This is a genomic window from Rhodococcoides fascians A44A (assembly GCF_000760735.1).
GTDB lineage: Bacteria > Actinomycetota > Actinomycetes > Mycobacteriales > Mycobacteriaceae > Rhodococcoides > Rhodococcoides fascians_E.
Genome location: NZ_JMEX01000008.1, coordinates 2,630,258 through 2,686,389, shown reverse-complemented (window position 1 = coordinate 2,686,389; position 56,132 = coordinate 2,630,258). Strand labels below are relative to the sequence as shown.

Annotated in this window: 48 protein-coding genes and 1 pseudogene (1 of these 49 cut by a window edge); 25 read left to right on the top strand and 24 right to left on the bottom strand. The window is 65.4% G+C overall.

All coding sequences use genetic code 11. The features are described from left to right. A pseudogene (locus BH95_RS29690) lies at positions 1-774 on the bottom strand (DUF222 domain-containing protein); the annotation flags it as partial. A gap of 125 nt (positions 775-899) precedes the next feature. Here BH95_RS29690 and BH95_RS24825 point away from each other — a divergent pair. After that, complete coding sequence (locus tag BH95_RS24825) at positions 900-1,256, top strand: DUF1801 domain-containing protein (RefSeq protein ID WP_230594276.1); 357 nt, start codon at positions 900-902, stop codon at positions 1,254-1,256. A 4-nt stretch (positions 1,257-1,260) separates the two neighbouring features. Here the strand turns inward: BH95_RS24825 and BH95_RS24820 are convergent, their stop codons facing one another. Continuing rightward, complete coding sequence (locus tag BH95_RS24820) at positions 1,261-1,923, bottom strand: response regulator (protein ID WP_026347531.1); 663 nt, start codon at positions 1,921-1,923, stop codon at positions 1,261-1,263. Between the two features lie 2 nt (positions 1,924-1,925). After that, a complete protein-coding gene (locus tag BH95_RS24815) occupies positions 1,926-3,470 on the bottom strand; it encodes a sensor histidine kinase (protein ID WP_019663667.1) in 1,545 nt (514 codons plus the stop codon). Positions 3,471-3,589: 119 nt separating this feature from the next. Between BH95_RS24815 and BH95_RS24810 the strand changes: the two genes are divergently transcribed. The 5 genes from BH95_RS24810 to BH95_RS24790 all read left to right on the top strand — a co-directional run bounded on the left by BH95_RS24810 (position 3,590) and on the right by BH95_RS24790 (position 8,917). Continuing rightward, positions 3,590-4,585: a Bug family tripartite tricarboxylate transporter substrate binding protein gene (locus BH95_RS24810; protein WP_230594274.1), complete on the top strand. Its 996-nt coding sequence runs from the start codon at positions 3,590-3,592 to the stop codon at positions 4,583-4,585. 55 nt (positions 4,586-4,640) lie between these two features. After that, positions 4,641-6,038, top strand: coding sequence for a CitMHS family transporter (locus BH95_RS24805; protein ID WP_037184723.1), 1,398 nt, complete (start codon positions 4,641-4,643; stop codon positions 6,036-6,038). Between the two features lie 26 nt (positions 6,039-6,064). Further along, the gene (locus BH95_RS24800) at positions 6,065-6,448 is read left to right on the top strand and encodes a universal stress protein (protein ID WP_019663670.1); all 384 of its coding nucleotides are present in this window, start codon (positions 6,065-6,067) and stop codon (positions 6,446-6,448) included. Positions 6,449-6,636: 188 nt separating this feature from the next. Next, the gene (locus tag BH95_RS24795; protein WP_019663671.1) at positions 6,637-7,269 is read left to right on the top strand and encodes an ANTAR domain-containing protein; all 633 of its coding nucleotides are present in this window, start codon (positions 6,637-6,639) and stop codon (positions 7,267-7,269) included. Positions 7,270-7,330: 61 nt separating this feature from the next. After that, positions 7,331-8,917, top strand: a complete 1,587-nt coding sequence (locus tag BH95_RS24790) for a phytoene desaturase family protein (RefSeq protein ID WP_037185533.1) — start codon at positions 7,331-7,333, stop codon at positions 8,915-8,917. A gap of 33 nt (positions 8,918-8,950) precedes the next feature. On the opposite strand, the gene BH95_RS24785 is transcribed toward BH95_RS24790, so the two are convergent. After that, positions 8,951-9,352, bottom strand: coding sequence for an anti-sigma factor antagonist (locus BH95_RS24785; RefSeq protein ID WP_230595907.1), 402 nt, complete (start codon positions 9,350-9,352; stop codon positions 8,951-8,953). Positions 9,353-9,595: 243 nt separating this feature from the next. Here BH95_RS24785 and BH95_RS24780 point away from each other — a divergent pair, with 243 nt between their 5' ends. Beyond that, positions 9,596-10,777: a zinc-dependent alcohol dehydrogenase gene (locus tag BH95_RS24780; protein ID WP_037163697.1), complete on the top strand. Its 1,182-nt coding sequence runs from the start codon at positions 9,596-9,598 to the stop codon at positions 10,775-10,777. On the opposite strand, the gene BH95_RS24775 is transcribed toward BH95_RS24780, so the two are convergent. Continuing rightward, on the bottom strand, positions 10,774-11,292 hold the full coding sequence (locus BH95_RS24775) for a MarR family winged helix-turn-helix transcriptional regulator (protein WP_020111857.1): 519 nt from the start codon (positions 11,290-11,292) through the stop codon (positions 10,774-10,776). The genes BH95_RS24780 and BH95_RS24775 overlap by 4 nt on opposite strands. A gap of 169 nt (positions 11,293-11,461) precedes the next feature. Between BH95_RS24775 and BH95_RS24770 the strand changes: the two genes are divergently transcribed. Both BH95_RS24770 and BH95_RS24765 read left to right on the top strand, forming a co-directional pair. Then, on the top strand, positions 11,462-13,456 hold the full coding sequence (locus tag BH95_RS24770; protein WP_037184720.1) for an MMPL family transporter: 1,995 nt from the start codon (positions 11,462-11,464) through the stop codon (positions 13,454-13,456). Between the two features lie 5 nt (positions 13,457-13,461). Next, a complete protein-coding gene (locus tag BH95_RS24765) occupies positions 13,462-14,073 on the top strand; it encodes a lipocalin family protein (RefSeq protein ID WP_026347535.1) in 612 nt (203 codons plus the stop codon). Between the two features lie 91 nt (positions 14,074-14,164). On the opposite strand, the gene BH95_RS24760 is transcribed toward BH95_RS24765, so the two are convergent. After that, the gene (locus BH95_RS24760) at positions 14,165-14,674 is read right to left on the bottom strand and encodes a MarR family winged helix-turn-helix transcriptional regulator (protein WP_019663678.1); all 510 of its coding nucleotides are present in this window, start codon (positions 14,672-14,674) and stop codon (positions 14,165-14,167) included. Positions 14,675-14,748: 74 nt separating this feature from the next. Between BH95_RS24760 and BH95_RS24755 the strand changes: the two genes are divergently transcribed. Further along, a complete protein-coding gene (locus BH95_RS24755; RefSeq protein WP_037184718.1) occupies positions 14,749-16,119 on the top strand; it encodes an FUSC family protein in 1,371 nt (456 codons plus the stop codon). Positions 16,120-16,150: 31 nt separating this feature from the next. On the opposite strand, the gene BH95_RS24750 is transcribed toward BH95_RS24755, so the two are convergent. Then, complete coding sequence (locus BH95_RS24750) at positions 16,151-16,996, bottom strand: SDR family oxidoreductase (protein ID WP_052060214.1); 846 nt, start codon at positions 16,994-16,996, stop codon at positions 16,151-16,153. Positions 16,997-17,106: 110 nt separating this feature from the next. Between BH95_RS24750 and BH95_RS24745 the strand changes: the two genes are divergently transcribed. The 3 genes from BH95_RS24745 to BH95_RS24735 all read left to right on the top strand — a co-directional run bounded on the left by BH95_RS24745 (position 17,107) and on the right by BH95_RS24735 (position 20,555). Then, positions 17,107-17,481 carry a winged helix-turn-helix transcriptional regulator gene (locus BH95_RS24745; RefSeq protein WP_019663681.1) on the top strand — a complete coding sequence of 125 codons (375 nt, stop codon included), beginning with the start codon at positions 17,107-17,109 and terminating at the stop codon, positions 17,479-17,481. Positions 17,482-17,571: 90 nt separating this feature from the next. Then, positions 17,572-19,545, top strand: a complete 1,974-nt coding sequence (locus BH95_RS24740; RefSeq protein WP_037184712.1) for a neutral/alkaline non-lysosomal ceramidase N-terminal domain-containing protein — start codon at positions 17,572-17,574, stop codon at positions 19,543-19,545. Positions 19,546-19,619: 74 nt separating this feature from the next. Beyond that, positions 19,620-20,555 carry an ABC transporter substrate-binding protein gene (locus tag BH95_RS24735; protein ID WP_051104815.1) on the top strand — a complete coding sequence of 312 codons (936 nt, stop codon included), beginning with the start codon at positions 19,620-19,622 and terminating at the stop codon, positions 20,553-20,555. A gap of 18 nt (positions 20,556-20,573) precedes the next feature. On the opposite strand, the gene BH95_RS24730 is transcribed toward BH95_RS24735, so the two are convergent. From BH95_RS24730 to BH95_RS24720, 3 genes are read right to left on the bottom strand one after another with little or no spacing between them, the layout of a single operon-like run. Continuing rightward, positions 20,574-21,134: a TetR/AcrR family transcriptional regulator gene (locus tag BH95_RS24730; RefSeq protein ID WP_026347538.1), complete on the bottom strand. Its 561-nt coding sequence runs from the start codon at positions 21,132-21,134 to the stop codon at positions 20,574-20,576. After that, a complete protein-coding gene (locus tag BH95_RS24725) occupies positions 21,124-22,593 on the bottom strand; it encodes an MFS transporter (RefSeq protein WP_244165127.1) in 1,470 nt (489 codons plus the stop codon). Before BH95_RS24725 ends, BH95_RS24730 begins: the two co-directional genes overlap by 11 nt. 53 nt (positions 22,594-22,646) lie before the next feature. Then, positions 22,647-23,756 carry an AbrB family transcriptional regulator gene (locus BH95_RS24720; protein WP_026347539.1) on the bottom strand — a complete coding sequence of 370 codons (1,110 nt, stop codon included), beginning with the start codon at positions 23,754-23,756 and terminating at the stop codon, positions 22,647-22,649. A gap of 93 nt (positions 23,757-23,849) precedes the next feature. On the opposite strand from BH95_RS24720, the gene BH95_RS24715 reads away from it, so the two are divergent. After that, the gene (locus BH95_RS24715) at positions 23,850-24,338 is read left to right on the top strand and encodes a MarR family winged helix-turn-helix transcriptional regulator (protein ID WP_020111867.1); all 489 of its coding nucleotides are present in this window, start codon (positions 23,850-23,852) and stop codon (positions 24,336-24,338) included. A gap of 371 nt (positions 24,339-24,709) precedes the next feature. On the opposite strand, the gene BH95_RS24710 is transcribed toward BH95_RS24715, so the two are convergent. From BH95_RS24710 to BH95_RS24700, 3 genes are all read right to left on the bottom strand, one after another. Beyond that, complete coding sequence (locus tag BH95_RS24710; protein ID WP_026347541.1) at positions 24,710-25,732, bottom strand: hemolysin family protein; 1,023 nt, start codon at positions 25,730-25,732, stop codon at positions 24,710-24,712. After that, entirely contained in the window at positions 25,729-27,132 is a 1,404-nt protein-coding gene (locus tag BH95_RS24705; protein ID WP_037163673.1) for a hemolysin family protein, read from the bottom strand. Before BH95_RS24705 ends, BH95_RS24710 begins: the two co-directional genes overlap by 4 nt. Before the next feature lie 188 nt (positions 27,133-27,320). Beyond that, positions 27,321-27,740 carry a universal stress protein gene (locus BH95_RS24700; RefSeq protein WP_019663691.1) on the bottom strand — a complete coding sequence of 140 codons (420 nt, stop codon included), beginning with the start codon at positions 27,738-27,740 and terminating at the stop codon, positions 27,321-27,323. Between the two features lie 106 nt (positions 27,741-27,846). Here BH95_RS24700 and BH95_RS24695 point away from each other — a divergent pair, with 106 nt between their 5' ends. From BH95_RS24695 to BH95_RS24685, 3 genes are read left to right on the top strand one after another with little or no spacing between them, the layout of a single operon-like run. Then, positions 27,847-28,836, top strand: coding sequence for a Bug family tripartite tricarboxylate transporter substrate binding protein (locus tag BH95_RS24695; protein ID WP_019663692.1), 990 nt, complete (start codon positions 27,847-27,849; stop codon positions 28,834-28,836). Then, entirely contained in the window at positions 28,833-29,363 is a 531-nt protein-coding gene (locus BH95_RS24690) for a tripartite tricarboxylate transporter TctB family protein (RefSeq protein WP_019663693.1), read from the top strand. Before BH95_RS24695 ends, BH95_RS24690 begins: the two co-directional genes overlap by 4 nt. A 16-nt stretch (positions 29,364-29,379) precedes the next feature. After that, on the top strand, positions 29,380-30,885 hold the full coding sequence (locus BH95_RS24685; RefSeq protein WP_019663694.1) for a tripartite tricarboxylate transporter permease: 1,506 nt from the start codon (positions 29,380-29,382) through the stop codon (positions 30,883-30,885). A gap of 97 nt (positions 30,886-30,982) precedes the next feature. Here the strand turns inward: BH95_RS24685 and BH95_RS24680 are convergent, their stop codons facing one another. Then, complete coding sequence (locus tag BH95_RS24680) at positions 30,983-33,160, bottom strand: glutamine synthetase III family protein (RefSeq protein WP_037184710.1); 2,178 nt, start codon at positions 33,158-33,160, stop codon at positions 30,983-30,985. 301 nt (positions 33,161-33,461) lie between these two features. Here BH95_RS24680 and BH95_RS24675 point away from each other — a divergent pair, with 301 nt between their 5' ends. From BH95_RS24675 to BH95_RS24655, 5 genes are read left to right on the top strand one after another with little or no spacing between them, the layout of a single operon-like run. Then, complete coding sequence (locus BH95_RS24675) at positions 33,462-34,742, top strand: alkane 1-monooxygenase (protein WP_037184708.1); 1,281 nt, start codon at positions 33,462-33,464, stop codon at positions 34,740-34,742. After that, positions 34,742-34,909, top strand: a complete 168-nt coding sequence (locus BH95_RS24670; RefSeq protein WP_019663697.1) for a rubredoxin — start codon at positions 34,742-34,744, stop codon at positions 34,907-34,909. Before BH95_RS24675 ends, BH95_RS24670 begins: the two co-directional genes overlap by 1 nt. Positions 34,910-34,912: 3 nt before the next feature. Next, positions 34,913-35,098: a rubredoxin gene (locus BH95_RS24665; RefSeq protein WP_019663698.1), complete on the top strand. Its 186-nt coding sequence runs from the start codon at positions 34,913-34,915 to the stop codon at positions 35,096-35,098. A 20-nt stretch (positions 35,099-35,118) separates the two neighbouring features. Then, complete coding sequence (locus BH95_RS24660) at positions 35,119-35,787, top strand: TetR/AcrR family transcriptional regulator (RefSeq protein ID WP_037163664.1); 669 nt, start codon at positions 35,119-35,121, stop codon at positions 35,785-35,787. After that, entirely contained in the window at positions 35,784-36,236 is a 453-nt protein-coding gene (locus BH95_RS24655) for a GNAT family N-acetyltransferase (RefSeq protein ID WP_019663700.1), read from the top strand. Before BH95_RS24660 ends, BH95_RS24655 begins: the two co-directional genes overlap by 4 nt. Here the strand turns inward: BH95_RS24655 and BH95_RS24650 are convergent. The 3 genes from BH95_RS24650 to BH95_RS24640 all read right to left on the bottom strand — a co-directional run bounded on the left by BH95_RS24650 (position 36,233) and on the right by BH95_RS24640 (position 40,719). Next, positions 36,233-38,365: a thiamine pyrophosphate-dependent enzyme gene (locus BH95_RS24650; RefSeq protein WP_037184705.1), complete on the bottom strand. Its 2,133-nt coding sequence runs from the start codon at positions 38,363-38,365 to the stop codon at positions 36,233-36,235. The genes BH95_RS24655 and BH95_RS24650 overlap by 4 nt on opposite strands. 41 nt (positions 38,366-38,406) lie before the next feature. Continuing rightward, positions 38,407-39,978: an MFS transporter gene (locus tag BH95_RS24645; RefSeq protein WP_037185529.1), complete on the bottom strand. Its 1,572-nt coding sequence runs from the start codon at positions 39,976-39,978 to the stop codon at positions 38,407-38,409. 165 nt (positions 39,979-40,143) lie between these two features. Continuing rightward, on the bottom strand, positions 40,144-40,719 hold the full coding sequence (locus BH95_RS24640) for a TetR/AcrR family transcriptional regulator (protein WP_241483958.1): 576 nt from the start codon (positions 40,717-40,719) through the stop codon (positions 40,144-40,146). A 90-nt stretch (positions 40,720-40,809) separates the two neighbouring features. Between BH95_RS24640 and BH95_RS24635 the strand changes: the two genes are divergently transcribed. Further along, the gene (locus tag BH95_RS24635; RefSeq protein ID WP_037184703.1) at positions 40,810-42,069 is read left to right on the top strand and encodes an NADH:flavin oxidoreductase/NADH oxidase family protein; all 1,260 of its coding nucleotides are present in this window, start codon (positions 40,810-40,812) and stop codon (positions 42,067-42,069) included. Between the two features lie 68 nt (positions 42,070-42,137). Beyond that, a complete protein-coding gene (locus BH95_RS24630) occupies positions 42,138-43,022 on the top strand; it encodes a DUF5996 family protein (protein WP_037185526.1) in 885 nt (294 codons plus the stop codon). Here BH95_RS24630 and BH95_RS24625 read toward each other — a convergent pair. The 6 genes from BH95_RS24625 to BH95_RS24600 all read right to left on the bottom strand — a co-directional run bounded on the left by BH95_RS24625 (position 42,989) and on the right by BH95_RS24600 (position 52,310). Further along, complete coding sequence (locus BH95_RS24625; protein ID WP_052060163.1) at positions 42,989-44,632, bottom strand: MFS transporter; 1,644 nt, start codon at positions 44,630-44,632, stop codon at positions 42,989-42,991. The two genes, BH95_RS24630 and BH95_RS24625, sit on opposite strands and share 34 nt — an antisense overlap. Next, entirely contained in the window at positions 44,611-45,444 is an 834-nt protein-coding gene (locus BH95_RS24620) for an NmrA/HSCARG family protein (RefSeq protein ID WP_037185520.1), read from the bottom strand. The genes BH95_RS24625 and BH95_RS24620 overlap by 22 nt, the downstream gene beginning before the upstream one ends. Positions 45,445-45,497: 53 nt before the next feature. Next, the gene (madC, locus tag BH95_RS24615; protein ID WP_037184701.1) at positions 45,498-47,036 is read right to left on the bottom strand and encodes a MadC family VWA domain-containing protein; all 1,539 of its coding nucleotides are present in this window, start codon (positions 47,034-47,036) and stop codon (positions 45,498-45,500) included. Next, positions 47,033-48,100 (bottom strand): MadB family AAA-type ATPase, encoded by a 1,068-nt coding sequence (locus tag BH95_RS24610; RefSeq protein WP_020111876.1) that lies wholly within the window; start codon positions 48,098-48,100, stop codon positions 47,033-47,035. The genes madC and BH95_RS24610 overlap by 4 nt, the downstream gene beginning before the upstream one ends. Before the next feature lie 18 nt (positions 48,101-48,118). Further along, positions 48,119-49,390, bottom strand: a complete 1,272-nt coding sequence (gene mdo, locus BH95_RS24605) for an NDMA-dependent methanol dehydrogenase (RefSeq protein ID WP_019663709.1) — start codon at positions 49,388-49,390, stop codon at positions 48,119-48,121. 118 nt (positions 49,391-49,508) lie between these two features. Beyond that, the gene (locus BH95_RS24600) at positions 49,509-52,310 is read right to left on the bottom strand and encodes an AAA family ATPase (RefSeq protein ID WP_037163646.1); all 2,802 of its coding nucleotides are present in this window, start codon (positions 52,308-52,310) and stop codon (positions 49,509-49,511) included. A gap of 862 nt (positions 52,311-53,172) precedes the next feature. Here BH95_RS24600 and BH95_RS24585 point away from each other — a divergent pair. Next, positions 53,173-55,308: an HNH endonuclease signature motif containing protein gene (locus tag BH95_RS24585; RefSeq protein WP_037163641.1), complete on the top strand. Its 2,136-nt coding sequence runs from the start codon at positions 53,173-53,175 to the stop codon at positions 55,306-55,308. A gap of 19 nt (positions 55,309-55,327) precedes the next feature. On the opposite strand, the gene BH95_RS24580 is transcribed toward BH95_RS24585, so the two are convergent. Then, positions 55,328-56,132 carry the 3' portion of a GMC oxidoreductase gene (locus tag BH95_RS24580; protein WP_196249964.1) on the bottom strand. It continues 782 nt past the right edge of the window, so 805 of the gene's 1,587 nt are visible here — the last part of the coding sequence; its start codon lies off the right edge, out of view; it ends in the stop codon at positions 55,328-55,330.

The following is a 56,132-nucleotide window of genomic DNA, read 5'->3' as shown; positions in this document are numbered from 1 at the left end:
GAGCAGTGTTTCGGCGTCGAGGAGGATCTGCACCAGCGGACCCCGCCGAGGATCGGGCCGATCCGCGGCACCGTCCAGCGGGCAATGCTCACCGCGCTCGCAGTGGCATTCGAGGGCGTGTTCGCCGTGGATCAACGCCATCAACCCATCGACGCGTAACGCTGTGGTCGACCTGGGGTCTTGCTGGCAGACCGTTGCGGCGATCTCGGTCACCAATGCGTCGACTTCGGCGCCTTCGAGGTCGGTGACGATCGCTTCGAGTACCGACGCACCACCGGAGTCGCGGCGCACCCGCATCCCCCGGCTACTGCGCACCGTGCGCTCTTGTGCGGCTGCGGCCTCGTCCCGGTCGTGGGCGAACCACAGTCGCCACAACCACAGTCGCAGTGACCGCGGCGTCAACCGTTCCGCCGCAGCGACAGCCTCGAATTCCAGAGCCGCGATGGTGGCATCGGATGCCTTCCCCAACACGGCAGTCAACACTTGCACCCGCGGCCAGTCGACGCCGCCGAACACGAACCGCAGCGCCGTGAGCGGCATCCGCGACAACTCCTGCCCGACGCTCAACAACGGCCGCGCGGCGCTCTGCGACAGACCCAGCGACACCGCCACCTCGGTGACCACCTGCGCCAGAACAGTCAACGGATCCCCACCGGTGCCGTCGGCGTCGGCGAGGCGGATGTCGGCGATCTCGCACACCGCCTCCACCGTCCTGGCGCGGGCGATGTTCTCCCGCACCCGGCACACCGCGGCATAACCTGCCAACCCCGCCACACACGCAGTACTCGACCCCGCCGTACTCGATCCCGCCGAAACCCCCGTATCGAACATACTTTCGAATATACGGAGGGGGTCCGACACGGACGAAAAAACTACCGAAGTGGGGAATGATGACGTGCATGCCGGCCAAGAAATCGACACAGGACCCCACCGCTGCAGTACTGGAGAAGATTGCCTCGTACCCCGCGCCGTACGACTCCGTGGGGCGCAGGCTGCACGAGGTGATTCTGGCTGCGGCACCGGAGCTGCAACCTCGATTGTTCTACGGAATGCCGGGATACGCGAAGGGAAAGGGCCCGATTCTGTGCCACTTCATCGCAGAGAAGTACATTGCATTCGGGTTGTCGGAGAAGGCGAACGTGTCCGCGCCGGACGATGCAGACGACCTGTTGATGCCGTCGGGATGGTTTCTGACGGAGCTCGACGACGCGACGGAGAAGAAGATCGCAGCCATTGTCCGACGGGCAGTCGAGTGATGGACTACTTACGCAGATAGAGCCTTTCGGGCCGCCCGACGTTCCCGTAGTCCAGGGATACCTCGACGCGTCCGATGCCCGCGAGGTACTCGAGGTATCGCCGGGCGCTGGATCGGGAGATCCCCGACCGCTCGGACATCTCGGTGGCCGACACCGGCCGTTCGACGTCACGAAGCCTGAGTTCCACCAGATCCAGCGTGACGCGGCTCAGACCCTTGGGAAGGTCCTGGCCGGAACCGGTTATGCCGAACGCTTTGTCGACGGCGGCCTGTTCCGCCTCCGCCGAGGACCCGAGGGTTTGCCGCGTGGTTCGGTACTGCTCCAGCCGCGCCTGCAGCACGGAGAACTTGAACGGCTTGATCAGGTAATGCACGACGCCGCTCCGGAGCGCTTTCTGCACGGACGCGACTTCTCGTTCGCTGGTGATGACGAGAATGTCGAGGTCCGGCACCAACTCTCGGAACGTCCCGATGAGGTCCAGACCGCTGGCACCGGGCAGGTGCACGTCGAGCAGCACGAGGTCCGGCCGGAGAGCGGACACTGCGTCGATCGCGGACTCGGACGTGTGGGCGACGCCGCAGACCTCGAAGCCGTCGACCTTACCGACGAACCCCGAATGCACCTTTGCGACCATGAAGTCGTCGTCGACGACGAGAACCCGAATCACACTCACTCCTTCATCATCGCGCGGAACACCGTCCACTCGCCGTCCGTTCCGACCGTCACGTCGCCGCCCCGACGCCTGCACGCGAGCCGGACCAGCGCGAGACCGAAGCCATGACCGGTCGATGCCGCCCCTTTGGTGCTCCAGCCCTGTTCGAAGATATTCGTGGTGTCCGACGCGTCGACGCCCGGTCCGTCGTCGAATACCTCGGCGACGATGTCACCGTCGTTCTCGTGCAACGCGATCCGTACCCGTCCACTCGATGCCGCCACGGCATTGTCGACGAGATTGCCGAGGACAGTGCAGAGATCTCGGGACAACGCTCCCCCGTGCGATCGAAGAGCGGACCCCTCGACGATGTCGACGGTCACCGAACGATGCGCGGCAGCACCGATTTTCGCGATCAGGAGCGCAGCGACACTGACGTCGGCGACGGAATCGGTGACCACCGACGTCGCATCCTCGCGGCGCGCGGTGAGGCCGTCCACGTAGCGCACCACCTCGTCGTATTCGTGCAGTTGAACCAGTCCGGATATGGTGTGCAGCTGGTTGTCGAATTCGTGGATGTGTTCACGCAGCGCCGTCGAACTGGTCTTGGTGACTCCGAGTTCCTCCTCGACGTCGGTCAGTTCGGTGCGGTCACGGAAGGTCGTGACCGTTCCCACCGCTTTGCCGTCGGCGACGACGGGGACTGTGTTCAGGACCAGGACTCGATCGCCGACCAGCACGATCTCGTCGGAGGTCTCCACGGTTCCGAGAAGGACGTCGCGAAGCCGACCGGTGACCCCGAGCTCGTCGACGGTTGCGCCCTTGCTTCCGTATTCGATGTGCAGCAACTCGTGCGCACTTTCGCTCATCAGCACGACGCGGCCGTTCGGGTCGAGGGCGATGACGCCTTCCTTGAGCCCCCGCAGCATCGCTTCACGCTGCCCGACGAGGTCGAGGATCTCGCTGGCCTCCATGCCGAGGGTCTGACGCTTGACTCTCCGCGCGAGCAGTACCGAACCCAGCCCGCCCAGCACCGACGCGACCGCCAGGTAGACGATCAGATTGGGTGCCGATTGCAGGAACCGGTCCACGGCCGAGGGATATCGGTCGCCGACGACGGCCGTTCCCACGAGTGTTCCCGAGTCGTCGAGCACCGGCACCCGCGCTTCGACCGCTTTGCCTGCCGCCGTGTCGGTGAGCCCGACCCTCGATCCGTCCGCACCGGTCTGCACGGTCGTCCCGACTTGTTCGGGAACGGTGGACAACACCACCACACCGTCGACGCCCGAGAGTGCCGCGTAGTCGAGGCCGGAGACCGCGCGTACGGATTCCACTGCGCTCTGCAGACCGGTTCGGATGCGAGGCTGGGCCGACGGCAACAGCTGACGGACGACGGGGTTCGCCGCGAGAGTTTCCGCCGCCGACTGTGCGCGGCGGCCTGCGTCCCGTTGGAACGCGGCGGACGACTGGGCGAGCGACAACCCGCCGATGGCGACCAGAACGACCACGACGATCAGCAGCTGCAACCTCAGCAACTGGGCCGCCAGCGTGGTTCTGCGCACCAAAAGACCCTACTGCGCGGCCAGGAGCGTGGAGCGCAGTTCGGCGCGACCACAATGGACACAAAAGAAACTGTGATCGCAAGGGTGACCGCAGTCACAAAGTGTTGTTCACTTCCATGGTGCCTACTACGAGAGTTCGATCAGCAACCAGCGCCGTGTGCGTCGCGGTTGCCGTTCTCGTGGGCGCATGCAGTTCCGAGCCTGCGGTCTTCGCCGGCGCAGACGGCACTCCTCGGGTCCAACTGGTCGTGCCGTCCGACGCCGGCGGCGGATACGACCTGACGGCCCGGAACCTCACCCAAGCTCTGGGCAGCGGAACACCCGGCAGCACCGACCCCGATTACGACGTCGTGGTGCTGCCCGGATCGGGTGGGATCGTCGGCCTGGGTCGGTTGGCTCTCGAGCGCGGTAACCCCGATCTCGCGATGGTCATGGGCCTCGGTCTGATCGGCGCGCTGGAGACGACGGAGTCCGACAATTCGTTGTCCGAGGCCACGCCCGTCGCCAAGCTGCTGGAGGAACCGGAAGTAGTTCTGGTTCCGGCGAACTCGCCGCTTCGAACGATGAACGATCTGGTCGACGCGTGGCGCGCCGATCCGTCGGCGCTCAGTTTTGCCGGTGGTTCCGCCGAGGGTGGGCCCGACGGTCTGTTCCGGATCCTTCTTGCTCGGGCCATCGGCGTCGACCCGTCGGCGTCGCAGTATCGACAGTACGAAGGTGGCGGACAACTGCTTCCGGCTCTGCTGACCGGTGACGTCGACGTCGCGACGACCGGCGTCAGCGAGTATCTCGACCAGATTTCCGCCGGAACCGTGCGGGCACTTGCCATCAGCACCGACGAACGGGTGCCGGTGGTGGACGCGCCGACCGCACGCGAGGCCGGCGTCGACGTCGTCTTCGCCAACTGGCGAGGCCTGCTCGCGCCGCCGGGCATCACGCCGGACCAGGCGACGACGTGGACCGACCGCATCCGCGATCTCGACACGTCCGGCCGATGGCAGGACATCCTCACTCGAAACGGCTGGCGCAGTTCGATACTGACCGGCTCCGACTTCGCCGAGTTCCTGGGCGAACAAGCTCGATTCGTCCACGAGACGCTGACCGTCACCCCTTGACGTTCGGATTCACCCGACACCACGTTTCACCCTGCTCGCACAAAGGAGTACACCCATGCTCGTGATACTGGGCTTCCTCATGGTTGCCGTCTTCATGTATCTGATCCTGACCAAGCGCGCGACCCCTGTCGTGGCGCTGACGTTGGTGCCGGTTGCGTTCGGCCTCATGGCCGGTGCGGGACTCGGGATCGGCGACATGATCACCGACGGCATCAAGTCGCTCGCCCCGACGGCTGCCCTGCTGTTCTTCGCGATCATCTTCTTCGGGATCATGATCGACGTCGGCCTGTTCGATCCACTGGTGAAGGGCATTCTGAAGCTCGTCAGGAACGACCCGATGAAGCTCGTCGTCGGTACTGCCGTTCTGGCGATGGTCGTGTCCCTCGACGGTGACGGGTCGACGACGTTCATCATCGTCACCTCCGCGATGCTGCCTCTGTACCTGAAACTCGGTGTGAGCCCGGTGATCCTGACCGTCGTTGCCGGTCTGGCCAACGGAACAATGAACATCATCCCGTGGGGCGGCCCCACGGTCCGGGCAGCGTCTGCGCTCGGCATCTCGCCGTCCGAGGTCTTCGTGCCGATGGTGCCCTCGCTGATCGCCGGATTGGTCATCGTGCTGCTGTTCTCGGTGCACCTCGGGCTGATGGAGCGCAAGCGAATCGGCAAGTTGGTCTACGAATCCGAGCTCGTTCACGCAGGCGGCTCGACCGGCACCGGCTCCGCTGGCACCGGTGGCTCCAAGAACACCGCCGGCTCGGCCGGAACGGGCAGTGATCACGACGGCGGAGCCGGTCAGTTCATCGACGGCCTCGATCCCAATCGCGATACTCTGCGTCCGAAGTTGTTGTGGTTCAACGCCGCCCTGACCGTGGCTTTGCTGGTTGTCCTGGTCATGGACATCCTCCCCATCCCGGTGCTCTTCATGATCGCAGCGTCGATCGCGCTCGCCGTGAATTTCCCGAAGGTCAAGGAGCAGGGCGAGGCCATCGCGCGGCACTCGTCGTCGATCGTGTCCGTCGTCGCCATGGTTCTCGCTGCAGCGATCCTCACCGGCGTGTTCCAAGGAACGGGCATGGTCGAGGCCATGGCCGAGTGGCTGCTCAACGTCATTCCGGCGGGTATGGGTCCGTACCTCGCCGTCATCACCGGCGTTCTGTCCCTTCCGTTCACGTTCTTCATGACCAACGACGCGTTCTACTTCGGCATCCTGCCGGTTCTCAGTGAAACCGCTGCGCAGTACGGAATCGAGCCCGTCGAGATGGCGCGTGCGTCGATCACCGGTCAGGCATTCCACCTGCAGAGCCCCCTCGTCCCCGCCATCCTGCTTCTCGTGACCCTCGCCGGTGTGTCGCTCGCCGACCATCACCGCAAGGTTCTGTGGCGCGCAGCGGTCATCTCCCTGACCATGCTCGTCGTCGGTGTTGCCCTCGGCCAGATCCCGTTCGGCTGATCCCCACGTACCGAAAGGTCAAGCACATGTCCGTCGTAGTAGTTCACAATCAGTCCGACGAGGGAAGAAGCGCACTCGCCGCAGGTGTCCGCGAGTCGCAGTCCAGAGGAACCGAACTCGTTGTGATCCACGCACTGTCGGGTTCACCGGATCCACGCGCCCAAGCGCAGGAGGTTGCCGCGGTCGAAACCGCGGTGCACGCCCTGGCACCGGGTGCACGGGTCGAGGTAGGGGTTCCCGATCCCGATTCGACGTCCACGTTGCTCGCGCTGGTCGACAAGGTCGACGCGGAGCTCGTGGTCATCGGGTCACGTCACCGCAGCGCCGTCGGGAAGTTCCTGATGGGGCAGACGGTCCAGCGGTTGCTGCTGGAGATACCGGTGGAGATCCTGTTGGTCAAATCCCGGTAACACGCTCAGCACCGAAGGGGCGGATCCGACACGCGGGTCCGCCCTTTCGCGTGCGATCCGACGGCGCTCCGGTGACCTGGTGCGTGAAGTCGGACAGGTGTTGTCGTAATATTTCCAGTCTCATTCGGTGAAGTCATCGCCGGCAATCCAAGAGCACGGCAAGTGCACTCGAAGAGTGTGGTGATGACATGAAAGAGACGCCGCGAGTCTGCGACCCGCGCGACGGTGAGCTGCGCGCGGACGAGGACGGAGCCCTCGAGCCGGGGCTCGAATCGTTCCGCAACCTTCTGTTGTCGCACGCTCAGGTCGAGACGCTGCTGCACAGTGTGTGCACCCAGGTCGTCGACACCGTGCTGGGTGCCGACATGGCGGGTGTCACGCTCGTGGACGAGTCGACGGGAACTCCGAAGACGGTTGCGTACACGGACCCTCGTGTTCTCGAGTTCGATGCGCCGGGCTGCCTCTCGGCGCCGATTTCTGTCGACACGACGCAGATCGGTGCGCTCGAGGTCTACAGCTTCACCGACCACACGTTCACCGAGACGGACGAGATCCTGATCAAGGTGTTCGTCACCGCGGTCGAGAGCGCCATCTGGAACTCGCGACGTGCGAGCGAGGCGCAGCGCGAACTCACGGGACTTCGTGAGGCGATGCGGACACGAGCGACGATCGAGCAGGCCAAGGGGATCGTGATGGCGATCCGGGGCATCGCTGCGGACGACGCCTTCGAGGTACTGTCGCTGCAATCGCAGAACGAGAACGTCAAGCTGCACACCCTGGCTCACCGGATCGTCGAATCGGTCGGCCGCGACCAGTCCTGATTGACTCTCGCCCGTGCGGGGCATGCACCCGGCAGCACACTCGCGAAAGGTCGCCTCCCGCATGAGCACCACCACTGCCGACGCCGTTGTCATCGGCGCAGGCCACAACGGCCTCGTCGCCGCTGCCGCACTTGCCGACGCGGGATGGGACGTGGTGATCGTCGAGGCGGCGCCTGCTCCCGGCGGCGCGGTACGCAGCGCCGAACTAATTCCCGGGTTCACCAGTGACCTGTTCAGCGCGTTCTATCCCCTCGGCGCGTCGTCTCCGGCGATGACGGCGCTGGGGTTGGAGGACCACGGATTGAGGTGGTCACGGTCCCCGGCGGCGTACGGCCACGCGCGGTCGTCCGCCGACGAGGATGCGCCGACGGTTCTGCGGGACGTCGCCGATACCGCGGCCGCATTGAGCGAACACGACCGGCGTGACGGCGATGCCTGGCTCGCTCTGTTCGAGCAGTGGCAGAAAATCAAGAAACCGCTGCTCGACGCCTTCTTCACGCCGTTTCCGCCCGTCAAGGCCGGTGTGTCGCTGTCCCGAAAGCTCGGTGCCGCGGAGACGCTGCGGTTCGCGCGGTTCATGGCGCTGCCTGCACGTGCGATGGCGCACGAGACGTTCCGCAGCTCCGCGGCCCGATGTCTGCTGCTGGGGAACGCGATGCACGGCGACGCACCCCTGGATGCGTCGGTCAGCGGCGCGATGGGTTATCTGCTGACGATGATGGCTCAGGACGTCGGCTACCCCGTTCCGGTCGGCGGAGCCGGCGAGCTGACAGCCGCCCTGGTTCGTCGGGCCGGGTCCGCCGAGCTCCGGTGCGGCACCCCTGTGGTGTCGGTGATCACGTCGAACGGGCGGGCCACCGGGGTTCGCACCGCGTCGGGCGACGTCGTGCTGGCCCGCAAGGCGATCGTCGCCGACGTCTCGGCACCGATGCTCTACCAGGACCTGCTTCCACACGACGCCATTCCGCAACGCATGCACGACGACCTGGCGAAGTTCGAGTGGGACACCCCGGTGGTGAAGGTCAACTACGCGCTCGACCGGCCGATACCGTGGCGATCGAAGAGCCTGTCCGACGCGGGGACCGTCCACTTGGGTGCGGACGAGGACGGGCTGCTGCGGTGGACCACGGATCTGTCGATCAACGTGTTGCCGAAGCGCCCGTTCATGCTGTTCGGCCAGATGACCACCGCGGATCCTTCGCGGTCACCGGCGGGGACCGAGAGCGCATGGGCGTACACGCACCTTCCCCGCGGAGTCACCGACGACGCGTCGGCCGACACCATCGCGGCTCGGGTGCGGACGGTACTGGAGGAACACGCACCCGGTTTCAGCGGATCGATCGTCGGCGAGGTCGTTCAACGCCCGTCCGATCTGGCGGCCGAGAACACCAACCTGTTCGGCGGTGCGGTCAACGGCGGGACCGCGCAACTGCAACAGCAACTGATCTTCCGGCCGACGCCGGGTCTGGGGCGGGCGGAGACGCCCGTCGAAGGGCTGTTCCTGGGAAGTTCGTCCGCTCATCCCGGTGGCGGGGTGCACGGCGCAGCCGGGATGAACGCAGCTCGCGCTGCCCTTGGACAGACGGGCCTGCTCGGCCCTGTACGCAAAAAAGTGACCAGCTCCCTGTTGGAGCTGGTCACCAGATGAAGTGCGTGCCTACATGAATCTGCTAGCGGGCGGTCAGTGGACCGCGTTCTCGACCGAGTCGAACCTCTGGGCCGTGGGAACGACGGCTGCTGCCTGCAGCAACCTGTGCACCGCGTACCCCTCGACCAGGCACCAGTTCAGGCGTGCCTCGTCCAGTGCTGTGAAGATCGTCAATCCGGCGATTGCGAAGAAGTCCACATCCGACAGATCGAGAATCATCCTGACGTCGGGGGTGACCCGACTGAGAACGAAATCCGTCAGAATCGGTGCGCTACGCATATCGATGTCGCCGTGAACTTTGACGACGAGAGAGTTGGATCCGGCCGCGGAGGCGCTGAAAATGGCACCTGTCGCGGCAACCGAGACCGAAGTTTCGGTGGCAGCGTGCGGCCGGGTAGTTCCTTCGTCGTTCAAACCGTGTGGAGTAACAGTCATAGCCATCCCATCGTTGATCGATCGGGAGGAAACTGAGCGAGCTGATGCGGGTGACCGGAGCCGGCCACAAATCCGAACAAGCCGCCGGGCTATCCCGTGGAGTCTCCTCCGACAACGGCTGTTATCTCAACCGCGTCCAACCCTACGGCACCGGGGGCTTCCCGTACACCCGCGTTTCGGCTCGTCCTACCCAGGGCACCCGAGACATGAGCTCGACCGTCTCCGACCTAGCGAGGACCGAACATGAAAGCTGTTACATACCAAGGAAAGCGCAAGGTAAGCGTCGACACCGTGCCTGATCCGAGGATCGAGGAACCCACCGATGCGATCATCAAGGTGACCACCACGAACATCTGCGGATCGGACCTTCACCTGTACGAAGTGCTCGGTGCGTTCATGTCCGAGGGCGACATCCTGGGGCACGAACCCATGGGGATCGTCGAGGAGGTGGGGCCGGATGTCGGCGATCTGAAGGTCGGCGACCGGGTGGTCGTTCCGTTCCAGATCTCGTGCGGTCACTGTTACATGTGCAATTCCAGCCTCTTCACCCAGTGCGAGACCACGCAGGTCCGCGACCAGGGAATGGGCGCGGCATTGTTCGGATACTCGAGCCTGTACGGCCAGGTTCCCGGCGGTCAGGCGCAGTATCTTCGGATCCCGCAAGCGCAGAACACGCACATCAAGGTGCCCGTCGGGCCGGACGACTCACGGTTCGTCTACCTCTCCGACGTGCTCCCCACAGCGTGGCAGGCGGTGGAGTACGCCGACATTCCCGACGGTGGCTCGGTCACGGTGCTCGGACTCGGCCCCATCGGCGACATGGCGGCCCGCATCGCGCATCACCGTGGGCATCGAGTCATCGGCGTCGACCGAGTTCCGGAGCGGCTTCAGCGTGCTGCGGATCGCGGAATCGAGGTGCTGAACTTCGACGATCTGGGCGGCGATCTCGCCGACGCCATCCGTGACCTGACCGACGGGCGTGGCACCGACTCCGTCGTCGACGCGGTCGGCATGGAAGCGCACGGGTCTCCCGTGGCCAAACTCGCCCAGAGTGTGACGTCTCTGCTCCCCGACGCGATCGCCGGACCGATGATGCAGAAAGCAGGCGTGGACCGTCTCGGCGCGTTCTACAGCGCGATCGACATCGTCCGACGTGGCGGCACCATCTCGCTGAGCGGCGTGTACGGAGGAATGGCGGACCCGCTGCCGATGCTCACGTTGTTCGACAAGCAGATTCGGCTGCACATGGGCCAGGCCAACGTGCTGCGCTGGGTCGACGACATCCTGCCGCTCCTGACCGACGACGATCCCCTTGGCGTCGACGATTTCGCCACCCACACACTGCCCCTCGACCAGGCGCCGCACGCCTACGAGATCTTCCAGAAGAAGCAGGACGGAGCCGTGAAGGTGCTGCTGAAGCCCTAGTTCTGCCCGGTGTGTAGTTCGTCGTGGTGGTCGCGCATGGCGTCGATCAGCACGGCGAACACCCGGTGCGCGGCAGCCAGATCTCCGTCGGGAAGGTCGGCCAGGGCTGCCGACGTCTTGACCCCCAGTGGTCCGAAGAATCCGCGCGCGACTTCCATGCCGTGCTCGTCGTACCGGAGGATCACCTTGCGGCGGTCGTGTGCATCCTTCTCCCGCCGGATGTGTCCCGACGAGATCATGCGTTCGACGAGGTACGTCATGGCGGCGGACGAGAGTCCGAGGCGGCCCCCGAGCTCGCCCGCGGTGAGCGGCTGCCCCTCGACGTCGGCGACCATGATGAGCAGGAGGGCACGAAAGTCGTTGGGCCGCAGCTCGTGTTGCGCCCCGAATGCCCGCCCGATCTCCTCGGACACCGACGACAGGGCACGGACGTCCGACGAGATCATCGACTCCAGTTCCGCGCGTCGTTCGGATGCACGTCGCTCGGATGCACTGCGGTCGGGCACGGAGTTCACTTTCTTCGGTTTCGTTCCATCGGGTCCTGGGCAACACTATCGCGCTGAAGACGCGCGAGTTCTCTCAGTTGCTTAATTGTTAAGTTAATGAGATTGTTGGCCGGTGGACTTCTGGACTCGATTTGCCCGAATAGTCAGCTCACGACGCTCGTGGGCCCTGTCGCTTGCCGTGATCGTTCTCTCCGTCGCCTTCATGGGCCTCGTGGGTGAAAACGACTCAGCCGGGCAAGCCCCTTCCTCGGTGCCACCCGAAGCTGATTCCGCGCAGGTCACCGAACTACTCGACCAATTCCCCGGGTCGGAGACCGCGCCGGTCATCCTCGTGGTGAGCCGCGTCGACGACGGTGTCCTGACCCCGGCCGACACCGACGCCGCCGCTCAGGCCCTCGCACGCCTGTCGGACACCGCGTCACCGCTGGTACCTGCGCCGGACGGCAAAGCCACCCTCGGCATCGTGCAGGTGGACAGCTCCCTGTCCGGCTTCGACCTGAACGACACCGTCACCTCGCTCCGCGACAAGGCGGTCGACGGCCTCCCCTCGGACCTCGAGGCGCAGCTCACCGGCGGGCCCGCATTCGGCGCGGACATCGCGAACTCCTTCTCCGGCGCGAACTTCACCCTGTTGGCCGTCACCGCACTCGTCGTCGCGATCCTGCTCATCGTGACCTACCGCTCCCCCATCCTGTGGCTCGTTCCACTGCTGGTCATCGGGCTCGGGGACCGCGTCGCCACGTCGGTGGGCACCGCACTGGCGGAACTGACCGGCCTGTCGTTCGACGGGTCGACGTCCGGCATCACCAGCGTGCTCGTCTTCGGCGCGGGTACCAACTATGCGCTCCTTCTCATCTCGCGCTATCGAGAGGAGCTGCGCACCCGCGACGACCACCGCGACGCACTGCGTCATGCCGTTCGCCACGCCGGGCCCGCCATTCTCGCCAGCAACGCCACCGTCGTCCTCGCGCTTCTGACGTTGTTGCTCGCAATCCTGCCCAGTACCCGCAGCCTCGGTGCCCTCGCCGCCGCGGGCCTCGTGGTCGCAGCCGTGTTCGTCCTCGTCGTTCTACCGCCACTGCTCGCACTGTGCGGACCGAAATTGTTCTGGCCGTTCATCCCCAAGGGCGAGGACAAGGACACCGCGACGACGGGTGCCTGGCACTCGGTCGCTGCCGCGGTCTCACGCCACCCGACGCGCACAGCATCCATCACACTCGTCGCGCTGATCGCTTGTGCTGCAGCACTGTTCGGCACTGGAATCGGCCTGTCCCAGACCGAGCAGTTCCGCGTCACCGCCGAATCCGTCGAGGGTTTCGACACACTCTCGGAACACTTCCCGGCCGGACTGGCCGATCCGACGACCGTCGTCGCACCCACCGACTCCGCCGAGCGCATCGAAACCGCGCTGGACGGAGCCACCTCCGTCGACTCGTTCACCCGCGGAGCGGATTCCGGGACCGGCCTGACTCAGTGGTCCGTCGTCACCGACGCCGCCCCTGCCTCGGACGACGCGTTCGCCGCCGTCGAGGAACTGCGTGCCGCGTTCTCGGACATCCCCGACGCCCTGGTGGGCGGCAGCGACGCACAGGCCCTCGACACATCCGACGCCGCCGCACGCGACCGACTCGTGGTCGTTCCTGCCATCCTGATCGTCGTACTCGTCGTACTGATCGCACTGCTGCGCTCGTTGATCGCGCCGTTGATACTCGTCGGCACGACGGTGCTCAGCGCCCTGGCCGCGCTCGGCGTCGGAAGCTGGTTCAGCAGCAGCGTGTTCGGATTCCCGGCGCTCGACGACAACGTTCCGCTGTACGCGTTCCTGTTCCTCGTCGCGCTCGGTGTGGACTACACGATCTTCCTCGTCACTCGCACGCGCGAGGAAGTTCCCGGTCACGGCACACGCTCGGCGATCGTTCGAGCCGTCGGCGCGACAGGTGGAGTCATCACCAGCGCCGGCATCGTGTTGGCCGCCGTGTTCTGCGTCCTCGGCGTGCTACCGCTGATCACGCTGACGCAGTTGGGCATCATCGTCGGGTTCGGCATTCTTCTCGACACGTTCGTCGTGCGCACGCTGGTCATACCGGCACTGTTCACCCTTGTCGGCCCGGGGATATGGTGGCCGAACCGAATCGATTCCAGCAGAACCGAACTGGTGGGAACAAAGGAGTGAGATTCATGAAGGTACGTGTTTCGATCGCGGCGGCAGCCTGCGTCGCAGGACTCGCCCTCGTCGGCAGTCCGGCCCAGGCCGCACCCGACACAGGATCGGCGGGATGGCAGCCACTGACCCCGATTCCGTCGCTGGACGTCGAGCGCTATCTCGGAACCTGGAACCAGGTCGCCGCGGTTCCGCAGCCGTTCAACCTCGAGTGCGCGCGCGACACCCAGGCCAACTACCAGTTGATCGATCCGGCCAACATCCGCGTCGAGAACACCTGCACCACGTGGACGGGTGAGCAGAACCGCATCGTCGGTAATGCACGGGTGAACGACACGGTGACCAATGCACAACTGCACGTGAGCTTCCCGGGCGTGCCCACGCAGGAGAACCCGGAAGGGCCGACCAACTACATCGTCGCCTACATCGCGGACGACTACTCGTGGGCGCTCGTCGGCGACCCGCTGCGTACGTCGGGCTTCATCCTCTCGCGTTCTCCCGAGGTCAGTACCGAGAAGTTCCGTGAGATCCGGGCAGTGGTCGAGTCCAAGGGATACAACTCGACGTTCATCCTGACCTCGCCCACCGCGGGCGGAGCGACGGACATCCGCCCCCTCTCCACGGTCTGACCCCCTCGGTCCGACCCCTAGGTGAGTGGAAATGTAGGCCCTGGGCCAGGAGCAGAGCCAGCGGAGCGACCAGAAGACGCTGCATTTCCACTCACACAGGTTTGTCGGCATTCAGAGCGACCTTGCGCAGTAGCGCTGCGAGAGTGCGCAGTTCGTCCTCGTCGAGCCCGTCGAGGAGTTCCTCGTCTCGCTGCAGCCGGACGGGAAATACCCGGTCCACCAGATCGGTTCCCCGGTCGGTCAATTCGAGAAGAACCACTCGGGCATCTCGCTCGAATCGTCGGCGTTCGACCAGGCCCTCCTTGACCAATCGCTCGGAGATCTTCGTCGTCGACGCCCCGCTGAGAAGCGTGACCGATGTGACCTCGCTGGCGCGGAGCGGCCGTCCAGCCCGTCGCAACGCGCTCATCACGTCGAATTCGGCGCGCGAGACCCCGACGGGAGCAAGTGTGGCGTCGAGCAGGTGGCTGGCCCGCGAGGCGATCCGACCCACACGAGCGAGAACCTCGATCGCGGAGGTGTCGACGTCGGGGAAAGTGGCCGTCCACTCTCGCCTGACCTCGTCGACGAAGTCCCCACCTGATCGCTGCGCCGGAATCATGACTTCACCCTACGGCGAGGATCACACCGACACGCGGTTTATTTTACTAGTGAAATATCTGTAGGCTCGACTCCGTGCTTCTCGACCGAATCGACCACACTCGTTCCGCCCTCGCCCATGCCGTGGCGGTCAGCACCTGGCGCCAGGCACTGACCGTCGGGAAGGCCGACGCGACCGTCGCGCCCGCCGTGCGCGTCGGGCTCGCCGTGGCGATCGTCCTGCTGGGAGGCGGCATCCTCGGACGCCACGACCTCGCGGGATTCGCTGCGCTCGGAGCGCTGTGCTCGGCCTTCGGCCGGTACGAGCCGTATCCACGCCGGGCCGGAAAGATCGCGCTCGTCGGGGCGCTCATCGTCGTGTACGCGACGCTGGGCGCCGCACTCGGAGCAGCAACGACGTCGGCGATCATCCAGGTGCTGGCCATCTCCGTCGCGGCCGGTGTGGCGGCTTTGCTGCTCACGGCGTTCGCGATCACCGGTCCCGGTGCGGTCGTTCTCATCTTCGCCGCGACCGCAGCCGTCGGCTTCTCGCACGCGGTCGGTGACCTCGGGACTGTCTTCGTGTCCGTCGCCATCGGCGCTGTCGTCGGGTGGACGCTGTCGATGGCCCCGGCGATCCTGCATCCGACGGGTCCCTCGCAGCTCGCCGTCGCCCGAGCCCTCGCCGCACTCGACCGTCGGGATGCACCCGGCGCGCGAGCCGCGATCGCCCGCGCCCGGACCGTCGTCGCGCTCGATCCCGGAGACCGTGAGCATCGGCACGGTCTGACCACACTTCTCGACGACGCCGACGCGGTGCTCGACGCGTGGAGCCGCGGTGAGGATCCGTCGCACGCCGCCGAGGTTCTGGCCCACGAACGGCACCTGCGCAGAATGCGTCGCTACCGCGTTCCGACGGCAGGCGAGTTCTCCGCCGAGTCGCCGACGCACCCGACACCACGGAATTTTTTCGCCGAGGGCGTGACCCAGGCGGCGTCGACACCGATCGTGCGGAGCGCCGTGCGCATCACCGTCGCCGCCGCGCTGGCTGCCCTGTGCGCGACTGCGCTCGGGTTCGAGCACCCACTGTGGGCCACCATGGGTGCGATGGCCGCCATGCACGGGATCGATTACCGCACCACGGTTCAGCGCGGGATCCAGCGGTTGTTGGGGAACGTCGGCGGTGCCGTGATCGCCGCGGTGCTCATCGCGTCGTCACTCGGGTACTGGGAGACCGTGGTGGTGATCGTCGTGATGCAGGTCGCCGCCGAACTTCTGGTGATGAAGAACTACGCGCTGACCTCGCTGGCGATCACTCCGATGGCGTTGCTCATGACCGGTCTGGCCGGGCACCTGAGCCCCTCGGTGTCCGTGAGCCGGATCGGGGACACGCTCGTCGGGGTGGTCATCGGGATCTGCGTTGCAGCCCTGACGGTGGAACGGGCGGACCGCCACCACCTGGTCTGACGGTCCGCCCGGCTTCCCTTCCGTCCTACCGTCAGCCGAGAACGGACGCGACGGGAGTCGACGCACGGCCAATCAGCTTCTGGAGGTCGCCCGAGTCCGTGTCGAGCTCGCCGCGCGCGATTCCCGCGTCGGCACTCGACAGCATCTCGGCGACGAAGCCGGGCAGGCCCGCTCCTTCGAGGACGCCCTTGTACTCGTCCTCCGACACGTTCTTGTACTCGACCGGCTTGCCGGACACCTGCGTGAACACGGCGGCGAGCTCGGCGTAGGTGAGCCGCTCGTCTCCGCCCAGTTCGTAGACCTTGCCGCCCTGATCCGCGGCGAGGAGCACCTCCACCGCAGCGGCTGCGAAGTCCGCGCGCGACGCGGCCGCGAGCTTGCCCTCGCCCGCTGCGCCCAGCAGTACACCGCTGTCGGCTGCCTGCTGCAGTGCGCCGAGGTAGTTCTCCCAGTACCAGCCGTTGCGCAGCACGACGGTGGGGATCGAGGACTCGGCCAGGCGGTTCTCGGTCGCGAGGTGTTCGGGTGCGAGGCTCAGTCCGGACGTGTCCGCCTTCAGCAACGAGGTGTACGCGATGAGCGACACGCCTGCAGCCTCGGCTGCGCCGATGACGTTCTCGTGCTGCGCGATGCGCCGGCCGACGTCCGACCCCGAAACCAGCAGAAGCTTGTCGACGTCCGCGAGCGCTGCCTTCAGCGCGTCGGTGTCGGCGTAATCGGCGACGCGCACCTGGACTCCCCGGTCTGCGAGCGACTGCGCCTTGGCTGCATCGCGGACGACGGCGACGATGTCGCCCGCGGCCGTGCCACGTTCGATCAGGCCGTCGACGACGAGTGCGCCGAGGTGTCCGGTTGCGCCGGTAACTGCTGTGGTCATGATTTGTTCCTCCGGTTGTCGGTGTTCGTCGACCACTATGCACTTACTTTTTCGACAGTGCAACCTTTTGATGCAGCGCTAATCCATCTGCATGCGCTACCCTGGACTACATGAGCGAACAGGACCCGACCCTCGAGGCCGATGTCTTCGCGCGGGGCTGCCACTCACGTGAAGCACTGCAGAACGTCACCAGCCGCTGGGGCATCCTCGCGCTCGCCGCTCTGTCCGAAGGCGACTACAGGTTCAACGCCCTTCGGCGACGGGTCGACGGAGTCAGCGAGCGCATGCTGTCCCAGACGCTGCAGACCCTCGAACGCGACGGATTCGTCCTGCGTACTGTCCTGGAATCGATCCCGCCGAAGGTCGAATACAGCCTCACCCCACTCGGCCGGTCCGTCGCGGATCGACTGGTCGGCCTGATCGAGTTGGTCGAATCCAATCTCCCCGCCGTTCTCGACGCTCGCGCGCAGCACGACGCTCGCTGAGCGATTTGCGCGCCTGAAAGAAGCAGCGGCTATAGCGTGTCAACGGTGACCTCGCATCCGTCAAGAAGAACATTCCTTGCTGCAGCCGGCGTGGCAACTCTGGCGACTGCAACGCGCGAATCGACATCCGCATGGGCGTCGCCCGCCGGACTGCATGTCGGTCGCGGAATCGGCGACATGACGGGTGAGCCCTTCGGCGCAGGTATGAACGGCTATGCGGTACTGGAACAATCGAGCGCAGGCCTTCATCTACGGCAGCGCGCGCGGGCATTCGTCTTCGTCGATCCGGCGTCGGACACTCGCCTGGTGCACGTGACGTGCGAGGTCGGGTTGATGTTCGAGAGCATCCTCGAAGCGGTGCTCACTCGGCTCGACGCTCGGTACGGGCACCTCTACCATCGCGGGAACGTCCTGCTGTCGGCCACGCACACCCACGCTGCCCCGGGCGGTACCGACGGACACCTCCTCGTGGACATCACGACCCTCGGCTTCCGGCCGATCACGTTCGAGGCCAACGTCTCCGGCATCGTCGACGCGATCACGCGGGCACACGAGGACATTCAGCCCTCGGATGTCGTCGTCACCGCATCCTCCCTGACCGATGCCGGAGTGAACCGTTCGCCGCAGGCGTTCGACAGGAACCCCGACGCCGCCGAACTGCCGGGGCGGATCGATCCACGCTCGGTGACGCTGCAGGTGTCCAGACGCGGTGAGCTCGCGGGCGTCGTCAATTGGTTTGCCACACACGGTACGTCGATGAAGGCGACCAATCTGCTGGTGAGCACCGACAACAAAGGTTACGCGGCGTGGCACTGGGAGCGTGAGGTCGCGGGCGTCGACTACCGCGATCCGTCGTTCGTCGCGGCGTTCTGCCAGAGCACACCGGGCGATGTGACACCGAACCTCGACAAGCAGCCCGGGTCCGGTCCGACGGCCGACGAGTTCGAGAACACCCGCATCATCGGCGAACGCCAATTCGATTCGGCGAGTGCGCAGATCGGCGCACCGGGCACCGCACTGCAGTCCGGCATCGAGATGCGCGGGATGTACGTCGACTTCGCGTCCGTCACGGTACGACCGGAGTTCACCGGCGACGGCCGCACCCACACCACCAGCCCCGCGGCCCTCGGTGCCGCCTTCGCCGCGTCCAGCCAGGAGGACGGTGGCGGCCTGCCGGAGCTCGGACTGCAGGAGGGCGAGCGCGGCGGCAATCCTGCTCTGGCAGCGATCGGTTCGGTTGTCGTGCCTCAGTGGTTGCGCGACGCACACGCACCCAAGGACGTGATACTCCCCGTCGGGTTGATCCCTGGTGTCGTACAGCAGGTCCTGCCGTTTCATCTGGCACGACTGGGCGCATTCCACCTCTTCTCCTGCCCGTTCGAGCCGACGGTGATGGCCGGGTCGCGCCTGCGGACCGCGCTGGCGGACACCTTGGGAGTCGACCGCGAACTCGTCGTCGTCCAGGGCTACACCAACGGCTACGGCCACTACGTCACCACTCCGGAAGAGTACGACCAGCAGGACTACGAGGGCGGCGCCACCGCATTCGGGCGCTGGCAACTGCCCGCCACCGTGCAGATCGCGACCGAACTCGCCGTCGCTCTCCGCGACGGAACACCCGTACCGAGCGGAGAACCCCAGCGAGACCTCACCGGATCGATTCCCAACTCCCCCGGCGGACTGTCCTTCGTCGACGTGGCCGCACCCGGAACCACGTTCGGCGACGTCCTGACCCAACCGGCCGCGGCATACGGCGTCGGGCAGCGGGTGTCGGTTCGTTTTTCCGGTTCCAACCCGAACTCCGATCTACGCCGCGACGACACCTATCTCGCGATCGAGCGAGACCGAGCGGGTACGTGGACTCGCGAATACGACGACGGCGATTGGTACACGAAGATCTTCTTCGACGCCGCCGGGCCGATCACCACGACGACCGTCGAGTGGGACATACCGGCAGATCAGCCTGCGGGCTCGTATCGGGTGGTGCTCTACGGGAGCTCGCGCGATCTCGCTGGGCGTCCGATACCGTTCACCGGGGTCTCGTCGCCGTTCGAAGTCGGTTGAAGCTTGAAGTGAGACGTGTCACGTCAGCCGCGCCGAGTTGTGTCCGAGTGGAGTCACTCTCTAGTTTCTAAGCCATGCCTAATGTTGTCTACAAAAGTACGTTCGCGGCATCCCTCGTGTGCGTGGCAGTCCTGGCCGGGTGCAGCTCTCCGCAGGAAGACGAGACCTCGTCCGCCGACACTCGAACCGTGACCCACCTGTACGGCACCACGGACATTCCGGTGGACCCGCAGCGTGTCGTGGTGCTCGACGCCGGGAACGTGCTCGAGTCGGTCCTCGCTCTCGGCGTCGAACCCGTCGCGACGGTCGTTCCGAAGACGACCGGCACCTGGCCGGACTTCATCGCCGAGAAGCTTCCCGAGAACGCCGCGTCGGTGGGCGATTCCGAGGCCAACGTGGACGTGGAGAAGGTCATCGGCGCAAACCCCGACCTGATCATCGTCACCAGTGAGGACGAGTCCCAGCGGGAGTTCTACGACAACGTCTCCGGCATCGCCCCGACCGTCGCCGTCGGGGATGTCGCGAACGAGTGGAAGGAAACCCTCCGGCTGCTCGGCGATCACCTCGGCAAACAGGACGAGGCCGCCACGCTGCTGTCGGACTACGAGGCCCGCGTCGACGCGGTGCGGCAGGAACTCGGTCCCGACCCGGGCACGGCCAGCTTCGTCCGCGTGCGTTCGGACAAGTTGAACTACATGGGATACGAGGGCTCGTTCATCTGGACCACACCGAAGGCAGTCGGCTTCCGCTCGCCCGAGTACCAGGACGTCGGCACAGCGGAGGATTCGTTCTTCGAGGTCAGCCTCGAGCAGACGAATCTGCTCGACGCCGACCGTATCTTCGTCGTCACCGACGGTGCTGCGGCCGAGCCCGGCCAGTTCCTCGACACCGTCAAGTCCAACCCGCTGTTCGGCCTCCTTCAGGGACGAATCGAGTACCTGCCGTCCAACGCCTACCTGTTCGGCAGCATCATGAAAGCGAACAAGATGCTCGACGTACTGGAGTCCTGAAGCATCTCTGGACGTGATTCACGGCTCGAGCAGGGATCCGAGTATCCGTGCGGTCAGGGCGACGACGTCGTCCTGATCCGCGGTCGCCAGTTCGTCGAGCGTGCCGGCAGCCCGGCCGAGCGCGATGCCGGAGAGCGCCGCGACCGCCACCTGTGCACGTAGCCGCGGATTACCGGCACCGGCTGCGCGCAGCCGGTTCTCGAGCCCTACCGTCAGTCGTTTGTCCACCCGCTCGGCTGCGGTCGCCTGCACGTCCGGGTCGTCGTGCTTGCCTACGACGGCATGCAGAACCGGTCCGGGTCCGAGGCGAGCGACCCTCCTGATCGTGTCCTCGATGCGCGACGGATCGGCGATGTCGGCGAGGTCCGGGCCTGTGTCGTCGGTGGGGAGGGTCGCGAGGTACAGCGCCGCCTTGTTGCCGAAGTATCGTGCAACGAGCGCCGGGTCGACGCCTGCACGATCGCCGATGTCACGCAGGGTCGTTTTCTGAAATCCCCTCTGCCCGAAGAGCTCGGCCGCGGCAGCCAGCAAATCCGCCCTGGTACGCGCCGAATTCCTGCTTCGCCCCTCAGATCCCATGACGTACCTCGAGATCACCGCGTGGGCTGCCGTTCGCCTTCGGTGTTCGAGACGCTCGCCGACGGGCGTAGGGCAGCACCGTTGCCAACAGTGCCGTGACGAGCCACAGGACGGCTCCGACGACGATGATGGCCTCGTATCCGTCGGCCGTCGGGTACAGGGTGTCCGGCACCGTGTACGCCGCCAGAACCGTTGCACTGACCGCACTTCCGATGGCACCGCCCACCGTGCGCGTGACCTGGTTGACGCCGAGGGCGCTGCCGGTCTCGTGCTGTGGAACGGCACTGACGATGAGTGCAGGCATGGCGGCGAACGTGAAGCCGACACCCAGACCGGCGATGCCCATCACCGCGAACACGATCCACAGTTCCGAGCGACCGACGAGGAAGACGACGAGCGCGGCGACGAATGCCAGTGCACCGATGGGCATGATCAGGTTCTTCGGCAGGACCCTGCTCGCTGCGGGCAGCAGACGGTTGGCGGCGACACTGGCCAGCGAGAACGGCACCAGGACGAGTCCGGCGACCATGGCCGACCGACCGAGGCCGTACCCGGTGTCGGTGGGGGTCTGCACCAGCCGGATGACCGTCGAGGACAGCACGAACATGCCGATGCCTGCCAGCAGCCCGGTGACGTCGGCGGTGAGTACGGACCGGTTCCGCAGCAGTCGAAGCTGGACGATGGGGTGCGGCGTGCGCAGTTCGTGGCGAGCCCACAGGGCGAGGGTGCCGGCGGCGGCTGCGGACGAACCGACGAGCAGCGGTGAGCCCCAACCCCACTGCCCACCGAGGCTGATCGCGAGGAGCAGGAACGTCAGGCCTGCGCCCAGCACGAGGGCGCCCGTCACGTCGAGCCGGTGCCGCGTCAGGTGCCCGCTGCTCGGTACGACGACGACGGCCGACACGAGAACCAGCGCCGACGCCAGTGCGGCCACGACGAAGCACGCGTGAAATCCCCAGACATGGGCGATGACGCCGGTCAACGGATATCCGAGGCCGATACCGGCGACGGCGGTCACCGACAGTGCCGCGACACACGAGCGGGCCCGCGGCGGGTCCAGGTGGTCGCGGGCGATGGCCATGGCCAGAGGCATCAGGCCGAGCCCGATTCCCTGTAGACCACGCCCGACGATCAGTAGGGCGAAGTTACCGGGGACGGCCGCGAAGATGCATCCCAGCAGGACCACGGCCAGGGCACCGATCAGCACTTCCCGACGCCTGGGCCCGTCGCCGAGCCGTCCGAGTACGGGAACCGTCACGGCGCCGGTGAGCATGGTGATGGTCAACGACCACTGGGCTCCGGTGAAGGACACGCCGTACGTCTCGGCCACCGTCGGGATGAGCGGTGCACCGACACTGCTGACGACAGCCACGATGGTGCAGATCGCGATCAGGACAGGTACGAGCAGTCGGCTGCGCGTACCGACTGGGGCATCGCGTATGTCACCGGTCGATGTCATCGGCTGATGATAAGCGACTTCCTCTTTCATCATCCAATCGACAGAAGTGACGGTCAGCCCACGAGGGCGTCGTCTCGCTGCTTCTTGCGCTCGGACCGCGCCCTGACCGCCAGGTACGCCTTGGCCCCGAACGGCGCGGCGAACAGCATGATGACCAACCGAATCACCTGCACCGCCGCCACGAACGTGACGTTGGCGCCACTGGCAGCGGACACGGCCAGTACCGCCGACAGACCACCCGGCGTCGTCGCGAGGTATCCCTCGAGCAGACTGATCCCGGTCAGGTGGGACAGCAGGAGGCCCAGCAGCGCGCAGACGACGCCGAGGATCACGATGAGCAGGATCGCCCACGGCAACACCCGGCCGACCGCCCGCACACTCTCACCGGTGAAAGCGAGGCCCGCCTGCCAACCGATCAGCACGAACGCGATCGGCAGCAGGACCATCGGCGCGGACACCGAGTCGATCCACCCCGACAACTCCAGCGCGCCCGACGCCACCAGCGGCCCGAGCGTGGCAGGCGCGGGCAACCTGATCAGGCGGGCACCCCCGATTCCGACGACGATGCATCCGAGCACCACCAGAAGGTCCACGTAGAGCGGGCTACCGTCACCCGAACCCAGCGCGCCGCCCGACGAGCCGGCACCGAACACGAGCGTCGCAACCAACGGCATGGTGACGATGATCAGACCGACGCGGACGTACTGCACGACGGCGACGATCCGCTCGTCACCACCGAGTTCTCGGGCGATCGCGACGAGGCCCTGAGCACCCCCGGCGATCATCGACAGTGCGCCGGTCAGCACGTCGACGTCGCGGTGGGCGCCGAGTAGCACTCCGGCGCCGACACTGACGATCAACGTGGCAAGACATACGGCAAGCGCCGGAAGCCAGTTCGCCCCGAGCGCGGACAGCGTCTCCGTGTCGATCATGAATCCGATGCTGACCGCCAGAATGCCCTGCGCTGCCATACCCGCAGGCCTCGGCACTTTACTGGGTCCGTACCCCCTCACCGCGAACACGGCCGCGACGACGAGCGAGGCGAACAACGGTGCTGCCGACAGCTTGGCCACGGCCAGAACCGCCCACACCACCCCGGTGGCGAGTACGAGGCCCACCCACAGCCTCACAGCTCGCTGCAGCGTGTACCCAAGTTTTCGCACACGCTAAGCCTACTCTTATCATTGGGACGCACATAATCGATTCGAAGGCTGTTAAAGGTACGTACACCCTTACCAAGAACGGGGTCGGAACGCATGAGCATCGACAACACCGCCATCAAACCTGCCGGCGCGGAGGTGAGTCCGCCGCACGCGACCGAGCTGCGCGAGGCGATGCTCGCCCTGACACGCAGGCTCCGACGCCAACGCCCCCGGCACTACCTCACGCCGAGCCAGATGCAGGTGCTCGGCGACGTGGAACGCAGCGGAGGGTCCAGCGCACCCGTCGACCTCGCCGCGATGCAAGGCGTGCGGATCCAATCCCTCACCAGCAACCTGAATGCACTCGAGGCCGAAGGGTTCATCACCCGAAGCCCCGATCCCGGCGACCGTCGGCGCCTGCTGATTCGCATCACCGACTCCGGCACCGAACTCGTCGCAGCGGACCGCGAACAGCGCGACAGTTGGCTCGCCGACGCTATGAGCGAGGAACTGACCCAACTGGAACGCGATGTCCTGCACCTCGCCGCCCCGATCCTGTGGAAGCTGGCCAGAAGTCCCGAGCCCCTCGTCCGACAACCCTGACCGGATCTCGGGGACGTTCCGCGGGCTCCACGTCGCACGTTGACCACGGGCCCGGCGTGGGGAAACATGAACGTCGATGCCCGCCACCGTGCGCCGCGTGCGGCGCAGCGACGAACAAGGAGTTCGCCCCTCATGTCCTACCTGCTGTACGACGCCCTGCTCCCCCAGCTCGGACACGATATCGCCACCTACTGGGCCACCCTCCTGGTGATCAACCCCGCCTGATCACCCCAGCCTGATCACCCCCGCCTGATCACCCCAGCCTGATCACTGCGGTGGCACTACACACGACGAGGGCCGCACAGGAGTGGAGCCTGCGGGAACGACCCGACGGGCTGTGATTCTCGGTGCGGCCCTCGTGTTTCCTGCGGCTAGCCTGCCGGTACGGGTGTCGGCAGCAGACGGGAGAGAACGTCCGACAGCGTCACGACGCCCACCGTCGTATCGGCTCCGTCCGCGGAGCTGTTCACGACGAGTGCGAGATGACTGCTCGTCTCACGCATCGACGCGAGAGCGACATAGACCGGCGTCGACGCCTCCAACGTGAAGACCGGCCGAGTGACCTCGGCGAGCGTCACGTCCCCGGCGAGGGTGTCACGCACGTGCACGACACCGCTGATCGTGTCACCGTCACGTACCAGGATGCGCAGATGACCGGATTCCAGGGCCACTGCACGCACGTCCTCGACCGTCGCGTCCGTCGGGACCGAGATCGGGACACCCTGCGCACGAACGAGATCGCCGACCTGCAGGTTCTGCAACTCGAGCGCACCCGCGATCTGGACCGAGTAACTCGCATCGAGCGCACCGACGTTCACCGAATGCTCCACCAGTTGCCTCAGGTCGTCCGGATTCTGGCCCGACGCCACCTGCGCCGCCGGCTCGACGCCGACCTTGCGGAGCAACCAGTTGGCCATTTCGTTCATCGCGACGATGACGGGCCGGGTCAGGAACATGAAACCGCGCATCGGCAGTGCCAGCATCGTCGCCGACTTCTCGGGGTGAGCGATGGCCCAGGACTTGGGTGCCATCTCACCGACGACGAGGTGCAGGAAGGTGACGATGATCAACGCGAGAACGAAGCCCGCGACGTCGGCGACCCAGTACGGGATGCCCCAGGACTCGAACATCGGAGTCAGTGCGTAGTGCACCGCGGGCTTGGTCGTTGCACCGAGCGCCAACGTGCACAGCGTGATTCCGAGCTGCGAGCCTGCCAGCAGAACCGTCAGCTCGCTCGAACTACGGAGTGCGGCCCTCGCCGACCTGCTGTTCGGAGCCGCGTCCTCGAGCCGGTGACGCTTGGCCGCCAGCAACGCGAACTCCACTGCGACGAAGAACGCACTGGCTGCGATGAGCCCGATGGTGACCACGAGAACTACCCAGGGATTACTCATCGGTGATCATCCATTTCCGCCTCGACCGAATCGGCCTCGACCTTGTCCCGCTGCCCCAGTTCGAGGCGCACGGACGATGGGACGTAGTTGTCGATTTCGAGCACCTCGACGGACACGAAACGCTCGGGGAGTTCGTCGTCGTCGGCGATGAGGTCTTCCGACTCGGCCGGCAGATCCACCTCGATGCGTGTGCCGACGGTCGGTAGCGAACCGTGATGCGCGATGACGAAACCGGCGATGGTCTCGTAATCACCGTCCGGAAGGTCGTGGTCGATCGACCGCTCGACCTCGTCGACGTGTACCTCACCCGCCATGGTCCAGGAGCCGTCCTCACCCGCGATCGGGGTCTGATCGACTTCGTCCTCGTCGTGCTCGTCGGTGATCTCGCCGACGAGTTCCTCGGCGAGATCCTCGATCGTGACAACGCCCGTCAGCCCGCCGTATTCGTCGATGACGCAGGCGAGTTGGTTCTTCGACGACCGCAGCTCGACGACGGCGTCGGGCAGGGCTTGAACCTCGGGCAGGATCAACGCGGGGCGGACGAACTCGGACACCTGAGCATCCGGTCGATCGGTCACCGCGAGGATGTCCTGCAGGTGCACGACGCCGACGATTCCGTCGTCGTCGTCGAGGACGGGGTACCGGGAGTGCTCCTGCCCCATCAGCGTTTTGACCTCGGCGAGAGTGTCCGTCGCGCGGACGGTCGCCGCCCGCGAACGAGGAATCATCGCGTGTTCCACCGTGCGGGTCGGGAAGTCGAGGATGCGATCGAGCAGATCCGACAGCTCGTCGGGCAGATCTCCGGAGTCCTTGGACTCGGCGACGATGTGCTCGAGGTCCCGAGGGGTGGCCGAATGTTCGACGTCGTGCACCGGTTCGATCTTCAGTGCCTTCAGCAACAGGTTCGACGCGTGATCGAAAATGGTGATGAGCCAACCGAAGAGCTTGAGATAGATGGTGGTCGACAGCGACAGCCACCGGGCCACCGGCTCGGGACGAGCGATCGCGAAGTTCTTGGGGAACAGCTCGCCGAACAGCATCTGAATGAACGTCGAGAACAGCAGCGCGAGCACTGCGCCGATGCCGACTCCCACGGCGGTCGGGATTCCGACACCGCCGAGGATGGTGCCGAGCGACTGACCGATGAGTGGTTCGGCGACGTAACCGACGAGCAGTCCGGTCACGGTGATTCCCAGTTGGGCACCGGACAGCATGAAGGACGTGCGTTTGGTTACCTGAAGAGTTCGACGGGCACCCGCGTCACCGGCTTCGGCGCGAGCCTTCAGCCGTGAGCGATCCACCGTCATGTACGCGAATTCCTGGGCCACGAAGTAGCCGGTACCGACCGTGATCAGGAATACGACGAGGAAGCCGAGCAAGAGAGTGAGAATCACGCTCATTCGCCGGACACCGCCTCGCACGTCGTGGAAATAGTGCGGGGGGCCGTGTCCGGCCCGGGTTTATCGCTGTCCATGAATCCTCTGTTTGATGGGTTGGGCAGTGCACGACCCTGGTTTGTTCGACACCGTGGTTTCGGGTGCTGCAACACCGTGGTTTCGGGTGTTGCTTCGGACCGTGATGTCCGATTCTAGCGGGCTCGCTCGACTTCGGGTGCTTTCACCACGAGAACCGGGACCGGACTGTCCAGAAGCACACGCTGCACGGTGCTTCCCATCAAGAATTTCCCGACGGCAGAGCGCCGCTTCGACCCGATGACGAGAAGTTCGGCACCGGTGTCGGCGACCAGGTCGACGATCGCTCCGGCGGGATCTCCCCCGTCCGGTTCGACGCGCACCGAGAAGGTCGCGTCAGCGACACCGCGGCTGGTGAGAATCTGCTCCGTCGCGAGAGTCGTTGCTTCCCTGTCCTCCTCGGACACGGAGTTGGTGTCCACGACAGCCAGGGCGACGAGCTCCAGGCCCCGGAGGTTCGCTTCCGACACAGCCCGGACGAGGGCCTCCCGACCCTCGGGCGAATCGCTCGCCACTACCGCTACAGACATGGGCATTTCACTTCCTCTGAATTGTGCTCATTGTGGTCACGTCGAATGATTGGACTATTCGGACAAAGCGTATCTACTGTGTCGCTGTGACACATCACACGAAAGGTTTTTGATGGCGGTCTCGCCCACATTGTCCAAGTCGATTCTTGCCGTCGCCGTCGTGGCTGCCGTGAGCGTCGCAGGTATCGATGCGAGCCGCAGCGAAAGCGGCTCCGACGCCAGGTCCAAGCTCACGATGATCGCGCCTGCCGCGGCGGGTGGCGGCTGGGATCTCGTCGCCCGCGAAGCGCAGCAAGCCCTGCGCAGCGACGGCATCGTCAACAACGCGCAGGTGGTCAACGTGCCGGGTGCGGGTGGAACGATCGGCCTCAGCCAGCTCGACAATCTGTCCGGTCAGGCGACGACGGTGATGATCACCGGCACCGTCATGCTCGGCGGCATCGCGATCAACAATTCCGAGACGACACTGGCCGACACCGTTCCCATCGCGAAGCTCGCCGAGGACTTCGAGGTCTTCGTCGTGCCGAAGGAATCGCCGTACCAGAATCTCGAGGACATGATCGCGGCGTGGCGTGCCAACCCCGGCGGCCTCCCCATCGGCGGCGGATCGCTCGGCGGCATCGACCACATCGTGGCAGGCCAGCTCGCGCAGGAAGCCGACATCGATCCCGCCGCGATCAACTACATCGCGTACTCCGGAGGCGGCGAAGTCCTCACCTCGCTGCTGTCCAACACGGTCGGGGTCGCCGTCAGCGGATACAACGACTTCCGCGACCAGATCGAGGCAGGCAACGTCCGTGCACTCGCGGTCGCCGCACCCGAACCCGTCGACGGCATCGACGTCGACACCTTCACCGAGCTCGGATACAACGTCGACCTGGTGAACTGGCGCGGCATCGTCGCGCCACCCGGTATCTCGGACGAGGACCGTGACACGTTGATCGCGATCGCCACCGAAATGCACGAGACGGAGCAGTGGCAGGGGGCCGTCGAACGTAATCGGTGGAAGGAATCGTTCTCGACGGGGGACGAATTCGCCGAGTTCCTCGATGTGGAACAGACCCGCATCACCGACATTCTCCGAGAGCTGGGACTCGTATGACCGACACGACTACGAAATCCGAGACCTCGCGCTCGTTCTGGGTCGGCCGTAGCGGACTGATCGTTCCGGCGCTGCTCGTCGCGCTCGGCATCTTCCTCGTCTACGGAACGATCACCATGGATGTTCCGGCGACCGCGACGTCCCCCGGGCCGCAGGTGTTCCCCTCCATCGTGGCGGGAGGCTGCTTCGTCGTAGCCGTACTGGTCACCATTCAGTTGTTGGTCAGGCCCGACGAGATCGATCGGGGCGTCGACGACGACGGACGCGCGTTGACCGGCACGGTCAGCAATTGGCGCACCCTGGCGATCACCGTCGGATCGGTCGCGCTGTTCATCGTGTTGCTCAACCCGCTCGGCTGGGTCCTCGCCGGTGCACTGCTGTTCTGGGGTGTGTCGATCGGCCTCGGCGGACGCCGCTACGTGTTCGACGCGGCCGTGGCGCTACTGGTCTCCTCGGCGGTGCAGTTGGCGTTCTCCGCCGGCCTCGGCTTGACCTTGCCCGGCGGCGTTCTCGCCCAGATCTTCTGATGGAGCTGACGTTCTCATGGATTCACTGAACAATCTCTTCGAGGGCTTCGGCACGGCGCTGACGCCGATGAACCTCGTGTGGGTGTTCGTCGGCGCGCTCCTGGGCACCGCTGTCGGTGTCCTCCCCGGCCTCGGTTCGGCCATGGCTGTGGCCCTGCTGCTCCCGGTGACGTTCACCCTCGATCCCACCGCTGCCCTCATCATGTTCGCGGGTGTGTACTTCGGCGGACTGTTCGGCGATTCGATCTCCGGCATCCTCATGAACACCCCCGGCAACAGCACCGCCATCGCCGGCACCTTCGAAGGCCATCGCATGGCCAAGAACGGTCGTGCGCCCCAGGCTTTGGCGACCTCGGCCATCGCGTCGTTCATCGGCGGCATGATCGCGACGACACTCGTCGTGTTCTTCGCCCCGACCCTCGCCTCGCTGGCGACCAACTTCGGGCCCGCCGAATACTTCGCTCTCGCGGTGTTCGCGTTCATCGCGACGTCCGCGGTGGTATCGGATTCCGCCTTGAAGGGTCTGACGGCTCTGTTGATCGGCCTGACCTTGGCGGTCATCGGCATCGACGGGCCGTCCGGGGCGTCGCGCTTCACCTTCGACGTACCCGCGATGTTCGACGGCATCCACATCGTCGTCATCACCGTCGCGATGCTCGCGCTCGGCGAGGTCATTCACATCGCATCGAGAATCGGCCGCCCCGAGGACAATTCGTTGATCAACTCGGGCGGTCGGCCGTGGCTGAGCAAGTCCGAGTTCCGGGAGGCGCTGCCGGCCTGGCTGCGCGGCACCGCATTCGGAGTTCCGTTCGGCGTCATCCCCGCCGGCGGCGCCGAGGTCCCGAGCTTCCTCGCGTACGGCACCGAGCGCAGGCTCGACCGTCGGCGCAAGAACCCGATGTTCGGCAAGGGCGCTATCCGCGGCGTCGCCGGGCCGGAAGCTGCGGGCAACTCCACGGCCGGTACCGCGATGGGCGCACTGCTCGCTCTGGGGCTGCCGACGTCCGCCACTGCGGCGATCCTTCTCGCGGCGTTCCAGCAGTACGGAATGCAGCCGGGGCCGTTGCTGTTCGAACGCAGCGGCGACATCGTCTGGGCCCTCATCGCCAGCTTGTTCCTCGCGATGATCGTGCTGCTGATCCTCAACCTGCCGTTCGCCCCGCTGTGGGCGCAGCTGCTGAAGATCCCCAAGAACTACCTGTACGCAGGCATCTCGGTGTTCGCGGCCCTCGGTGTCTACGCATCCAGTGCGTCCATCGTCGATCTGATGTTCATGCTCGGCCTCGGAATCCTCGGATTCATGATGCGCCGCTACGGTATTCCGCTGGCCCCGGTCCTCATCGCGGTGATCCTCGGACCCCTCGCCGAGGATTCGCTACGGCGCGCGCTCGCCGTCAGCGAAGGCGATCCGACCATTCTCGTCGGCAGCGCCATCACCGTGGTGCTGTACTCCCTGATGGCTCTGGCCATCGTCTTCACGATCGTGAGCAAGATTCGCGCTCGGGCGAAGGTCGACTTCTGACCCCTGTGTGAGTGGAAATGCAGGCCCTGGACAGGAGCGGAGCCTGCGGAGCGACCCGATGGCACTGTCATTTCCACTCACATTGGGCTCACGTGAGTCAGAGGATGTACAGCATTTCCTGGTAGGTCGGAAGCGGCCAGAGATCGTCCGCCACCATGCCCTCGAGAGTGTCCGCTGCTGTCCGGACTGCGGCCATGGCAGGAAGCAGAGCGTCCTTCGCGTGGGTCGCCTCGGCGAGAGCGTCGCCGCCGGGGTCGCTGTCCAGTGCAGCCTCGAGAGTCGCCAGAGCCGAACGCAACGCGGACAGCGGCTCGGACACCGACTGCAGTTCGGCGGTGTCGGCTTCGACGCCTGCAGCCTTCAGCGCTGCGACGTTCTGCGCCAGCTCGGTCTGGTACCGCACGGCCGACGGAAGCACCGATGTCCGGCCCATCTCGACGGTGAGGCGCGCTTCGACGAACACCGTCAGTGCGTACTGCTCCAAGCCGATCTCGTACCGCGAGTGCATCTCTCGGTGATTGAAGACATTGTACTTCTCGAACAGCTCCATCGCGGAATCGGTGATGAGTTCCGGTAGGGCGTCGAGCGTCGTACGCAGGTTCGGCAACCCGCGGGACTCGGCCTCGATCTGCCAGTTGTCGGAGTAACCGTCACCGTTGAACACCACGGCACCGTGCTCGGTGATGATCTCGGTGAGCAGATTCTGGACGGCCGTGTCGAATTCGGTGCCGTTCGCAACCGCGGTTTCCAGGTTGGTGGCCATGTAGTCGAGCGACTCGGCCATGATGGTGTTGATCGTGACCATCGGCCCGCTCACCGTCTGCATCGAGCCCGGTGCGCGGAACTCGAACCTGTTGCCGGTGAACGCGAACGGGCTCGTCCGGTTGCGGTCGCCCGGATCGGTCGGGAGCACCGGCAGCGTGTCGGCCCCGATCATCATGGTTCCCTTGCCCTTCGACGACGTCGCCGCGCCCTTGGCGATCTGATCGAAGACGTCGGCGAGCTGGTCGCCGAGGAAGATCGAGATGATGGCCGGCGGGGCTTCGTTGGCGCCGAGCCGGTGATCGTTGGTCGCCGACGCCACCGAGGCGCGCAGCAGGCCGCCGTACTTGTGCACCGCTCGGATGACCGCAGCGCAGAAGACGAGGAACTGGGCGTTGTCGTGCGGGTTGTCTCCCGGCACCAGCAGTGACCCGAGCTCGGAGTTGCCGAGCGAGAAGTTGACGTGTTTGCCGGATCCGTTGACGCCGTCGAACGGCTTCTCGTGGAACAGGCATTCCATGCCGTGCTTCTTGGCGATCGTCTTGAACGTCGTCATCAACAGCTGTTGGTGGTCCGCTGCGATGTTGCCGCGCTCGAACATCGGCGCGATCTCGAACTGCCCCGGCGCGACCTCGTTGTGCCGTGTCTTCGCTGGAATTCCGAGCTTGAACAGCTCGCGTTCGGTGTCCATCATGAAGCCGAGGACACGCTCCGGGATGGCGCCGAAGTAGTGATCGTCGAATTCCTGCCCTTTGGGGGGCTTCGAGCCGAACAGCGTACGGCCTGCGTTGAGCAGGTCCGGGCGTGCGAGGAAGAAGTGACGGTCGACCAGGAAGTACTCCTGCTCCGGGCCGCAGAAGGACACGATGTTCTCGATGTCCTCGTGTCCGAAGAGCGTCAGGATGCGTTCGGCGTGACCACCCATCGCCTGCTGCGAACGGAGCAGCGGCGTCTTGTGGTCGAGCGCCTCGCCGGTCATGGACACGAACACCGTGGGGATACACAGCGTGTTGCCGTTCGGGTTCTCGAGCACGTACGCCGGGCTGGTGACGTCCCAACCCGTGTAGCCGCGGGCTTCGAACGTGTTGCGCAGACCGCCGTTGGGGAAGCTCGACGCGTCGGGCTCGCCTTGGATGAGGGTCTTGCCGGCGAACTCGGCGAGCGCACTGCCGTCACCGACGGGGTCGAAGAAGCTGTCGTGCTTCTCCGCCGTCAATCCCGTCAGGGGGTAGAAGACGTGCGCGTAGTGGGTGGCGCCTTTCTCGAGCGCCCAATCCTTCATCGCCGACGCCACGGCGTCGGCGACCATGGGATCGAGGGCCATGCCTTTCTCGATCGTCGCGATGACCGACTTGTAGACCGACTTGGGCAGGCGCTTCTGCATGACCACTTTGCTGAAGACGTTCTCGCCGAAGATCTCGCCGGGCTTCTCTTCCCCGACGAAGCTGACCGCAGGCGGGACGTACGCCTCGACGTCCTTGATCGCCTGCAGGCGGACGGTATTTCCACTCATGAGCTACCCCTTGACAAGGTGCGCTCCGCAATTGGATTTCGCGGAGTCCGACCTGGCGACACTACGAAGCTCCCGTGGCGGCAATGTTTCGCCGCTGTGACCACTGCAATTCGACGTCGACGCTCGAACGGGACCGGCACCCGATCACAACGCTCGGATATGGACTGAGTCACAACCCGATGGACAAATTTTCAATTTTGTCTATCCAGGTTTACATTTACGCGGTATTGTCATCCGCACAGTGATCGACACCACTAGGCGTTCGAGAGGGCTCGATCGCCTGAAGACGAGGAGTTCAGTCGTGGCAACCCAGACGAGTCCACAGTCGAATACGCCGGTCGACGAGTGGCGGGACAAGAAGCGGTATCTGTGGCTGTTCGGCCTGGTGCCGCCGACCGCGATCTTCATGGCGCTGGGTCTGGTGTGGGCGTTCAACCAGCTCGGCTGGAATGCCGTCTCACCGATCTGGTGGTGGATCGGGCCGATTCTGGTGTACGGGCTGTTGCCGATCCTCGACCTGTTCTTCGGGCCCGACGGCCAGAATCCGCCGGACGAGGTCATGGAAGCGTTGGAGAACGACAAGTACTACCGATACTGCACCTACATCTACATTCCGTTCCAACTCGCGAGTCTGGTGATCGCCTGCTACCTGTGGACGGCGGACAACCTGAGCTGGCTCGGCATCGACGGTGGCCTCGGGCTGGCCTCGAAGATCGGGTTGGCAATCAGCATCGGCGTCATGGGCGGCGTCGGAATCAACACCGCGCACGAGATGGGTCACAAGAAGGACAGCTTGGAGCGCTGGCTGTCCAAAGTCACTCTGGCGCAGACGTTCTACGGCCACTTCTACATCGAGCACAATCGTGGGCACCACGTTCGCGTCGCGACCCCCGAGGATCCCGCCAGCTCGAAGTTCGGCGAAAGCTTCTGGCGGTTCCTTCCTCGCAGCGTGTGGGGCAGTCTGAAATCGTCCTGGAAGCTCGAGCAGACGCGCATGCAGCGACTGGGCAAGTCCACGTGGAACATTCGCAACGACGTACTCAACGCTTGGCTCATGTCCGTCGTGCTGTTCGGCGTTCTGACGGCAGTGTTCGGTGTCGGCATCCTGCCGTTCCTTCTCATCCAGGCGGTGTACGGGTTCTCGCTGCTCGAGACGGTGAACTACCTCGAGCACTACGGATTGCTGCGGGCGACCACCAAGTCAGGACGCTACGAGCGGTGCGCACCTGCCCACAGCTGGAACTCCGACCACATCGTCACCAACATCTTCCTGTACCACCTGCAGCGCCACAGCGATCACCACGCCAACCCCACCAGGCGATACCAGACCCTGCGCAGCATGGAAGGTGCACCCAACCTTCCCAGCGGGTACGCCAGCATGATCACCGTCGCCTACTTCCCGCCGATCTGGCGAAAGGTGATGGACCACAGGGTTCTCGAGCACTACCGCGGTGACATCACCGCGGTCAACATCGAGCCGAGCAAGCGCGCGAAGATCCTCGCACGCCACGGCGCCCGGTCCGGTAGCCAATCAAATGCAGCTACGGATGCAACTACGGATGCACCGAAGGACGCGAAGTGATGACGGCGTACGAGTGCCCGGTGTGCAACTACGTCTACGACGAGGCTGCCGGGGCGCCGCGTGAAGGTTTCCCGGCAGGAACGCCGTGGTCCGAGATCGCCGACGATTGGCCGTGCCCGGATTGCGGTGTCCGGGAGAAGATCGACTTCGAACAGAAAGCAGGATGAGAGATGGCCACGGATTTCAAGCTCTACCAGTGCATTCAGTGCGGTTTCGAGTACGACGAGGAACTGGGCTGGCCGGAGGACGGGATCGAGCCGGGCACTCGGTGGGAGGACATCCCCGAGGATTGGAGCTGCCCGGATTGCGGCGCTGCGAAGGCCGACTTCTTCATGGTCGAGATCAGCAGGCCATGACCCTCGGGGCGCCCGATAGAGTGGGGGTCGTGTCAACGCAACCGGTCGACCCGAGCCTCTATCAGGACGCACCGATCAAGCACGCACCGATCAAGCACGCACCCTTCACGGGTGCCGTGTCGAGTCCGATGCGGACGACGATTCTCGACGGGCTGCACGATCTCCTGCTCGAGCGCACGTGGTCGACGGTCAACATGGCGGACGTCGCCAAGGCTGCGGGCATCTCGCGGCAGACGCTGTACAAGGAGTTCGGTACCCGTAAAGGGTTGGCACAGGGGTACGCACTGCGGTTGACGGATTCGTTCGTCTCGGCGGTGGACGATGCGGTGTATGCCAACGAGGGTGACAGTCTGCGCACCCTCTACGTCGCGTTCACCGAGTTCTTCGGTCGCAGTGCATCGGACCCGCTGGTGCTGTCGATGCTGACGGACGATCCTCCGCCGGACCTGCTGCGGCTGGTCACCACCGAGAGCGGTGCCCTGATCGAGCATGCGTCGCTGCGGCTGGCGTCGACGTTCGAGCGTAGTTGGCTTCGCGCGTCGGCGCACAACGCAGACGTGCTGGGGCGCACCGTGGTTCGGCTGGCGCTCAGCTACATCTCGATGCCGCCGGAGAACTCGTCCGACGTGGCTGCGGACCTGGCGTCGCTGCTCACTCCGTTCGTCGACGCAATCAAGGGCACCGCATGAGCGAGGCACACCGCATGAGCGAGCTACACCGCGCGCACTTCGCCGAGCTGTCCGGTCACCAGGTCTACGCTCTGTGCAAATTGCGGGTCGACGTGTTCGTCGTCGAGCAGAACTGCGCGTACCCGGAGCTCGACGGCGCCGACGAGGATCCGTCGACGGTGCATTTCTGGCACACGGACAACGGACGGATCGTGTCCACGCTGCGGTTGCTGTACACCGACGGGGAAACCAGAATCGGACGGGTGTGTACGGCGGTGGACGCTCGCGGCCGTGGCCTGAGTGCCGAATTGCTGCGCGCGGCAATCGATCACGCACACGGTGACACCATCGTCATCGGCGCACAGGCTCAACTGGAGCAGTGGTACGGCCGGTTCGGTTTCGTTCGCAGCGGTGAGAACTACGACGAGGACGGGATCCCCCACCTTCCCATGACCAGGAAGGGCGATTAGGCGGTCATCTGCCGTGCTGCTTCGAGGACGGCGTTCTCGGACAGCAGGACGTGCAGTGCTGCATCGCCCAGTGGGATGAAACTGTCCTCGCTGCAGACGCGTCGCACCTTGCCCGAGTATCCGGCGTCGACCACTGCGGTGACGATGCCTTCGCTCACACCACCGGACTTCCGCGTCTCGTCCACCACCAGCACGCGGCCGGTGGCCTCTGCATGTTCGACGATGTCCGCCAACGGAAGTGGTGCGATCCACCGGATGTCGACTACGCGCACGCCCACGCCGTCGTCGGCGAGTGCCCGCGCGACCCGCAGGCTCATCCTGACGCCGTTGCCGAAGGTGACGATGGTGAGATCGACTCCGTCGCCGTGGATTCGAGCGCGTCCGATCCAGGCAGGCGACACTGCTCCCCCGGCAAGCCACAGTCCGTCGCCGTCCAGGTACAGATCCCTGGTGTGGTACAGCGCAATGGGTTCCAAGACGACGCACACGGCGCCGTGTTCCACGGCAGCGTGGGCGCAGGCGAGAAGCACGGCGGCTGCGTCGTCCGGCATCGACGGCGAGGCGATGATCATGCCGGGAATGTCGCGCAGGGCGGCGACAGCGTTGTCGTTGTGGAAGTGCCCGCCGAAGCCCTTCTGGTAGCCGTATCCCGCTATCCGGACGATCATCGGATTTCGATACTGTCCGTTCGAGAAGAACTGCAGGGTCGCCGCTTCCCCGCGAAGTTGGTCTGCCGCATTGTGCAGGTAGGCGAGGTACTGAATCTCGGCGATCGGGAGCAGACCGGACACTCCGGCTCCCAGGGCCAGCCCGAGGATCGTCTGTTCGTCGAGCACGGTGTCGAACACCCGGGCCGCTCCGGCGTGCGCCTGCAGACCTCGGGTGACGCCGTACACTCCACCTTTGCGCGCCACGTCCTCGCCGAACAGGATCGACTGGGGACGGGTGGACAGAATGTGCTGCAGCGCAGCGTTCACGGCCTTCGCCAGGGTGGTGCCCGCCGGTAACTCCAGGCCGCCTTCCCCGGTCGATTCCTTGGCCGTGTCGGCTACCCGCGTCAGGGGTTCCATGACTGCTGCCGCGCTGTTCAACTGCGGTAGCTCGGCTACGTCCCGCGCCACACGCAGCACGTGTGCGCGCTTGTTCTCGTAGAGCTCCACCACGTCGTCGACACCGATCACGCCCGCGTCGACGAGGTGCCGTGCAGTGCAGAGAACGGGATCGCGGGCGAGATCGGCGGTGATCTCCGCAGCCGACCGATAGGACGACTCCACGTCGGATCCTGCGTGGCCCATCAACCGGACCGACTCGATGTGCAGGAAGGCCGGACGACGCCGTGTTCGAACCCAGGTCGCGGCCGCGATCGACGCGGCGTGGACGGCCTCGAGGTCTCGGCCGTCCGCGTGAAAGTATTCCAGGCCCGCTCTGGTGGAGAAGTTCGACGCGATCCAGCCCGCGGGGGTGCGCACGCTGATACCGATTCCGTTGTCCTCGCAGACGAACAGCAGCGGCATCGGAACGCCCTGATACGCAGTGTTGATCGCGGAGTTGATCGCCCCTACCGCGGTGGAGTGCCCGGCGGATGCGTCACCGAAGCTGCACACGGTCACCGCGTCGGACGGCCACGGGGAGTCCGCCCCGAGCTTGCGGGCCCGCGCCACGGAGAACGCGACTCCCACCGCGCGCGGCAGATGCGATGCGATGGTCGAGGTCTGCGGGAGGACCGCGAGGTCAGCTCGTCCGAACACCTTGTGCCTGCCACCGGAGATGGGGTCCTCGGTGGCGGCGACGACCCCGAGCAGGACGTCGCGAATGGGATCGCTTCCCCCTACCTGTCTGGCGCGTTCCAGGAAGAACGCGCCGGACCGATAGTGCAGAAGAGCCGGGTCCGTCGGCCGGAATGCACCGGCGACGGCCGCGTTGAACTCGTGCCCGGACGATCCGATCGTGTAGAAGCCCGTGCCGTGGGACCGCAACCATCGTGCCGCCAGGTCGAGGTGGCGGCTGCCGAGTTGAGCGTCGAACAACTCCAGTGCTCTCGTCGGGGTGAGAGTCGGCCCGAGTTCTTCTCGGCTTGCTCCCGCAGCTCGGATCGACTGCAGGAAATACTCGTCGATCGGCTCGGCCATGCGGTCAGGATATGCGCGTGCGGCACCGCACGCGGGCGAAGTCAGCGCGAGTCGGTGTTTCGCCAGGCCAAGAGCACACCGGTTCCGGACTGACGCGCCCACGGGAGGAACACGGCCACGGCGAGGGCGCAGGCCAGTGCCGACCCGACGGTGACGTACGACGCGAGCTGAAAACCTTCCAGCGATGCGGCTTTCATCGCGTACACCAAGTCCGCCTTCTGCGCGGCGAAGACGGAATTGGTCGACGCCTTGACGATCTCGATGACGCTGACGACGGTCTCCCGGGCGAACGCCTTCTGGTAGGGCTCCATGAGGGCGTCGGGGATCGCGTCGATTCGAGGTCCCACCTTCGTGGTGTAGATGGACGCGACGATCGACCCCAGCACCGCGACTCCGAGCGTTCCGCCGACTTCGCGGGTGGTGTCGTTGACGGCCGAGCCTGCCCCTGCCTCGTCGAGCGAGACCGAGGACATGATGGATTCCGTTGCCGGCCCCTGAACGATGGCCAGTCCCAATCCCATCAGCACCATCGAGATCAACACCGGTCCGAGGTAGGGGGTTTCGACCTTCACCTGTCCCGCGATGAACATGCCGACGCTCATCACGACGAGTCCGAAGACGATCACCGCCGTGGTACCGACGCGCTGTGCGATCAAGGTGGCCAGTGGTGCGCCGATAGCGATGGACACCGCGAACGGTAGCGAGTGGATGCCGAATTGGAGTGGGCTGAGTTCCATCACACCCTGGAAGTACTGGGTGATCATGAACAGGAACCCGAACATCGAGAAGTAGGCGACGGCGATGGCCAAGGCAGGCAGCGAGAATCGGCGGATCCGGAACAGCGCCATGTCGAGTACGGGCGAGGGGGTGCGTAGTTCCCACCACACGAAGACCGCGAGGCAGACGACACCGAGCAGGTAGGCCGCAACACTGATTCCGGACAACCAACCCTGATGCGGGGCTTCGATGATGGCCCACACCAGTACGGTGATGCCGACCAGGGACAGAGCGATGCCGACCGGATCGAACCGACCGATGTGCGACGCCTTGGACTCCGGCACGAATCTCCATGCCGCAGCCAGCACCACCGCGGCCACGGGCACGTTGATCCAGAACACGGAGTGCCACGAGAAGTGTTCCAGCAGAAAGCCTCCCGCGGTGGGTCCGATCGCGATGGCGAAACCTGCCATCGCGGTCCACGCAGCGATGGCGAGTGCGCGTTCCCTGGCGTCGGAGAAGATGTTGATGATCAGCGCGAGGGTTGCCGGAAACACGGCTGCGGCACAGATTCCCATCAGCGCGCGGGCCGCGATCACCTGCCCGAGGTTCGCTGCAAGCGCGCCGCCGATCGACATCACTGCGATTCCGGCGAGGCCGACGATCATGACTTTCTTCCGCCCGTAGCGATCCCCCAGATGGCCGAACGCGAGCAGGAGTCCGGCGAAGGTCAGCGTGTAGGCGTCGACGACCCATTGCAGGCCGCTGATGCTGGACCTCAGTTGCAGGCCCATCGACGGGAGCGCGACGTTGACGACGGTGTTGTCGAGTACGACGAGCAGTTCGGCGGTACAGATGACGACAAGCGCGATCCAGCGTTGCCTGGCTGTCGACATCGATACAGGGGATGCGAGCGATCGGTGCTGAAATGTTCGAACCATGGGCGGATCCTTCTCGACTGGTCATGCCGCGAGCTTTTCGAACATGCCCGGACTATGACGCGCTGCATAGCGACCATCGGAAGGTAACTGTAACTCGAAGTAATAGCAACAGTTGTGGCGTCAGGATGCGTCGAGCGCAGCCTCCAGCCAGGCGAGAAGTTCGACCTCGACCCGGTCCAGCGCGGCGGTGCTGCGCTGGGCTTTCGCGATGATCAGAGCCCCTTCGAACGACGCGATTGCCATCGTGGCGAGACCTCTCGAACGGTCCTGCGACAGTCCGCGCTGCCACAGCGACGCGGCGATCGTGTCCTCCCAGGACGTGAACGACTCACCGGCGGCGACGAGGGCCGCGGGCGAATTCATGCCCTCCAGTGCAGCCGGGGCCACCGGGCAACCCGCGGTGTATTCGGTGGCTTCCAACTGCTGACGGAAACCCCCGATGATGGCTCTGAGCGTCGCAGCGGGCCCGTCGCTCGCGAGACCGCGGGAGATCATCGACCCCATCAGCGCACCCGCGGTCCTCGTCGCCTCCTCGACCAGCTGCGGCTTTCCGCGGGGGAAGTGGTGGTAGATGGACCCGCGGGGCGCGCCTGCATGCTCGATGACGTCCGCGAGCGACGTGGCCTCGACGCCGCGCTCCCTGAACAGCAGGGCCGCGCTGCGCAACATGTCCTCGCGGGCTGTACTCCGACTCACGCGACCTACCCCTCTTGACGTTACCGATCGTCACACATACGGTGACCTCGGGTATGCACTACAGCATAACGTCGACGACGAGAGGCCACCATGACCACCGAGGTCGATCCTGTCACCACGCTCGCGGCACCGCTGACCTTGGCGTGCGGTCAGGTGCTGCCGAACCGCCTCATGAAGGCCGCGTTGAGCGAGGGCCTCGGCACCAGGACCCACAGTCCCGACGTTCGGCTCGAACGCCTGTACACGCGCTGGGGCGCAGGAGGTTACGGTCTCGTTCTCACCGGCAACGTCATGGTCGACCGTCACCACATCGGTGAACCCGGGAACGTGGTGATCGAGGACGACCGCGACCTCGACGGTATGACCCGGTGGGCCAAGTCCGCGCGCGACGGCGGTTCTCCGATCTGGATGCAACTCAACCACCCCGGTCGCCAGGCCAATCCGATGGCGACCCGGTCCAAGCCGATCGCGCCGTCGGCGATCGCTCCCGGTATTCCTGGCATCCCGGCACCGCGCGCCATGACGGAGTACGAGATTCGGGGCATCGTCGAGCGATTCGCGACCGCAGCACTCGTCGCCGAGTCCGCCGGATTCGACGGCGTCCAGATCCACGGGGCACACGGCTACCTCGTCTCGCAGTTCCTCTCACCGTCGGCCAACCGACGTGAAGACCGATGGGGTGGCAGTCTCGACAACCGCATGCGGTTCGTACTCGACGTGGTCCGCGCCATCCGCACGGCCGTGTCCCCCGGATTCGCCGTCGGCATCAAGCTCAACTCGGCGGATTTCCAACGCGGCGGATTCGGCGAAGAAGAGTCACGCCTCGTCGTCGAACATCTGGCCGACGAGCACATCGATCTGATCGAGATCAGCGGTGGAACCTACGAGTCGCCCGCGATGATGGGCCGGTCGGTGGCCGACAGTACGCGTCGGCGTGAGGCGTACTTCCTGGATTATGCCCGCGAGGTCCGCACTGCCGCGGGCGACGTTCCGCTCGCGGTCACCGGAGGCTTCCGCACGCGGTCGGCGATGGGTGCCGCGGTGGCGTCGGGAGAGTGCGACGTCGTCGGTCTCGGGCGACCTGCCGCCGTGACACCCGACGCAGGCAACGCGCTGCTTCGAGGCGGGGCCGACAGCGTCGTGTCGCCGGCGATCGGCCTCGGGTTGCCGCGCAGGTTCGCCAAGCCGCTCGACGGCGCCCTCGACCTGCAGTGGCACACCGACCAGCTGCACCTGATCGGTGCGGGGTCCGAGCCGGACCCGAACCGATCCGTCTGGCGCACCGCGGTGAGGACTCTGCAGCGCAACGGGCTCGATGCCTTCCGGAGCAGGCGCAGCGGATCCAAGTAGCGGGATGAACACAAGTAGTCAGTCGACGTACTGATGTTTTTCGAGTCGATGTGCAGGACGATATGTCCATGCAACCCGAATACGACGCATGGCCGTCACTTCCGGTGGACTCGTGGATCGAGACCCGCGACACCGTTCAACTCTGGACCCAGATCGTCGGAAAGACCCGAATGGCATTGGGTCCGGCCGTCAATCATTGGTGGGGTGTGCCCCTGTACGTCGACGCCCGCGGCCTGACGACGTCGTTGATGCCCGTCGGCGATCGAGGGCTCGAGATCAGGTTCGACTTCCTCGCTCACGAACTGATCTTCGAGGTCACCGACGGCAGCTCGCGCCGCATGAAGCTGGAACCGCGCACCGTCGCGGACTTCTACTCCGAGTACACCGCGCACCTCGACGCGTTGAGCATCGACGTCGACATCGTCGGAACGCCGGTGGAGTTGCCCGACGCGACGCCGTTCGCCGAGGACACCGTGCACGGTTCCTACGACGCGGAGGCGGTGTCGGCGTTCTGGCGTTCGCTCGTCAGCGCGCACTCGGTGTTCTCCGCGTTCCGGGCCGATTTCCGCGGCAAGTCGAGCCCAGTTCATTTCTTCTGGGGTGCGTTCGACCTGGCGGTCACGCGATTCTCCGGCCGACCAGCGCCCACTCATCCCGGCGGTATCCCCAACTGCCCGGACTGGGTGATGCACGAGGCGTACAGCGACGAGGTCTCCAGCGCCGGGTACTGGCCGGGTGGGGCGGAGGAAGGCGTCTTCTACGCCTACGCCTACCCCCATCCCGACGGGTACGACACCCACCCTGCCGTCGAGGCGCCGGCGCACTGGGACTCCGCACTCGGGGAGTACGTCCTGCCGTACCACCTCGTTCGCCAGTCGGACGACCCCGCGGCCACGGTGCGCCGGTTCCTCGAGCAGACTCATTGCGCTGCCGTGGAGACCGCCGGTTGGTGACGGGGTGAAAGGCAGACCGCGTGGGTTTCGCCTGCCGGTGCTCCGCCGAGAACGTGGGTGAGCGCCGCCGCGATGACCTCGTGGTCGGAGCCGGTCCAGCGTTCGTCGCGCTGGCGTCGGTACTGCGACCACGACGGCACGCGGAACTGTTCGAGAATCAGCTCCGGGTTGTCGAGGCTGCGATACAAGCGCCAGGAGAACGCTCCGGTGCGTCGACGTGAACGCCCGACTCCTGCCATGGCTGCGGTGAACGCGTCCCGTTCGGAGTCCTCGACCGTGTAGGACACCGTGATCTGCACTGGTCCGTCGTCCGGTTCCGGTTCGAACACCACCGTCGGTGTCGGCCAGGCGCTGGACACCGTCCGATCGAGGGTTCCGGTGTCCGGCAGCAGCGGCAGCAGGGCCACGCTGGCGGCGACGATCACGAGCAGTGCCGTCGCCACCAGCGCGGCGTCGACGAGACCGATGGTCGACGCCACCCACCCCCAGACCAGGGATCCGGCGGCCTGCGATCCCATGAACACCAACAGATAGACCGACATCGCCCGAGCGCGGACCCAATGCGCGACCGACAGCTGGATGGCCGCGTTCAATGCGGTAAGTGTCGTGATCCACGCGATACCGGCCAACACCAGACCTGGGATCACCACCCACATCGGCAACCACACGAGGGCGGCGGTTCCCGCGCCGTACGCCACCGCCGACACGACGAGAAGTGTGTTGGCGGACCACCGGGCTCGCAGCGCGGGTGTCAGTGCTACGCCTGCCACCGCCCCGACACCCAGGACACCCAGCAGCGCGCCGTACCCTATTGCGCCCAGGTCCAGAACGGACGACGCGATGGACGGAAGAAGCGCCCACAGCGCCGACGCAGGGAAGGCGAACAGTGCCGAGCGGACCATGATCCGTCGGACGATCGGCCCGGATCGGACGTACCGAAGGCCTGTCAGCAACGATTCTCCGAGTCGCTCGCGGCCGGAGTTGTCCGTGCGGGGACGCTTCCATCCCAGCAGCGCACCGACTACGGCCAGGAACGACAGGGCGTTGAGACCGAAGACGAACGTCGGCCCGGCGAACGCGACGAGCACGCCTGCAATGGCGGGACCGACAGCGCGAGCTGCATTGACCGTCACGCTTCCCAGTGCGGACGCTGCCGGAATCTGTTCCCGTGGAACCAACTCGGGCTGGATCGCCTGCCAGGCCGGTGCCGACAGCGACGTCCAACACCCCAGGACGAAGGTCGACGCCAGCAGACCGATCGGGGTCAGCGTGCCCGTCCAGGCGAGGACCGTGAGAACGCCGGCCGTGACACTCGACGCGACGCCGATCACGAGAAGCAGGATCCTGCGATCCAGTGCGTCGGCGAGGACTCCCGCGAACAGCGCCAGCAGCAACGTCGGGGCGAGGCTCGCGGTCTGTACCGAGGCGATCACCGTCGTCGACGCACTTCGTTCGACGAGGAACCATTGCGCCCCGACGGTCTGCATCCAGCCGCCGATGTTGGACACGAGCTGAGCGAGAAAAAGCATGCGATACACCGAGTTTCGCAACGGCGCCCATGCTGAACCCTCGTGTGCGGTCACCCCAGTCACCTCAGTTCCGCCACCCATTCCGTGAACCTCTGCCAGCCGACCTCCGGGTACTCGCGGCGCAGACCGTCGATGTCCGCGTCGTACCCGGTATCGGTCAGGAACTGGAACATCGCGCGCATGTCCGGCGACGAGATCGCGGCGGCGTCGTACGAGTACGCGGTGACGGCGGTACCGAGGACTGCCCCGAGCGCAGCGGCCATCCGGGTCGGTGTCGGATCGTCGGACGCCAGATCGATTCGGGCGCCGAGGAATCGGGACGGATCGGACAACACGAGCGCGACGAATCGCCCGAGATCGCGGCGGGACATCTGCTGCAACGGGGTGTCCACCGGTAGCGGTAGGTCGAGTCGTCCACGTCGAACGTCCTCGATGCCGCCCAGCATGTTGTCGTAGAAGTAGGTGGGGCCGACGATGGTGAACGGCACGGTGGACGCTCGCAGAATCGCTTCCGTCCTGGCCTTCGTCTCGAAGTGCGGTATTCCCGTGGATCGATCCGCGTCGGCAACGGACGAGAACACGACGTGGGGAACGTTCGCGGCCACCAGTGCGTCGACGAGTGCCTGCCCCTGGGCGATCTCAGCCTCCGGCCCGTCCTCGAACGGAGTGGTCATTGCGAACACTCCGGCCACACCGGTGAACGCGTCGGTCGTCGCGGACCGATCGGTGATGTCCGCTTCTCTGATCTCCACACCCCTCTGCTGGAGTGCGTCGGTGCGGGCGGACAGGCGCCGTACCAGGGCCCGGACCGGAATGCCCCGTTCCAGAAGGGCGTCCACGACAGCCCCTCCCTGACCTCCGGTTGCTCCCACGACTGCACAAGGCTTGCTCATAGTCGTCACACTGCCGTGTCCGTGCGGCTCGGTCATCAGTCGTGCGACTGAACTCAGCGCAGAGCATTACCCAAATCGGGCGCCCTCTCGATCAACTGACGCGCATCCCTGGCCGTCACGACGCCGTTGCACACCTCGGCGTACTCGCTCATGGCGCACGAGGCCTGCGACCAATACCTCTCGTGCTCGGGTGTCACCCAGGCCAGGCGATGCACCTTCCTGGCCAGTTCCTCCAGTTTGTCCACCCGCGGTGGCAGACCGTTGCACCGGCCGTCACCGACGATCAGGACCGAGGTGCGCGAGGTGACCTTGGAGCCGTGCGTCGTCAACAGCTCCTCGAGCGTGCGGCCGTAATCGCTGCTCGCCTCCAGGTCCAACTCGGGTGCCGCGAGCACCGATGCGAGCGCGTCGTCACCGGTACTGCGCGCCAGCAGGTCCGTCACGTCGACGGGATTGTCCACGAAGGCGAGCACCGTGCACCTGCTGGTCCGATGCCGCATCGCCTGCGCGAGCCGCAGGGTGAACGCGGTGATCGGACGCACCGACAGCGAGACGTCGGCGAGGACGAGGAGCCGAACCCGTTCCGGCACTGGCTTGTCCACCATCAAATGGAAAGGCACGCCGTCGGTTCTCATGCTCGCCCGGACCGTTCGGCGCATGTTCAGTCGCCCGTTCGTGGCTTCACGTGGGCGAGGTCGCGGTGTACCACGCATGCGGCGCAGCACTTCTCGACACGCATCGCCCACCTCGGCGCGCGACGGAATGTCCGACTCGGGTGCATCGGACGCCGTCGCCGTGTCTCGGGAGCCTGCGGTTCGATCCTGGCCTGCGATGGCGTCGACGAACGCTTCCACCGCGTCGACCAACTTGTCGAGTTGCGCCGCGGTCAACGGTTCTCCGTCACCCTGGTCACCGTAGAGCGAGTGGGGGTCGTAGGCGTCGAGCCAACGGAGAATGCCCTCCGGGTCGTCCCATGTCAGCGTCCCCTGCGAGATCATCGCCTGCGCCGACGACAGGTCGCCGACGGTCGCGGAGTCGGCGCGGTCGACGTCCACGGTGAACGACACGCCCCTTCTGCCGCTGTCGTTCTCGGTGTCGACGGCCAGGTTGGAGTCCGCACCGGTGATGGACAGGTCGTCGTCGTCCTTGTGCGGGTTGAATCCTTTGTCCGCCTCGGGAGTGTCGAAGAAGTCACCGACTTCGGCTGCATTCTCGTTGTAGTCCGCGTAGCGGCCGGTGTCCTTGTCGTCGTTCGAGATCTCGAGGGTAGTAGGCGCCCCGTCGGCACCCGAATCACGCGTCGGCCGATGCTCGTCCAGAACGGCAACCGGCCGGGGGTGGAACAGCCGGTCGAACGCGGCGTCGAATCCGTCCTGCTCGTAGCTGTACTTGGCGCACGTCGCACGCAACGCGGACTCGAGGGTTCTCAGGTCACCGGCACCGACGAGACCGAGAACCCGTCGTACTTCGATCACTTCGGCGGGCGACGCCGACACGCCGTGCCGACGCAGCAGGCGGCCGAACACCGCCGCGACGACGTCGAGTACGTACGCCGGTGTACTTCGAGGAGCGAGACCGGACACGGCACTCACTTCTTTCTGATTCCGAACCCACTGCCGGTCGAGCGCGGGTCGCGGCCGCCGGTACCTCGGAAGGCCGCGGTGGTGGTGTTGGGCGGCCGAGAGGCGACGCTCGTGCGCGGCTCGTCGGCTGTCTCGGGTTCCGGTGTCTGCGCTCGACCACGAACCAGCTCGACGTCGCTTCCGTACTTGAGAAGAGCTGCCAGCAGGATCTCTCGCGTGCGTTCGGTGTCGTGATCCTTCAGGATCATCGCGGCGCGGGCTGCATCGATGACCTCGGAGACCGATGGACTCTTGCGCAGCGGGAGTTCCCTCAGGGACCTGGCGAGTTCGACGACGTCGGCGACGGTGGCGTCCTCCACTTCGGGGGCCCGGGAGGACACGATCTCACGTTCCCGTTCGGGCGTCGGGTAGCCGACGGAGAAGTGCAGGCAGCGACGTTTCAACGCGGCGGACAGTTCGCGAGTGTCGTTGGAGGTGAGGATGACCCACGGGTCGGTCCTCGCCGCGAAGGTTCCGACCTCCGGGATGGTGATCTGCTTCTCGGCGAGGATCTCGAGGAGCATCGCCTCCATGGACTCCTCGGTCCGGTCGACCTCGTCGATGAGAAGTACGACGGGTTCCTCGGACAGGATGGCGTCGAGGAGTGGCCGCACCGCAAGGAACTTCTCGGAGTACAGCCCGAAATCCGTGTCCGCCAGTATTTGCGACGCTTCCGCGGTGCTCTCGACCGCCGCGAGTTCGGAGCCGATGCGATCGCGCAGCATCTGTACGTGCAGAAGCTGTTTGGCGTAGTCCCATTCGTAGAGGGCGCGATTGTCGTCCAGTCCCTCGTAGCACTGCAACCGCACCAGCCTGCGCCCGCCTGCGACGGCGAGCGCCTTGGCCAGTTCGGTCTTGCCGACACCGGCCGGCCCTTCGAGCAGCAGTGGTCGATCCAGGGCGATCGCGAGATGGACTACGACGGCGAGATCGTCACCCGAGATGTATCCCGTTTCGCGAAGACCGTCACGGACGGTGTCCGCGCTGGTCGAGAAGATCGGTTCACTGCATGCCTCCAGGCCGGCCGATGTCATGGTGGTTCTCTCCTGCGCTCAGTAAGCCTTGTTGATGGCGTGATCGACGACGGGGATCATGGAGTCGACGGTGACCTCGCGGGGGTTGCCCGGGGTGCACCAGTCTCCCTGGATGTGCTCGGAAATCTTGAGCACCGTCTTCTCGTCGCCGGGGATGACCTCGCCGCGTCCGGTGTACTTGCCGGTGTTCATGCGGTTCTTGTCGTAGAGCCTGGTGTTGACCTCACCGAAGTTGTCGGGAATGCCGACGTCTTTCGCGAGGCGAATCGCGGCTTCCACGGCAGCGTCGGCCGCCTGCACCGTCGTCAGGTTGCGGGTGTCCACGCCGAGAGCGCCTGCCATCTGTGCGTAACGCTCGTACCGCGAGGGCAGGTTGTACTCCCACACGCGGGGCAGAGCGATGGCGTTGTTCAGGCCGTGGTGCGAGTCGAAGTAGGCACTGACCGCGTGCGAGATGGAGTGCACGATGCCCAGACCACCGGAGTTGAACGCCTGTCCGGCGATGTACTGCGCGTTCATCATTCCCTCGCGGGCCTTCAGGTTGCGCGGTTCGTACACGGCCTCGCGGAGGTTCTTGGCCACGAGCTCCACCGAGTACAGAGCGTTGCCGAGAGACGGCGCGAAGTCCAACCGGGAGACGAAAGGCTCACTGCCGTGGGCCAACACGTCGAACCCGCAGTAGGCGGTGAAGTGCTGCGGGCAGGTGTAGTACAGCAGCGGATCGTCGATGGCGACGGTGACGATCGATGCCTCGTCGAACGCGACCCACTTGTGCGGGTTGTCCATGTCCGACGTGTCGGTGATCACGTACGCCCAGGACGTCTCCGAACCGGTTCCGGCGGTGGTGGATACCGCGATGTGAGGAGGGTTCTCCTTGTTGGTGGATTTGGCGAAGCCCTCGAACTCGTTGATGTTGCGTCCGTCGTGAGCGATCACGATGCGAGCGCCCTTGGCTGCGTCGTGGCTCGAGCCACCACCGACGGAGATGATGCTGTCGCACTTCTCCTTCTGGTAGAGGGCAGCAGCGTCCATGACGTTGTAGTCCTTGGGGTTCGACTCGACCTTGTCGTACAGGACGACCTCGACACCCTGGTACTCGATCTTGCCGATGAGTTCCTCGATGATCCCCGAACCGCGGAGGCCGGTGGTGACGAGCAACGAGCGCTTGAATCCGAGGTTCTTCGCCTCGACGCCGATGATGTCGTGTGCGCCCACTCCGAGAAGTGCGCGTGGGAAGGGGTGGAATTCCTTGATCGGGAAATCCCAGATCTGGTTGAGCTCGATTGCCATCGGATCCTCCTGGTGAGTCGGTGTGACTACGCTCACTCTGAGGGTTCGACGTGATCGGCGACAAGGGATTTCACCCCGAACCACCCGTCCGCTGAACCGAACTACCCGATCGGTCAGGTCACGGTGCTGCCCGGTCGATCATCCCCCGCAGTTCGTGACGCTTGCTGACTCCGAGCTTCGGATACACGTGATAGAGGTGCGAGCCGATCGTCCGTGGTGACAGGTGCAGCTGCTCGCCGATCTGACGGTTCGTCAACCCTTCCGCGGCGAGAGTCGCGATGTGCTGTTCCTGAGCCGTCAGTGACGCCCACCCGTCCGTCGCCGTCGGCGTCGATCCGCGAGATCCCCCGGCTGCCCGCAGTTCCGCCCGGGCAATGTCCGCGAACGTCCGCGCGCCGACGGACTCGAAAGTATCCAACGCCGCTGCCAGGTGCGGCCTGGCCTCGGTCGGACGGCGGTTGCGGCGCAGCCATTCCCCGTAGTGGAGCTGAGCGCGTGCACGCTCGACCGGCCACCGATGACCGTCCGGATCGAGAACTGCCGTCCGGTAATGACGTTCGGCACCGCGAGTGGTTTCGCTCACCAGCGCGGCGGCCAAGTGCCGGAGCAACCTGATTCTTGCCGGTGGCTTCGACCCGATCGCACGCCCGATGGCCGTCACGAACCGCCTGGCCGACGCCTGCTGCCCGCTTCGGGCACCCGCCCACGCCAGGTCCGCGATTCCCAGCACCGATTGAATACTGTGCACCGGTGTGCCGTCGTCCTCGAACACACTGCGCAAACGCTCGTACGCGCCTGCGAAATCACCGTTCACACAGGCGAGGAACGAACGGGCCCGCGTCAGATCGACCGTCAGCGCACCGTTCGCCCTCGGCTCGAACAGCGTCGCCGCCCGCGCGAGGTGTCCTTTCGCGACGTCCAGGTTGCCGCGGTGCGATTCGATCGTTCCGCGGTGGATTTCCACGTTGGCGTCGACGAGTGCCATCCTGCCCACTGCCGCCACCTCGGACGCCTCGTCGGCAGCTTTGTCCACCTCGCTCCACCGGCCGGTGTCGATCAGGGCACCGAGGAACGCAGCCATTCCCATCGCGCCGGCACCGAGACTTCCTACTTCACGCAGAGATTCGATGCCGCGTCCGAAGTAGGACAGGGCGTCGACACTGTTCTCGCTGAGGTACGCTCTCGTCCCTTCCGCCAGCAGATACGAGATCTTCGCCGCGATCGACGAGGTCTCGTCCAGGGTTTCGTGGGCCTCCGCTCCGAGGGTGCTCGTCGAGTACTCGGCAATCAGCTGCCGCACTGCTTCTTTCGCCGCGTCCGGCATCGGCGACAGAAGGTCGCGTCCTTCCGAGGAAAGCTCACCAGGGGCGCTCGGTGCGGGAATCGCCTCGGCGAGACGGGCCAGCGCTGTTCTGCGCCACTCGCCACCGCTGAAATGTGCAGCACCGAGTGCGGTGAACAGCAGCGCCAGGACCAGACTTTCGTCCGTCGGCGTGTACTCCGCGAACGTGCGGCGCACCACGTCGAACGCTTCGTCCGGTTTGGCGGTCTGCAACAGAATCGACGCGGTCGGAAGCGCTGCGGCACTCCGAATCTCGGGCGAGACCGTTGCTCGGCGAACCTGAGCGGCCAACGACAGTCCCCACTGCGGATCGCCCGCCATGTAGGCGGCGTGCGCGGCACTGGCGTATCGCAATGCCGCTTTGTCCGGGGCCGGAGAGATCTGCGCAGCCCGTTCCAACGCACGTGCCACCTCGAAGAATCCACCTCGGCGGTGGGACAGCTCGGCGGCGCCTTCCAGTTCCGCGGCAACCGATTCGTCCAGGCCGTCCGCTGCCGCAGCACGGTGCCACGCCCGGCACGGCGGATCGTCGACCAGACGAGCCGCGAAATCCTCGTGTGCGGCGCGGCGCTGATCCACACTGCAACCGGAATAGGCTGCGGCGCGCACCAGTGGGTGCGTGAAATGTACGGCGCGGCCGTCGATCACGACGAGACCGGAGTGTTCCGCTTCCCTCCACACCGACAGATCGCTGCCGAACCCTGCAGCCGCGGTGATGACGTCCAAGGATTCGTATCCGGATCCGGACGCCGCGTAGAGCAACAACTTTCGCGTCGGCGGTGTCAGATCGGCGATCCGAAGGGAGAACAGCGACTGCACCCGACGAACCCGGTCGTCGCTGGTACCGGCCGACAGGTCGACGCCCGACCGGACGACGGCACGGCTGAACTCGATGATCGCGAGAGGATTTCCCTCGGCCTGACGGATGATCTCGAGCCGCGCGGAGCGAGACGGCGTCGTGGGCTGACGGTCCAACAGCGCAGCCGACTCGGCGTCGGTGAGGTTCGGAACCTCGGCTGCCGCGACACCGGGATCGACGCCGTCGGGAATCCGGTGCCCCCGCGCACTGCACAATGTGGTCATCGGCCCGGCCACCCGCCTGACCGCGTACACGACGATGTCGAGCGAATCCCGGTCGAGGAGGTGCGCGTCGTCGAGAAGCAGGACGAGAGGTGACTCCTCGGCGAGCACTTCCAAGAGGTGGAGTACCGCGTGCCTGCAGGCGTACATGTCGACCATCGCGGGCAACGGCGCACGGCCCAACATCTCGTCGAGTGGGGTTCGAACCGCCTCGGGTAGACCGTCGACGAACGCCATGACCGGCCACAACAACTGCTGAAGTCCGGAGAACATCTGCTGCGTCTCGGCGTCCACGCCCGACGCCTGCAGCACTCGAACACCGGCGTCCTCGGCGACGGCACGCGCATGCCGGAGAAGAGTGCTCTTCCCGATCCCGGCCTCCCCCAGCAGCCAGAACATCCGATCACCCGCGCCGGGATCCGTCACCATGCGAGTGATCGACGCAGCCAGCGCGTCTCGCCCGACCAGCGCCCCGGCGAGCGGGTGTTCCGCAGTCATCGAGCACCGCCCGTAGTTGTAGCAACAATCTGTCGTTCACATTGTGACACCGCCGCGCCTGTCGTACGACGTTCGCATAGCCACCCACGGCAACGCGCTGGACCCCGTGGCTGGACTGCTCAACGCAAAGTCTAAGGCCGCGAGGGCCTGGGCTCGGTATCGCACTCGGCGCAGGCCGTCGAGGCGTAACGAGATGCGGTCGTTGTTGAACCGGTCGAGGTATCGGAGGTGATGAAACATTTCTTCTTTAGGAGTTGCCCTCGAACACGCTGGTCACCTCAGCCTTCAACGCCGCCTTCGGGTCGGGCCGGCGCAACTACGCCTGACCGTGGAAGAACGTCTAGCGTTCCCTCGAGGCCCGCAGTTGTCCCAGGTACGCCACCTGAGTGCGCACCCGCTCGTTCCTTTCACGCAGGCGGTCGAGCTCGCTGGCCTCACCCGGATCAACTCCCGACGGTGCCGGTCGCCCTCTTCGGACGTAGCGCCCCGTCGCCGTCGCGGCGATATCCGCGCACCCACGGATCGATGATTCTTGCCGACGACAGTCCGCACTCACGGCCAGCTCGATCTTGTTCTCCCCAGCCAGAACGCGTTGCACCACAGCAAGTTCGAAGTCGAACGAAAAGCACTATCGATCCGGTTTCTCCACCAACGAATTCCCCCTCGAACCCTCCACCGGTCGTAAAGCAAGACCACAGCGCACCTACCACCAACCTTCGCAGCAGCCGAGAAAGCACCAACACCCTCCTCGAACAACGCTACCGCCGCAACCCGATGATCCTCGGTAAGTGAACTCCGCACACGCATACACACGCAGAGCGGTGCTATTGCACTCGAACATACGTTCGATTACACTTGGGGCATGGGAATGCAGGGGGGCACGACCAGAGAGATTCGCGCAGCTGCCGATGCAGCTGCGGCGCCGGCACTGTCCTCGCTTGCAGATGCCCGCCGGGCCGAGAACAGGTGCGCTGCCGCGGTGGTCCGTTCGGTACATGACTTGACCGAACTCAGATTCGCAACGGAGATGGACGTACATCACTTAGGAGAGGACGAAGCCGACATCGCGTTGGCCAGGCGCACGGTCGAATGCGAGGCCGCCGTCGCATTGTCCCTCTCCCGCATGATGACGCGTGACCTGTTGACCGTCGGTGCGCAACTCGCGTGGCGCCTACCTCGGGTCTCCGCAGCCTTCGACGAGGGCGACTTGGACTACCCACGCGCCCGGGCAATCGCACTCACCTTGGAGAAGGCAAGCGACACCACGGTCGCGGCGTTGGAGGAGTCCATACTGTCGGCCGCGCTGCGCATGAACACCAGAGCACTCAAGGAGAACATCTGGCGAGCCTGGTTCGAGCACGACGCCGCCGAAGCCTCCGCCGCTCAGAAAGCAACCGAATCCGAGGAGCGCTGCGCCGAGGTGAAGCGAGGCGATGACGGTACGGCCACCCTCATTGCCAAGATGTCCACTCTCGAAGGCGCGGAATGCAACTCAGTTCTGGAAGAATTGATCGGGACAGTGTGCTCCCGTGATCCGCGGACCAAGAAGCAGCTCCGAGGATTCGCACTGCTGGCTCTCTTCCACCGCGAGGACTACATCCTCTGCACGTGTGGTCGAGCAGAGTGCCCTGTCCGCAGCACCGAGCGAGTCCACAAGGATCGTCGCCCCCACCTGCTCCAGATCATGATCGACATCAAGACACTGCTGGGGCTGACCAACGAACCCGCGACCCTCGGAGACGGAACCGTTCTCGATACTGAAATCGCACGACACATCGCCGGCAGTGCCGAGTGGCAGATCCTACTGACCGAACTTCTCGACGCCGCGCACCAAGCGACCACTGCAACCGATCGCACCGCCGAAGCCCGGGTCGAGTCCGACGATGCCTCGCCGCAACACAACACCGACGGCAACGACGGGGACAGCGACACCGACGGCCACGGTGACTCAGGTGGCCCTAATGTTCCGTCCGACCCTGATGTTCCGTCCGGTCCTGTACCGCGGGTACATTCGGGCGGCGGCGCGTCGGAAGGTCCGCGCGCTGTGCGGCTGCTGCGCCGTGGCAAGATCCGGTCGGCAGCTCCGCTGCCTTCACGGGAATCCGCTTCCGCCAACAGAACAACGTCGTCGAAGGGCCGACACCGCGACATCGATCTGTCGAAGTACATACAGGACTTCCTGTCCGCGTCGGCGCAGGATTCATCGTTGACCCGCGGAGTACACCCCGACGGCCATGGCGGTTTCCTCGAGCCGCCACCTGGCGCGCTGACGTACAGGCCGTCGGCCGAGCTTGTCGCACTCACGCGAGCTACACACTGCACGTGCACATTTCCTGGGTGCAGTGTGCCGTCCGAACGGTGCGAGATCGACCACGTCGTACCGTTCGACCACAACGATCCCATCGCAGGCGGATGGACCGTTCGATCCAACCTGCAGCCTCTGTGCAAATACCACCATCAAGCGAAAACACTGAAGCTGTGGACCGCTGCGGTATTGGCCGGCGACGCGATCTACTGGGTGTCGACGTCGGGCCTGCGCCACATCACACCGTCGACCTTCGGGACAGTCGTGGTGCCTGCGACGTTCCGACATACATCGAAACACCGCATGCGGCCTGAATCGTGGATATGGAACTCGGACCGAGAGAGCGGCATGGGCTACGTCGTCGACCCATGCGATCTGGACGACTCGGCGCAACCCATGTCCGCCGACAGAGCAGACGCTGCAGCGACGCTGGAGCGGGTGCCCTCCGACGCACTGTACGAGCCGACATGGTGGGAGATGCACATCTCCGTCACCGATTCGACGTGGTCGAAGGTCGCCAACATGAATTCTCCGATGGCCGACGGCACCATTCGCATACCCTCGCTCGGCGATATCGCGCGGATGACCGACACCCAGGACCGGGAGGACGCCACGTTCATTCGGCGCATGTTCGTCGAGCATCGAACGGTCATCGCAGCCCGAGAAACACGAAACTACCGGGCGCCCTTCTGAATGCTCTGCGCTCGGGACGCTAGATCACCGTGCCGACGTCCTCGGTGACCAGTCGGTCGAGGGCGCGTTCTGCGATGGCTGCGATGGTCATCGACGGATTGCAGGCGGCCGCATTGCCAGGGAGAAGCGCCCCGTCGAGAACGTACAGTCCACGCTGCCCGAGGACACGACCTTCGAGATCGCACACCGCACCCATGTTGGCTCCGCCGAGTGGATGCCACGTGGTCGGCACGAGGGCGTTGGTATCGGTGAGTACACCCGACGGACCGGCCAACCGGTGTGCAGCCGGCCCGATCTTCGACAATTGAATACCCGAGTCACCCTCCCACGGCCACCGCAGTACCGCATCGTCGACGGCACTGTCGTACACGAATCTTCCGCGTCCCTCGCTCACGCCGTACCCGACCATCGTCGTACTTCGGCCGTCCAGCCCGAGCGGCGGAAACGACGCCTGGATGATCGTGAAGGCAGCATTCGGATCGTCCCACTGCAAGCTCCCGTAGACGACGGGTCCTCCCTGCTGCGGTCCGAACCCGTTCACGATGTCGGTCCACACGTAGATGCGGTCTGCGTTGGTACCCCATCCCTCGCCGAGAGCATCCGGCATGTCGGGGATACGCCCCGACGCGGACGCCCGCAGCAGCAACTTGGTGGTGTTGGCGCTGCCCGCGGCCATCACCAGCGTGTCGGTCGTCAGAATCTTGTTCTCGAGCACCACACCCGACGGGTCCGTTCGGTCGACGTAGAGGGTCCACCTGCCGTCGGGCGCCCTCTCCACGTCCCTGACCTCGTGCAGAACTTCCACGGTGACGAGTCCCGTCGCC

Coding starts and splice junctions, on each gene's coding strand:
- BH95_RS24780 (WP_037163697.1), top strand. CDS start 9,596: ATGAAAGCTGTTACATACCAAGGAAAGCGCAAGGTAAGCGTCGACACC.
- BH95_RS24805 (WP_037184723.1), top strand. CDS start 4,641: ATGCTCGTGATACTGGGCTTCCTCATGGTTGCCGTCTTCATGTATCTG.
- BH95_RS24695 (WP_019663692.1), top strand. CDS start 27,847: ATGGCGGTCTCGCCCACATTGTCCAAGTCGATTCTTGCCGTCGCCGTC.
- BH95_RS24670 (WP_019663697.1), top strand. CDS start 34,742: ATGACGGCGTACGAGTGCCCGGTGTGCAACTACGTCTACGACGAGGCT.
- BH95_RS24750 (WP_052060214.1), bottom strand. CDS start 16,996: ATGACCACAGCAGTTACCGGCGCAACCGGACACCTCGGCGCACTCGTC.
- BH95_RS24630 (WP_037185526.1), top strand. CDS start 42,138: ATGCAACCCGAATACGACGCATGGCCGTCACTTCCGGTGGACTCGTGG.
- BH95_RS24715 (WP_020111867.1), top strand. CDS start 23,850: ATGAGCATCGACAACACCGCCATCAAACCTGCCGGCGCGGAGGTGAGT.
- BH95_RS24585 (WP_037163641.1), top strand. CDS start 53,173: ATGGGAATGCAGGGGGGCACGACCAGAGAGATTCGCGCAGCTGCCGAT.
- BH95_RS24620 (WP_037185520.1), bottom strand. CDS start 45,444: ATGAGCAAGCCTTGTGCAGTCGTGGGAGCAACCGGAGGTCAGGGAGGG.
- BH95_RS24655 (WP_019663700.1), top strand. CDS start 35,784: ATGAGCGAGGCACACCGCATGAGCGAGCTACACCGCGCGCACTTCGCC.
- BH95_RS24690 (WP_019663693.1), top strand. CDS start 28,833: ATGACCGACACGACTACGAAATCCGAGACCTCGCGCTCGTTCTGGGTC.
- BH95_RS24665 (WP_019663698.1), top strand. CDS start 34,913: ATGGCCACGGATTTCAAGCTCTACCAGTGCATTCAGTGCGGTTTCGAG.
- BH95_RS24760 (WP_019663678.1), bottom strand. CDS start 14,674: ATGATTCCGGCGCAGCGATCAGGTGGGGACTTCGTCGACGAGGTCAGG.
- BH95_RS24765 (WP_026347535.1), top strand. CDS start 13,462: ATGAAGGTACGTGTTTCGATCGCGGCGGCAGCCTGCGTCGCAGGACTC.
- mdo (WP_019663709.1), bottom strand. CDS start 49,390: ATGGCAATCGAGCTCAACCAGATCTGGGATTTCCCGATCAAGGAATTC.
- BH95_RS24625 (WP_052060163.1), bottom strand. CDS start 44,632: ATGGGTGGCGGAACTGAGGTGACTGGGGTGACCGCACACGAGGGTTCA.
- BH95_RS24730 (WP_026347538.1), bottom strand. CDS start 21,134: ATGGGATCTGAGGGGCGAAGCAGGAATTCGGCGCGTACCAGGGCGGAT.
- BH95_RS24825 (WP_230594276.1), top strand. CDS start 900: ATGCCGGCCAAGAAATCGACACAGGACCCCACCGCTGCAGTACTGGAG.
- BH95_RS24800 (WP_019663670.1), top strand. CDS start 6,065: ATGTCCGTCGTAGTAGTTCACAATCAGTCCGACGAGGGAAGAAGCGCA.
- BH95_RS24680 (WP_037184710.1), bottom strand. CDS start 33,160: ATGAGTGGAAATACCGTCCGCCTGCAGGCGATCAAGGACGTCGAGGCG.
- BH95_RS24600 (WP_037163646.1), bottom strand. CDS start 52,310: ATGACTGCGGAACACCCGCTCGCCGGGGCGCTGGTCGGGCGAGACGCG.
- BH95_RS24705 (WP_037163673.1), bottom strand. CDS start 27,132: ATGAGCGTGATTCTCACTCTCTTGCTCGGCTTCCTCGTCGTATTCCTG.
- BH95_RS24795 (WP_019663671.1), top strand. CDS start 6,637: ATGAAAGAGACGCCGCGAGTCTGCGACCCGCGCGACGGTGAGCTGCGC.
- BH95_RS24635 (WP_037184703.1), top strand. CDS start 40,810: ATGACCACCGAGGTCGATCCTGTCACCACGCTCGCGGCACCGCTGACC.
- BH95_RS24685 (WP_019663694.1), top strand. CDS start 29,380: ATGGATTCACTGAACAATCTCTTCGAGGGCTTCGGCACGGCGCTGACG.
- BH95_RS24745 (WP_019663681.1), top strand. CDS start 17,107: ATGAGCGAACAGGACCCGACCCTCGAGGCCGATGTCTTCGCGCGGGGC.
- BH95_RS24650 (WP_037184705.1), bottom strand. CDS start 38,365: ATGGCCGAGCCGATCGACGAGTATTTCCTGCAGTCGATCCGAGCTGCG.
- BH95_RS24710 (WP_026347541.1), bottom strand. CDS start 25,732: ATGAGTAATCCCTGGGTAGTTCTCGTGGTCACCATCGGGCTCATCGCA.
- BH95_RS24735 (WP_051104815.1), top strand. CDS start 19,620: ATGCCTAATGTTGTCTACAAAAGTACGTTCGCGGCATCCCTCGTGTGC.
- BH95_RS24610 (WP_020111876.1), bottom strand. CDS start 48,100: ATGACATCGGCCGGCCTGGAGGCATGCAGTGAACCGATCTTCTCGACC.
- BH95_RS24785 (WP_230595907.1), bottom strand. CDS start 9,352: ATGACTGTTACTCCACACGGTTTGAACGACGAAGGAACTACCCGGCCG.
- BH95_RS24700 (WP_019663691.1), bottom strand. CDS start 27,740: ATGCCCATGTCTGTAGCGGTAGTGGCGAGCGATTCGCCCGAGGGTCGG.
- BH95_RS24725 (WP_244165127.1), bottom strand. CDS start 22,593: ATGACATCGACCGGTGACATACGCGATGCCCCAGTCGGTACGCGCAGC.
- BH95_RS24645 (WP_037185529.1), bottom strand. CDS start 39,978: ATGTCGACAGCCAGGCAACGCTGGATCGCGCTTGTCGTCATCTGTACC.
- BH95_RS24790 (WP_037185533.1), top strand. CDS start 7,331: ATGAGCACCACCACTGCCGACGCCGTTGTCATCGGCGCAGGCCACAAC.